Origin of the sequence: Streptococcus sp. HMSC066F10, assembly GCF_001813805.1 — a bacterium.
Classification (GTDB): domain Bacteria; phylum Bacillota; class Bacilli; order Lactobacillales; family Streptococcaceae; genus Streptococcus; species Streptococcus vaginalis.
Genome location: NZ_KV813991.1, coordinates 1 through 57671, shown reverse-complemented (window position 1 = coordinate 57671; position 57671 = coordinate 1). Strand labels below are relative to the sequence as shown.

Genomic DNA, 57671 nt, shown 5'->3' with positions numbered 1-57671 from the left:
TAAATATAAAAAGACCGTTGCATATTTGAACAACGATCTTTTTTTAAATTAAGCCTCTATCCGCCAACTGGCAGCACTGCGTCTTTCCTGAATAAAGCGACTATATAATCCTTGTTTAGCAAGCAATTCTTGGTGTTTGCCTTGTTCGACTATACGACCTTGATTAAGAACAATAATTTGATCGGCATGCTCTACTGTTTTTAGCCTATGAGCAATCATGATAATGGTTTTATCCTTTGTCAAAGAATGAATGGCTTGCATAAGCGCTTCTTCATTTTCAGGGTCGACATTGGCTGTTGCTTCGTCCAAAATGATAATTGGATCGTCCTTGATAATGGCACGAGCAATGGAAATCCGCTGCCGTTCCCCACCGGAGAGACTGGGTCCGCCCTCACCAATCTTGGTCTGATATCCCTCTGTCAAAGACAGGATAAAGTCATGACAAGCAGCTTTTTTCGCAGCAGCGACAACTTCTTCATGACTAGCGTCTGGATTTCCAAATTTAATGTTATTTTCCATGGTATCTTCAAACAGATAGACCGTTTGAAAAACAAAACTGAAATTACGAATAAGGCTGTCATAGCTGTATTCTTTTACATCATGACCATCTAAGCTGATGCTGCCATTTTCTATATCCCAAAAACGAGCAATGAGATTGCAAAGAGTTGTCTTTCCAGAACCAGAAGGTCCCACCAGAGCTGCTGTCGTCTTTTCTGGAATATCCAACGATACATCATCAATAATTTTCTTACTTTCATAGGAGAAACTGACATGATCCAACTTGATATTGCTGGTTTTTGGCTGCAAATCTTTTCCGCTAATATCCATTGGTTTAATCGACAAAACTTTATTGACCATATCAACTGACAAATCAACAATGCGAAGAAGAGAAGAAAAGCTACCAACTCCGTCCAGACTTTCGTAAATCATAAAAGCACTGATGAGCATCATGATACAAATCAAAAGGCTCATACTTTCCTGCAGGTAAAAGTAAATGGAGAACAGTCCCATAATCGTTCCAGTCAGCTTGGTAATCATCCCTTGCAGAGCGATATAAGGCAAGGTAACCCAAGTCAGCTTTGTATCTAAATGCCTTTTATTCTCAATAGCATGCAATAGCTTTTTAGCAGATGATTGAACAATATTATAGTTCTTTACTTCCGCAATCCCTTGACTGTATTCTAGCACAACTGCTACCAAATCTGTATCAGCTTGTTGTTTAGCTTCTGATACTTTCCCAGCTTGCCAACGCATCAATCCATTTGGCAAGAGAAACAGTATCAATCCTGCCAACAAGATTAAACCAATTCGCCAATCGTAGATAAATACAAAAACCGTAATAGTTCCTGCCGTTAGGAATCCTTCCAACGTCATCATAACAACCCGAGTCGCAACATCTGCTAGACTTTCAAGCGTATTAGTTGTGACGCTGGTAATTTGTCCCAGACTATTTTGATTAAAATATCCCATTGGCAGGTAGCGCATGTGTTCAGCAATTTCAATCCGCTTATGGGTACAAGTATGATAACCTGCTTCTGTCTGCAACATCGTAACTTTCAGGCTAATCAAAATATTAAGAATAACAGACAAGAGCATCATTCCAAGAGAGAGCCATACAGTCTGCATAGAAACATCATTGTTAATGATAGCCATAACAACCAACCCATTAGCTGGAATCCGAAAAGCAATAATGAAAGCTTTTAGAACCCCTAAACAAACAGAAGTATAGAATTTCTTACGATCTTCTTCCGTACAAAAATCAAAGAATTTTTTCAATGTACTAAGCATCTGCCAATCCTCCTTCTGTCATTTTATCGCTATCCTTTACTGCAAGATGAGCCTGCCACATAGAAGCATAAAGCGGACAAGTCTTTAGCAAATCTATATGTCTTCCTTTTGCCTCAATACATCCTTCATTAACTACGACAATCTGATCTGCACTTGCAATCGTTGAAAGACGGTGAGCAATGACCAGAAGCGTACGACCTTCTATCAAATGAGCTAAGCTAGACTTAATGAGAGCTTCATTTTCAGGATCGGTATAAGCCGTTGCCTCATCCAAAATAATGACTGGTGCGTTTTTCAGCATAGCTCGTGCAATTGCAATCCGTTGTCGTTCTCCACCAGATAAATGATTACCACCAGTTCCAACACGGGTCTCAAAACCATTTTCTAAATTACTAATAAAATCATAGCAGCCGCACTTGCGAGCAATGTCAATCACTTCTTCATCCGAAGCAGCGGAATTACCCATACGAATATTTTCCATAATCGTTTCATCAAAAAGGTAATTATCCTGTGTGACATAAGCAATCTGACGACTGTAATAATCAAGAGGTAGGTTTCGAATATCTACGCCACCAAAGGTAATACTACCAGAATTGACATCCCAGAAAGAAGCTATAAGTTTAGCAATCGTAGATTTCCCTGAGCCAGAAGGGCCGACAAGAGCAGTTACTGTATCAGGCTCAATCGTTAAGGAAATACTATGCAATACTTCTTCCTTATCTGAATAACCAAAGCTAACATCTGTCATTTGAAGTTCTGTTCCTTTTGGAATGTCCGTTAATTCTGTCGGACGAGGCAAATCAGGTTTTTCCAAAATAGCAATCACTTCACCAAAGATTGTCGCAATTTTCCGTAAATCATCCATATAGGAAGCCACTAAAATAAACGGCGTCAAAAGGCTAAGAGACAGAATGATTAGTAAAATAAAGTTACTAGCTGTTAGGCTACCTTGAAGGTAAAAGAGAGTTCCAAAAGGGAGTAAGAAAAGCAAACCAGACGGCAAGAAAGCTGTAACAATGCCCATTTCAATACGCATTTACGCATCCATTCAATAAAGCAATCAGCTCCTTCTTTGGCAGCCCTGACAAATTTATCGTAAGAAAATTTCTCTTTTCCAAAAACCTTGATAACTTCAATCCCATTGATGTATTCTACTGCTGTATCATTGAGCTTCTTCGTTTTCTCGACTGTATTTTCAAAATCACCTTCGCTCTTGCGTAGCATATTCCCATAAGCTAAGATAACAATCAGGATTGTCAGAAGCGAAAGCATGGTTAGGCGCCAATCAATCACTAACATTGCAATTAAGATAATAAAGGGACCAAATAGCCCGGATGTAAACTCAGGAATTAAGTGTGCCAAAGTTACTTCTGTGGCATCCACTCGCTCAACAATGATATTTTTGTAAGTTCCAGAAGATTGACTTAAAACCGTTCCCAGAGGCAATTTGGCCAATTTCTCTGTCAGACGATAGCGCATTTCTGCTAAAATCTTAAAGGTTGCTGTATGAGACAAGAGCGTCGAAATCCCGTGAAATCCCCAATGTGCTATCCATGCCAGTCCTATCCAAATGGACTGAAGAACATAAAAATTCCAATCTCGATTGCCTTGTAAGAGCTGATTGATGATATTTCCTACAAAAAAATAAGGCAAAAATCCGCATAAAACAGATAAAAAGGCAAAAACAAGACTAACAATAAAATAAAATTTGTGAAGAGAGACAAATTCCAGTATCCAAGATACAACCGACTTTTTCTTCATACAAATCCCTTCTTTCTCCTAAAAAACAAATAAAGAACCCTAGTCAAACAATTCATGATATGCTGTCATTTAATTTATACTTATATTATAAATTCTGACAATTCTAATGTCAAACAAAATAAAAAAGTGAGACAGAAATCAGTAGTTTCGTAGAAACCTGATTTCTATCCCACCTCCACACAGCTCGAAAGGTTTGGAGAACCTTTCGAGGTTGGAAATAAAGTCAAATGAAGCTTGAAAAAGTAGACACTGCTATCAGTTTTTATATTTTTGTGCCATACGTTCAATCATTTCTGTTATTTGCACACGAATCTTTGTTGGCTCCAGCACTTCCACATTGTCTCCAAAAGAGAGAATATAGCAGTACAGACTATAATCATTCGGAATTTCTATCTCTGCATACAAGTTTCCTTGCTCATCTTCTTTGACTGGACAATCCAGTTCATCATATACTCTGAAAGCAACTTTTTTATTAAATTTCAGCTTGACTCGTACGACCTCTTCTAATCGCGCTTCTTTTTCCAAGCTAACATTGTCAAAGTTATCTGCAAAATGTTGTGGTAAAAGCTTTAGCTGGCTTATGCGAGAAAGTTTAAAATAACGAAAATCATTTCGGACTAAGCAAAATGCATGAAGATACCAGGATTGTCCTTTAAAAAACAGGCGAACTGGTTTTACTTGACGCTGGGTGAATTCCTCTTTGTTGCTAACATAAGAAAAGGAAATCACTTGCTTACTGATGATTGCATTTTTCAAATTCTGAAATAGCTCTTCATATTTCTTGCTATTGGACCAGCTGGTAAAATCTACTTCTATCCAGTTTGGTTGGTTCAATTTAAATAAAGCCGATAGTTTGGTCAAAAGCTCGTTTTCATGCAGAAGACCCGTAACCCCTAATCCTTGTAAAGCAACCAACAGTTGCTCTTTTTCCGATTGATTAAGCAAAGAACTATTTAGGACAAATTCCTCCGTCAGTCGAATGCCTCCGTCTCTGCCTTATGTCGTGTAAATTGGAATACCTGCGCTGCTAAATCGGTCAACATCTCGATAAATCGTTCTAACAGATACTTCAAATTGTTCTGCCAGCTCCTTCGCTGTAACGTTATCCCTTTCTAAAAGAACATACACTATTCTAAATAATCTACTCTCTGTCATAGACCGTGCCTTTCCATGAACACCTTATCTCAATTTCTCTAAAATCTTTTGAAAAGTCTCTTGATTGCTCTGCCAGTATAATATATCAGGCACCTTTTTAACTTCTGTCCACATAAAATCAATGTGCTCATCAGAAATACGAATATCTTTTTGCTTTGTTTCCACAAGAAAAAGTGTTTTAAAAATGGTCAAGTCTTCATCAATAACAACTGTGTAATGACCGACTTGCAACAGTTTTGTTAGCTCGATTTCCAGTCCAGTTTCTTCAAAAATCTCACGAATACAAGCTATTTCAGAACTTTCACCATTTTCAATGCCACCAGTAATCGGTTGCCAGAAAGAAAGTTGTTCAGTTTTAACTTTTAAGAGCAAAATTTCCTTAGCAATCGGGTTATAAATCCAGACTTCAATGGAATATTTCATCGCAGTAGTCCCTTAGATTTCACTTTTTCTCAATTGGTGCAACACTTGCCAACAGTTTCTTTAATCCAACCTCTGGGAAATTGATTTTCAATTCTTGGCTACTATCGCTGCCTGACACTTCCAATACCGTTCCGTCTCCCCATTTTTTATGGTGAGCAATATCACCGATAGCCCAATCAATAGTCGGCTGATTAGCAGCTACATTCTTACCAAATGGCAACTGGCTTGAGGAAATGCTGCTCGGTGCAGCTTGCCGCTTGCGTTCCTGCAATGCTTGAGCGAGACTCATTCCTTGACCAAACTGAACAGTTTTACCATTCACATAGGAAGCTTTAAAGGATGTATTAGCAGGTCGAGCCAAGCCTTGATAATCTAGCAAGCTTGAGCTAATTTCATTGAGAAAACGAGTTGGACGATTGTAATTGGTTTTTCCGTATAGCAGGCGCGAGTTTGCATTGGTTAGGAACAAGACTTTTTCAGCACGAGTAATTCCAACATAGGCTAATCGGCGCTCTTCCTCTAGCTCGTCTTCATCTTCAGCCGCACGACTAAGTGGAAAGACATTCTCTTCCATACCAATGATGAAAACCACTGGAAACTCTAATCCCTTGGCAGCATGTAGCGTCATAAGTGTCACTTCCGAGCTTTCCTGATTGCCATCATCTGTATCCGCAATCAAAGCCAAATCATTGAGAAAACGGCTAAGTCTGTCTAAACCAGTCTCTTCAGTATCATTTTCTGAATCTTCGTCAAAATTCTTAGTAACAGAAAGAAATTCTTCGATATTTTCAATCCGAGCCTGACTTTCCAGTGTAGCTTGAGCTACTAATTGCTCGGTGTAACCAGTCCTTTCAAGCACCAGCTCTACCAATTCTGTCACGGTCAATTCGTCCAATCGTTCGCGCAGATTCAAAATGAGATTGGCAAAGTCAAAAACAGCCTGAGCAGCTTTCCCCTTGACAGGTGAGAGCATAATCTGCGAGGAAGCATCTAAAAGAGACATCTCTTGACCAGCTGCAAAATTACGAATTTTCTCCACTGTACCCGGTCCAACACCCCGCTTGGGCTCATTGACCACGCGCTCAAAACTAATGTTGTCGCTAGTGTTAGCAATAAGATTGAGATAGCTGATGACATCCCGAATTTCCTTACGGCTATAAAACTTAGTCCCCCCCACCATGGTGTAAGGAATATTAGCTTTGAGGAGAGCTTCCTCAATATTCCGAGATTGGGCGTTGGTTCGGTAAAGAACAGCAAAATCCCGATAGACATAGTCAGATGTGCTAGATAGCTCATCAATGGTTTTAGCCACAAAGAGAGCTTCGTCTTGCTCATCATTAGCCCGATAATAGACAATATCCTCACCATCAGCATTTTGTGTCCAAAGATTCTTTGGTCGACGGTTGCGGTTATTTTTGATCACATCATTAGCAGCTTGCAGAATGGTCTTGGTTGAGCGATAATTTTCTTCCAAAAGAACAACTTTAGCTTCAGGATAATCCTTTTCAAAATCCAAGATATTTTGCATATCAGCACCTCGCCAGCCATAAATAGACTGGTCGGCATCTCCTACCACACAAATATTTTTAAAGCGTGAAGCTAACAGTTTAACTAGTTGGTACTGAGCGTGGTTCGTATCTTGATACTCGTCCACATGGATGTATTGATAGCGCTGCTGGTAATAAGTCAACACATCTGGATTTTTATCAAAAATGCGCAAGGTCAGCATGATTAAGTCATCAAAATCCATCGCTTCTGACTGACGGAGTTCTTTTTGGTACATCTCATAGCACTTCGCCACAATCTCTGTGTACATATCTCCTGCTAAAGCTACATAGGCCGCTTCATCAATCAAATCATTTTTCGCATTGGAAATCGTGCCTAAAATAGCTCGTTCATTCCACTTTTTAGGATCTAAATTGAGCGTTTTAAGAATTCGTTTCATCAGAGTCCGTTGCTCACTAGGATCGATAATCGTAAAATTTCGGTTATAGCCGATATGGTCCGCTTCCCTACGCAAAATCCGCACGCACATTGAGTGAAAAGTCGCAATCAAGCAATCTTCTGTTGCTGGATTGAGAGTGTAAGCACGCTCCTTCATCTCACGAGCTGCTTTATTGGTAAAAGTAATCGCCAAGATATTCCAAGGATTGACTAACTTTTCATCAATCAAATAAGCAATACGGTGAGTTAAAACACGGGTTTTCCCAGACCCAGCTCCTGCCATAATCAGCAAAGGTCCTTCCGTTGTTTGAACCGCCTCCGCCTGACGATCATTCATACTAGTTAATAAAGGATTCATCTTTTTTCCTCTTTCAAAGTCAGTAACTCTATTATAACAAAAATCACTCATAAGCTAAACTAGAAAAGAAAATCTTTGTTTTATTTTCTTACTATATAAAAGTTTGAAAAATCACTTAAAAAGCGTTATAATAAACATTCTGAAAGGAAAATGCATGAATAATCCAGCAAAGAATCTTAAACTCGCAGAGCGTGGTGCTATTTTAGCCATTCTAGCCTATATCGTTTTATCCATTGCTAAAATCATTGCCGGTTCTGTCTTACAGTCCTCTAGTTTGACAGCCGACGGTTTTAACAATGTTTCGGATATTGTTGCTAATATTGCCGTCTTGATTGGACTTCGCATGGCACGTAAGCCTGCCGATACAGATCACAAATTTGGTCACTGGAAAATCGAGGACTTAGCTAGCCTTATCACTTCTCTTATCATGTTTTTTGTCGGATTTGATGTTTTAATTGACACCGTTCAAAAAATCATCTCTAATCAAGAAACGACCATCGATCCCTTAGGAGCCATCATCGGGATTATTTCCGCCTTGGTCATGGCAGGAGTGTATTTTTACAATAAAGCCTTAGCAAAAAAAGCGCAGTCTAAAGCACTCGACGCTGCTGCCAAAGACAATTTATCTGACGCTATCACTTCGCTTGGTACAACCATTGCAATCATCGCAAGCGCCTTCAATTTCCCGATTGTAGATAAACTGGTTGCTATCATTATTACCTTTTTCATCCTTAAAACGGCTTACGAAATTTTCATGGAATCTTCTTTTAGTTTATCAGACGGTTTTGATGAAAATCTTTTAAAAGAATACAAAGAAGCCATTTTAGAAATTCCTAAAATTTCCCGTGTTAAATCTCAAAGAGGGCGGACTTACGGTAGCAACATCTATCTTGACCTCATTTTAGAAATGAATCCCGACTTGTCTGTCTATGAAAGCCACGAAATTGCCGATCAGGTTGAAAATATGCTCAAAGAGCGCTTTGGTGTCTTTGATATTGACATCCACATTGAGCCTGCTCCTATCCCCGAAGATGAAATATTGGACAATGTTTATCGAAAGCTCTTTATGAGAGAGCAATTGGTTGAGCAGGGAAGCCAATTAGAGGATTTACTAGCACCTGAATTTGTTTACATTTCTCAGGAGGGCTGCCAAATGAACAAAGAGGAATTTCAAATCGAAAAAGGAAAACAATCTCCTATCAAAAATTTTCAATTAACTTCTATCAGCCAAAAAACCAAATTAATTTGTTACGAAGAAGACGGGATTATTCATACCAGCCTTTGGCGTCGTCACGAAACGTGGCAAAATATTTTCCACCAAGAAACACGAAAAAACGAGATAAGAAAGTCGTAATTCCATAGAATCGACTTTCTTATCTCGCTCCCACAAGGCTAATAAGGAGTTTTGCTATAAAAAACAAGGCTGAGATAAAAATATTCTCAGCCTATATTTTTGGAGAATTTATCAGTAAAACAAACTAATTTGTCCCTCGTTTCTCAAAATCAATAAATCATCAAACCCCAAGCCCTCACTAAGATGATACTCCTAGCAAAAACTTTGGGTTTTGTCTTTACTTCTTCTGTGGGTGATTGGTGCAACAATCAGATGTTCTCTCATTGTTTGACTTCATCTGCCGCAATATCCTCACCAAACCACTTATCTGCTATTTTTTGAAATTGACCTGTTTGATATAATTTTTTAAATGCTTGATTTATGTTTTCAACGAGCTGCTTATCCGTTTTTCTAGCACCTACTGCAAAGGATTCGCTATCAAATCCAGCTGGGAAAACATAATAATCCTGCAAAATTCCTTCTTCTTTTAAATAATAATTAGCATAAACTCGGTCAATCAACAACCCATCAATCCGACTATTTTGCAAATCAATCAACGCCTCTGTAAAACTTTGATATTGAGCAGCTTTGTGATTTTTAACTAGATTCTTCAAAAGCTCTGGATGAGCTTCAAACTCATCGTAACCCGAAGAACCCGTCTGAGCACCAAGAATTTTATCCTTCATGTCAGCTGTTTTTGCAATGTTCGACGATTTTTTAGTAACCAGTACTTGTTCATTTTTCATATAAGGAATGGTGAACTGTACTTTCTTCCACCGCTCATCGGTTGCAGAATAACCGTTCCAGATGAGGTCAATCGTTCCATTTGTGAGCTCTGTTTCTTTCATATCCCAATCAATCGGCTGCCAATTCACTTTTACCCCATATTCTTTAAATACAGCATTTGCCAAATTAATATCAAAACCAACGTATTGACCATTTTTTTGTTCAAATCCCATAGGAACAAATGTATTGTCAAAACCAATAGTAATGCTCTTTTTTTGTTGGTATTTTGACCAATTATCTACTTTAGGGTTGCTAACATTACTACAAGCTGTAAGGAGCAAAAAAGAAATCAAACTACAGATCGCAAGGACGTAACGTTTTATCTTCATATTCTCCTCCTATTTAAGCTGAACTTTAAGAATCGTATCTGCGATATTTTCCGCAAACTGCAAATCATGGGTCACTACAATTTGCGTCATTCCTAGCTCACGATTCTGAAGAATCAACTTTTCAACTTCAAGACGCAATTCTGGATCCAATGCGGAAGTTGGCTCATCATAACCGATAATTTCTGGGTCAATCATCATCGCACGAGCTAATGCTACACGCTGTTTTTGACCACCTGATAAAGAATAAGGATAAGCATTTACATGTTCTGCTAACCCCAATCGGGTCAATAAGCTAATTGCTTTCTTTTCTGCATCCTCTTTTGTAAAATTTTTTGTTTTAATGGGTGATAAAGTTAAATTCTCAAGAACCGTTAAATGTGGAAATAGCTGAAAATCTTGAAACACAAATCCCAATAAATTACGTTTTTCAAGTTCATCCAAGGGAAGCTCTTCGCCATTGTAAATAATGTCACCCGAATCAATTGTTTCCAAGCCAGCTAACATCCGCAATAATGTCGTTTTCCCGCCGCCAGACGGTCCTACAATGGCAAGAATTTGCTTTTCTGGCACTTTTAAATTCAAGTCGGAAATAATTTGCTTTTCGCCAAACCGTTTGCTAATATTCTTCAATTCTAACATAAGCGCCTCCTACTTATAGTAACTATATCTCTTTTCAACTTGCTTCGATATAATCGTCACAAGACCAATCAAGATAAGGTAAATAGCCCCCGCTATAAACATCGGTGCTAAACTCGCATCACGATTGGCTGCAGTCCGACTAGCCAAGATTAAGTCGGAAACACCAAGCGCATAAACAAGAGACGTGTCTTTTACCAACGTCATCACTTCATTAAAGACACTCGGAAGCACCACTTTGACAACTTGCGGTAAAATAATAAACCGTATCGTTTGAAATGGTGTAAACTTCAAAACCTTAGCCGCCTCATATTGTCCTGCTGGAATAGATAAAATCCCACCACGGAAAATTTCGGCGAAATAAGCAGCATAATTTAGCGTGAATGCTATGATAGCTGCTGGAAGCCGATCCAAACGCACACCAATGTTTGGCAAAACATAATAAATAAAAATTAGTTGTAACAAAAGAGGTGTACCGCGCATAATCCAAATATAAATATTTATAAGCCAATGAAGCAGCTTAAAGTGAATTTGCATTAAAAAGGAAATCACAATTCCAAGTGGTATGGATAAAACTAAGACTAAAACAAATACTTGTAAAGTCACCAATGCGCCATTCAATAAGCTTGGCAAAACTTCAAAAATATAGTTCATGCGTACACCTCCTAAATAAATATTTATCATTATATCAAAAATTTTTATATATTCAACATCTTTTTGAAAATATATTCATGAATTTTTACTAAATATCACAAAAACTTCATTTTCCAAAGAATAAAAAAAACAAAATAGTTGAACTACTTTGTTTTAATAAATCCCAATTGATTAAGCGGGAGTACTCTAAATGAGATAACTCCTTTAATTTGTTTCTCTGTAATCAAGCCAAACATCCGACTATCTTCCATATCTTGCCGATTATCATTCAGAATCAGATATGACTGCGCTGGAATTTTATTTGCATTCGATTTAGTTAATGTCTGAATGGTGAAATCATGAGTAAAATAACCCGTACTAGTAGCTTTTGCTAAGTACTCTTCCTTAGCCTTCGTTAAATAATCTTCTGACTTGATTTTATTATTTAAGTAAAGAACATCATCCATATAAACAACGGAGTCATTTCCTAGACCAATGACACGTCCGACATACTCTTTTCCCTTCACCTCGTACAAGACAAAATCATCTCTTTTGATTGCTTCATTTTTATTGGCAATAACAACATCTTTATCTTGCAAAAAATGATTCGCATCTTTTGCAGTAATCCTGTATGGTGTAAAAATAAAAATTCGCAAATAAGCAATGATTATCACAACAATAGATAAAAAAATAACATTCCTAATTAAATCTCTTTTAACCATAGTCTCTCCTCTTCTTCTACTCATTATATCATGTTTTCAGAAAATAAACAAAGGTAGGAAAGTCAACTCTTATCTCTGCCCCCATTTACAACTAAAAAGCCTATCAATCAGATAATCATTGGATTGATAGGCTAGTTTTCTGAATGAAATAGATTAACGGACTGTACGGATACGCATTGTGTTTGTTCCACCAGTTCCGACCGGAACACCAGCTACAATCACAATATTGTCGCCAGATTCCACAAGACCACTTTCAAGAGCAACTTTTTCAGCAACTTCAAACATATCATCAGTAGATGCCGGTTTTTCAGTTACTACTGGAATAACACCCCAGTTCAACATCAATGAACGTTGTGTCAATTCATCAAATGTAATTGCCAAGATGTCAGCATCTGGACGATATTTAGAAATCAAACGAGCTGTATTTCCTGATTCAGTCATTGTTACGACCAATTTGATGTCCATTGAGTTTGTAGCATCTTTAACAGCTGATGCCACAACTTCTGTTTTAGAACTACGTGCGTAATCAACTGATGACAAGCGTCCATACTCATTCAATAGAGTTTGAGCGTTTTTATCAATTGTAGCCATTGTTGTTACAGATTCAAGTGGGTATTTACCATTTGCAGATTCGCCTGAAAGCATTGTTGCATCTGTTCCGTCAATAACAGCGTTAAATACGTCTGATACTTCTGAACGAGTCGCACGTGGTTTTTCAGTCATTGTTTCAAGCATGTTTGTTGCTGTGATCGCAATTTTACCTGCAGCATTGACTTTTGTGATAATCATTTTTTGGTAAACTGGAACCATTTCAAATGGTACTTCGATACCCATGTCACCACGAGCAATCATGATACCGTCCGCTACTTCAAGGATTTCATCCAAGTTTTCGATACCTTGTTGGTTTTCGATTTTAGCGAACAATTTCACATGTCCATTACCAGTTTCTTCACAGATTGCACGAACTTCATTAACATCTTTTGCAGTACGTACGAATGAAATAGCGATAAAGTTGATTCCTTGTTCCAAACCGAAACGAATATCATCATTGTCGCGTTCAGCAAGCGCTGGGAAAGGAATTTTTGTATTTGGAATATTAACACCTTTTTGTTTAGCGATAATACCGTCGTTTTCAACTTCTACTTCAAATTCACGTGTAGCAGGATCTTTTGCAATAACGCGAAGACCAAGTTTACCGTCATCAACAAGAACTTGTTTTCCAACTTCAACATCGTCATAGATATCAAGTGCACCAGCAACATTCAATGCGATAACTTCACGAGTTGATTTGATACCTTGTTTAGTTGCAACACGGATTTTTTCACCTGTTTTGTAAGAATATTCTTTAGCATCGCCTTCAAATAATTCTGTACGGATTTCAGGACCTTTAGTGTCAAGAAGGTAACCAACTTTTTGACCAGCAATTTCTTCAGCACGATGAACAGTAGCCATACGGTCACCTTGCTCTGCGTGGTCACCATGTGAGAAGTTGAAACGGAAAGTGTTAGCTCCAGCTTCGATCAATTTAGCGATATTTTGCGCTGATGCTTCAACGTCAAGCTTTTCGCCCCAATATCCGTCTTCACCGAATCTTTTACCACCACGGATTTCTACCGCAGGACCTAAAGTTGCAACGATTTTTACACGTTTATTCATGATATATGAAAACTCCTTTTTATTTAATGGTCTTTATGACCAGGATAACAAATTAAAATTACATTGAAATGCTACGGTTTAATTTAGCGAGATCAAGGTCAGCTTTATGTGGATTATTAACAATGATCTTACCGTCTTCTGTTAAACTAAACAAAGCACCTTCTTCTGCTGTACCGAGGATTGGATTTTCAACCATTTGTTCGTTGCGAATACCAACTGCAACACCACCAATACCTTTTTTAAGAAGGCTAACAGCATGCGCCCCCATACGAGAAGCAAGAACACGGTCACGAGCAGTTGGTGAGCCACCACGTTGGATATGTCCAAGTTCGGTCACACGAAGGTCACTCAAATCACCAGCTTCTTTCAATTTCTTACCAAACTCATTCGCTGACATGACACCTTCTGCAAGAACGATAATGTTATGCTTCTTACCTTCTTCATAGCCACGTTTAATGCTAGCGACGATATCCTCAATCTTAAAGTCTTCTTCGGGAACGATGATTTCATCGGCTCCTGTAGCAATACCAGCCCAGAGAGCGATGTCTCCAGCATTGCGTCCCATGACTTCAACAACAAAAGTACGACGGTGACTAGATGATGTGTCACGAATCTTATCAATGGCGTTCATTGCAGTTGTTACAGCAGTATCAAAGCCAATCGTGAAGTCTGTGCCAACAATATCATTGTCAATCGTACCAGGAAGTCCAACAGCTGGGAAACCATGTTCTGTCAAACGCATAGCACCATGGTAAGAACCGTCACCACCGATAACTACGACTCCTTCGATGCCATGTTTTTTAAGTTGCTCAATTCCTTTTAATTGTCCTTCTAATTGGGCAAATTCTGGATAACGAGCTGAGTGAAGGAAAGTACCACCACGTGAAATAATATCTCCAACTGATGCGGCATCAAGCGGATAAATTTCACCAGCAACCATGCCGGCATAACCGTCATAGATACCGTAAACTTCCATTCCTTCTGAAATTGCTTTACGAACAACTGCACGGATAGCAGCATTCATACCAGGGGCGTCTCCACCACTAGTTAAAACAGCAATACGTTTCATTCATTTGTGCTCCTTTTTCTTTTTACATTCACCCTTGATTATACCACAATCAAAATCAAAATTCTTCTTTTTTCCTAATTTTTTATTGATAAATCGTTTTCATGGTTATTTTTTTCAATTCTTCTTGTAATTTATCTGATTTTTGAACACGATATTGAGAAATTGCTACTGTCTTTCTTTCATTTTCATAACGGATAACGACTGGAATATCTCCTCGAAATTGCCGTAAAATAGCGGATATTTCTGCATCACTTTCATGATCTTCTACTTGTATCCAAAAACGTTCGGTGATAGCTTCCTGCAAATGATTTAAAATCATCTGCAAACGATTCTCTCGTTTCTGAATCCGACCAGTCAGATAATAGAAACCTTTTTCATGCAAACCATTGCCGAACTGTTTAAAGGTATCTGGAAACACTGTCACTTCCATTTTTCTTTTAGCATCACTTACTTGCAAGAAGGCCATATTTTCCCCCGTTTTGGTACGGATGACACGAATGGACAAAATCTCTCCTAAAATCGTTGCATGATTGTTTTCAACTAGCTCTTGAATAGGGGTAAAGGATTGAGTAGCAGTTTTTGCAAGCTTTACCAAAGGATGCTCGCTCAAACCGACACCGATGATTTCTTTTTCTGACTCGAATTTCTCTGCTTCTGTATAATCCTCTGCTTCTGTCCAACTGTAATTTGTATCTGCAAAAAGACTGCCCAGCTCATCCGCAAAGACAAATAAGTTCGGAAGATTTTGTAGAATTTTTTGGCGATTCTTTTCAAATACATCAAACAAACCGACTTGTACCAAAGGAGTTATCAACTGAATCTTATGATATTGCGTTGGCAACTTCATAATAAAATCTTCCACATTTGTAAATGGGCGGTTTTCAATAATCCAATAAGCAAAATCTCGTGGCAAACCTTTGATATTTTTCAGTCCTAAATAAATCTGCTTATCTTGAAACTTATCTCTATAAGGAATGTTATTGATATTTAAAGAAGCAACTTGGAAGTCGAATTCTAGCGCATCTGTGATGTAATCACTGCTTGAATAATTCAGCATAATATCAAAGAAAATATCAGGATAATGCACCTTGAAATAAGCCAACTGAAAAGCAAGTGCAGAATAGGCATAGGCGTGGCTGCGGTTGAAGCCATAACCTGCAAACTTTTCCATAACTGCAAATACTTCTTTTGCTTTAGTTTCAGAATGCCCAAGTTCGAAAGCTCCTGTGACAAACTCTGCTTCCATTTTGTGCATTTCGGCAACATTTTTCTTACCCATGGCACGACGTAGAATGTCAGCTTTTCCGAGTGAAAATCCTCCAAACCGCTGCGCCACTTGCATTACTTGCTCTTGGTAAAGCATAATACCGTAAGTTGGCGCCAAGATGTCTTCCAAACTTGGATCCAGCATTTCCACCTTTTCTTGTCCATGCTTTCTTCTGACAAAATTATCTATATAGTCACTAGCTCCTGGACGATTGAGTGAAGTTGTTGCAACCACTTCTTCAAATTGAGCTGGCTGCACCCGTTTCAAAAGGTTAATGGCACCTGCTTGCTCAAATTGAAAAATCCCTTTGGTTCTGCCAGCAGCGAAAAGCTGCAAGGTTGCTGCATCTTCTAAGTTAATCTTTGCAATGTCAATAGCGACACCGTATTTCTCCAAAGCTGCTTCTTTCATTCGTTGAACAAAAGTCAGATTGCGCAAGCCAAGGAAATCCATCTTGAGCAGACCGTTACTCTCAACACCATGTGCATCGTATTGCGTGATATACATATCTTCCCCGTATTTAAGTGGAATGTGATCTGTCAAATCATTGTCACTCATCACCACACCCGCTGCATGGATAGAGGTTTGACGAGGGTTCCCTTCAATTTTTTTCGCAATTTCAAAAGCTTTTTGATATTCCAGCTTACTGTTAATAATCTGACGAAAAGACATATTTTTTTCATAAGCTGAAGTCAATGTGTCACGAAAACTGATTTTACGAGTAATGTTGGTCAATTCATATTCTGGCACCCCGTAGCGTTTAAAAACGTCACGAATTGCTTGCTTAGCACCAAAAGTAGAATAGGTCACGATTTGCGCTGTATGCATCGTCCCGTAACGATCGCGGACATAGCGGATAAATTCCGGGCGATAGACATCGGGAATATCAGTATCAATATCAGGCATAGTATAACGTTCCAGATTTAAAAAGCGCTCAAAAAGGAGGTTCTTTTCGACAGGATCAATCCCTGTAATCTCTAGCGCATAGGCAACCAGACTTCCAACTGCAGATCCACGCCCCATACCCATATAATAGCCCTGACTACGACCAAAACGCAATAAATCCCAGACAATCAAAAAGTAGTCGTCAAAACCCATTTGGTGGATGACAGACAGCTCTTGCTGCAATCGCTCTTTATAAACCAGACTATTTAGCCTTTTTTTCTCTAGCCCTGCTTCTGCTCGTTCTTGTAATTCTTCTGCTGCTGGCCGTTCTGGATTAAAACGTGGTAATTTCAACTCTGTATTGATTTCGTAATGAATGCCTGCAACTAGCCGCTTTAAATTATCCAGACTTTCTGGATAATTTTCTTGAAAGGATTGTGTGAATTGCTCAGGTGATAAGAGATACTCGTGATTTGGCAAATTTCCAACTTCCCGCAAGCTACTATTTTCACGAATGGCACATAGCATTTGCAAGGTTTCTAAATCGCCTGTATCAAAATAGCGAACTGTCTGCAAAGGTAAGGTTTCATGAGAAAATGCCTTCTTAGGAGTGTCAGGAAATACGCCAATATAAAACTCTCGTCCCAAGTCTAAGGCTTCAATGTCCTCAAACACAGGCACAATAATCGCTATCCCTTCCAATAAGTGCTGAAATTCTTCCCACTTGCTTTTTCCTATCATCTTTAAAGTAGAAAGTTTCATTAAATTGCGATAACCTTGACTGTCAAGAGCTAGAAAGCGAAGATTAAGAGGAAGTCCAACATAATCCAAGGTCATTTCTACGCCTAAAAGCGGCTGAATTCCTTGCTCGGTCGCCGTTTCCATGAAATGATAAGCCCCATAGAGATTATCAATATCCATTATCCCTAGAGTTTGATAGCCTAAATTTTTAGCTGTTTCTACATATTTTTTTATAGAAATCAAACTATCCATAAATGTATAAACAGTTTTGGTATCTAATTGAGCAACCACGGCATCCTCCTTTGATCCTTCTTTTTTCTATTATACTAAATTTATGGCTTGCTTGCTAAAGAAAAAATAATAGAAGTTTTTTATAAAGGCTTGCTTTTTTTTTAAAAATATTGTATTATTTAATTGGTACAAAGACACAGAAGGAAGGAGAAATTATGAGTTGGACTTTTGATAATAATCTTCCCATTTATTTACAAATCATGGACAGGATAAAACTACAAATCATCTCCAATCAACTGCATGCTGGCGAAAAGCTACCTGCTGTTAGAGAATTGGCTGCTGAAGCGGGGGTCAATCCAAATACAATCCAGCGTGCTTTATCTGACTTGGAAAAGGAAGGGTTTGTCTATTCTCAACGAACATCAGGACGTTTCGTCACAGATAACCGCGACTTGATTTTACAAGCAAGACAAAAACTTTCTGAGGAGGAAGTAAGAAAATTTGTAGAAAATATGACTCGCTTCGGTTATCACAAAGAAGAATTACCAACTATCATTGCAGATTATATAAAAGGAGTTTAGTAAATGGTATTACTTGCATTTGAAAACGTCTCAAAATCATATGGCAGCACACCTGCTTTAGAGCACATCAATTTTGAAATTGAAGCTGGAAAAATTATAGGATTGCTTGGTCCAAATGGCTCTGGAAAAACAACCATGATAAAACTAATCAACGGTTTACTTCAACCAAATAACGGAAAAATCCTCATCAACGGGCTTCAACCGTCGTCAGAAACTAAGAAAATCGTATCTTATTTGCCAGATACGACCTATCTGAATGAAAATATGAAAGTCAAAGATGCTTTGCAGTATTTTCAATCTTTCTATGCAGACTTTGAGATAGAGCGTGCACAGGCACTCTTGCAAGATCTTCATATTGACGAAAATTTGACATTCAAAAAATTGTCTAAAGGAAACAAGGAAAAAGTTCAGTTGATTTTAGTCATGAGCCGCCAAGCCAAACTGTATGTTCTGGATGAACCTATTGGAGGGGTTGACCCAGCAGCGCGGGACTACATTCTAAAGACGATTATCAACAATTACTCACCTAGCGCTTCTGTTCTCATTTCAACACATTTGATTTCAGATATTGAACCAATCCTAGATGAAATCATCTTTATTGATAATGGCAAGATTGTTCGACAAGGGAATGTAGATGATATTCGCTATGAGTCTGGTGAATCTATTGACCAGCTCTTCCGCCAAGAATTTAAGTCTTAGAACAAAGGAGATTGACTATGTTTTGGAATTTATTAAAATATGAATTTAAAAATGTAAATAAGTGGTATTTAGGATTATATGGAATCGTACTCTTTCTATCTATTAGTATTGGACTTTGGCTAAGACATTTTGCAAATGGAAGGAACTTTTTCGACCGTTTGCAGTCTTCTACTAATGAAGCAGGGAGTATGACAAGTACTTTCTTCGGTTTAACAATGCTGATTTTCTCAGGTCTCCTTGTAGCACTTGCCATTTCAACACTCTTTCTGATTATTCGTCGCTTTAAAAATAGTGTTTATGAAAGAGAAGGATATCTAACGCTCACTTTACCAGTTAATGAACATCAAATTATCCTCTCAAAATTACTCGGTGCTGTTATATGGACGATTCTTAGCACACTTGCATTGTTTCTTAGTTTTGGAATCATTGTTCTTATCGTAGGGGTAGCTTCTCATACACAATTTGAAATGGGAACAGTTCTACAATTATTCGGCAATCACTTTTGGAAAATTGCTAGTGAACTATTGAAATCATTTGGATACTATCTTGTAGCCCTTATTCCAAATATCCTATTGATTTATCTCTCTATCTCTATTGGTCAACTTTTCCAAGACCACCGCACCGCTATAGCCTTTCTAGCTTATTTTGGAATTCAATTTGCTCTGATTATCGCTGCTAATCTATATGTTTCAGCTTTCCCATCGCTTTCAACTTCTTTAGGTAGTTTGAGCGGAGTCATAACCTCTCTTATTTTGGGGCTTATCTACTATACTGGAACGTATTACATCCTCAAAAATAAAGTGAATTTGCAGTAGATAACACAAGCTGATAGCAATACTTATATAAACAATAAAGTCATGAGATTCATCTTACTCATGACTTTTTTATTATGTGACTTTCAGTCCGTCTCGCGGCCTTCGGTGCGAGACAAATAAATAGTTCATCTAAAATTTAGTTTGAAAATTCATCTTTTTCTATCAGATAATCATAAATTTCCTGCACAGTTCCTAGAGCCATAAGCTCCTGCTCCTTGACTGTTTTCTTCAGTTCTTGATAAATATGGCTGTTTTCAATAGCTTTTTTTTCTGCTTTTTTGTTTACTTGCATCACTCCATCTTGAATTGTCACAAAGTCCAGCTCTTCAAATATCTGAATCATCTTTATGAGTAGAATTGGGTCAATCTTGAGATAAGCAGCCAGTTCTTTGAGCTTATAACGAATGTCAAACTCTGGAAATTGATAAATTGTTTTATAGAATTTGGCAAACTGGTCTCTCGTTCCGAAACCTGTCAGATAATAGGGCTGAGCAATCTCATTTTTAAAGTAAATTGCTTCAAAATGTCCTTGCTGAATGATTACTTTGAGCTGATTTAGGCGTTCAGGCAAGTCATACACCACAACTGCTCTGCTCTTTTCCAAATTAGGCATTTCTTCTGAAAAACGCAGGACGGGCACATTTTCAGGTAAAGGAGCATTTTTACCTCGGATATTAAAGAGCTGAATCCCATTGACCCTAGCATCCACCAGCATAAGCTGGAGACTAGTTTGACCATTCCATTTATTGACCGACAGCGTAACCGCCAGCTCTAAGTTTTTAGTTTGGGAAAATTCTGTCGCAAGATTACCTAGACCAAAAGCTACGACCTCAAAAACTGCGTCAGCCTGAGAAATTTTCAGCTTAAGGTGAGTATTCCCTGCTCCCATGGTGCGGGCATTTTCAATTTTAAAATCTTTCAAATAAAAAACAGGCTTTTTATTGTCCATGCCAAAAGGAGCTAACTTTTCAAAGTTTTTGAGGGTCTCTAGTGTCAAATCTGGCAAGGATAATTCCTCATCCAAAAAGAGCTCATTCTTAGTGGACAAATCCACTTGATTATCTTCAATATATGCTACCAAAACCTGGCTGAGTGCTTCTAACTTGCTGGCCTCTAGAGTCATCCCAGCTGCCCCTGCATGCCCACCAAAAGCCACAAATAAATCTCGATGAGGGTCTAACGCTTCAAAAATATCAACTGCTTCAATGCTGCGGGCGCTGCCTTTTGCTAATCCATTCTCAATATTCAAGACGATGACCGGCTGGTGTAATTCTTCCAAAAACCGCCCTGCCACAATTCCCAAAACACCTGGATTCCAACCTTCACCGGCTAGAACCTGAACAGGTTTATTGAGATCAACCATGGTCTTGGCTTCATCATAGATCTTCTGAACAATTTCTTTGCGCTCTTCATTTTTATGGTTAATCATAAGGGCAATGTCACGCGCTTCTTCCTCATCAAAGCCCGTCAGAAGTTCAATAGCAGGATTTGGATCATCAAGTCGACCTAGAGCATTGAGTCTGGGAGCTATCTGAAAACCAACTGTTTCTTCATCCACTTCATTTTCCTGAATACCTGCAATCTTAAAAAGCTCCTGCAAGCCGATTCGTTGAGTGTTTTTGAGGACACTTAGCCCATATTTGACCAGAATGCGATTTTCATCTGTTAGGCTGACCATATCTGCAATAGTTCCAATAGCGACTATATCTAGCAACTCTACTTGTACTTCCTCTAAAAGAGCAGTCGCTAACTTAAAAGCTACACCGCAACCAGCTAAATGCTTAAAAGGATAATCAGCTTCCGGATGTTCTGGGTGAATAATTGCATAAGCATCAGGAAGTACCTCTGGCATAGAATGGTGATCCGTCACAATGACATCCACTCCCATAGACTGAGCTAGTTCGATTGCTTCATGTCCTGCAACTCCATTATCCACTGTAACGATGAGTGAAATTCCCTGATTTTCAATAAAATACTTGTAAACACTTGCGTTAGGACCATAACCGTCTGTAAATCGATTGGGCAAATAGACCTGACACTCTGCTCCAAGTTGTTCTAGTGCTTCTTTAACAATAGAAGCCGAAGTCATGCCATCCGCATCATAATCTCCATAAATCAAGATCTGCTCATAATTTTCAATCGCTTGACGAATGCGCGTCACTGCCTTATCCATATCATGCAGTTCATAAGGATCATGCAGCTGGTCCAAACTAGGCTCTAGAAAATCTCGCAGTGCTTCTTCTGTCTGGATTCCTCTCTGGTAGACCAGATTAGCTACCGAAGCCTCCAAGCCAAGTTTTTTAGCTTTTTTAATAAAGCTCTCATCTGAAAAATTTGTGGCAATCTGCCAATCATATTTTGATGTAATCATGCTTTTATCTTTCTGTTGCAATATAAAGTCTATTATAACACGAAAAGACTAGCTTTCACTAGCCCAAACCTCCAATTTTATACACAAGCATTTATCTAATAGCTTTTACCTCTATAAATCAAACCCGTGCAATTCAAATCCGACAGTTCCCGAAATCCTAAAGAGCGATAAAAGGCTAAATTTTTGTCTGACTGCTCTGTTATTAGCTGAATCTGATAAACATCTGCAAATGTCTCCAGCGTTTTCCGAACCAATTCTCGACCGATACCTCGGCGCTGATAAGACGGAAAAACTAACAATTCCTGAATGAAAACACTAGAAAATCCGTCTCCGACTGCTCGAAGGAGACCAACTAACTGTTCCCCATCATAGGCTGATACAGTAAACAGTGAATGCTGAAATGCTTGCTCTAACATATCTGCTCGTTCTGTATAGTTAGTCCAGCTAACAGATTGGTAAAGCGGAAGCAAGTCTTCAATAGCAATTTGTCTATTTGCAAAGTAACGAATCATTCTCGTCTCCTTTTTGCAGCCAAATATGTTGAAAAGCAGCAATATCACGATAAGGAGACTGTTGGCAAACTGCAAGCTCTATCTTCAACATCTTTTCCCGCCAAGCGACTGCTGTTTTAACTGCATTGTCTTGCAAGCCATAAAAAATTCGAATTCCTTGATAATTCTGAACAGTCAATTCAGACGTGACCTTTTGTAATAAGTCTGCTAAATCATAATAGGTTGCTTGTCCCATTGTATGTGATTGATAAGACTGCCCTGATAATAAATCTAACGCTAAATTCGTATCATTTGCAAACACTACTGTCTGCATAATTCGCCCCACTTCATTGTGCTTAACGAACGAAATTTGTCCGCCTTTTTTCAACAATCTGCTAAATTCAGCTAGATAAAGAGCTGGTTCATCCACATACTCCAGAACATTGTGGCAAATGATAAGGTCAAAACGAGCACTTGGAATTCCCTTCAACATTTCTAGACTGCCTTGTAGTTGCTGATAATGGAAATTCTGCTGACGTTCTGCAATCATCTCGTCATTTGGTTCTATAGCTATTACCTGATTGTTTTGTGGCAAAAAATCCGCCACCAAACCAAAACCACTCCCAAAATCTAATACCTTTTTATTTTTTATATGTGCTAACTGAGCAAATAGAATCTCATAATAAAGCTTCCCCCATGCTTGATTTAAAAATTCCTTGTAAGCTGCCACGTCCATAAACGTCTCCTACTTATAATTGAACATTTTACTAGCTAGTCTGTCACCAAGGTTGGGAAAAAGCGTATAGAGCTTGTGAGCCGCCTTCAGTGTGAAAGGCATGATCAACTCTCGCTGCTTTTTCCCAAAATTGTTCACAATCTGCTTAGCAACAGTATCTGCTTCTAAAATGTATTTATCAACCGCCTTGACATAACTGCCGTCAGGGTCAGCTTTGTCGAAGAAAGCCGTCTTAATCGGTCCTGGATTAACCGTCGTCACATAGACATTGTAAGGCATCAACTCTAAACGCAAAGCATTGGAAAAACCGATAGCCGCAAACTTAGTAGCTGAGTAGAGACTAGATTTAGCACTAGCAATCAACCCAGCTGTACTAACAATATTAACAATGTACCCACGTCCCGCTTGCTTCATTCTCTCCCCAAAGAGACGAGATAGATTCATAAGAGCAAAGGTATTAACTTCAAACATGGCATGAATATCCTCGTTGCTAATCTTGTCAAATTCTTCAAAAATCCCGTAACCAGCATTGTTGACTAGAACATCCACCTGAGCATACTTCTGGTAAATTTCTTCAGTAAAAGCTTCTAAAGCTTTGTAATCCGTAATATCCAACTCAACGAATTCGCAATGCGTATGATTTGAATAAAGTTTTGTTAATTTTTCTTGACTGCGTCCCACTAAAATCAGCTGGTCATTTGGCAACAACTTCACCATTTCCTGAGCGACACCGCCACTAGCCCCTGTAATAACAATTGTTCGCATGTGTCCTCCTTATTTTTCTTCTAAAAAATCCGTTTGGTTTTCAACCTCAAAAACAAGCGTTTTTGTATTCAATAGACTAATGCTGCAATGTTTGACGTGGAATAGATTGCTTTTATTCGTCCATTCTATCTGGTTCACTAAATGATAGATAATGTTAATCACTCCACCATGTGTGACCACAATTTGTGTCTCATCTGAGTTATGATTTTCCTTCAAAAAAAGTTCAAACCAAGTTTTTATCCGTTGATAAAATTCTCTCGGACTTTCTCCATTTGGATAATGTTCGTCCATTGCAAGACTTCTAAAATAAAGACGAGGAAATTTTTGATCAGCCTCGCTATTTAACATTCCTGCCAAATCGCCATTATTCGTTTCGCGTAAGTCTCTTTCTTTCTCCAATGGCAGTTGAATTGTCTCTGCTAAAATTGTTGCAGTTGTCTCAGCTCTTTTTAAATCACTCGTAATAATTTTCGTAAAGTGATAGTCTTCTTTGTGTTGTGCTAAATAATCCGCCAAAGCTTCGGCTTCTCTTTTCCCCTCAGGAAGCAAATCAAGCTGACTCCAGCCACCTCTGTGTTGATCAGAATCTTTCCCATGTCTGACAAATAATATGTTCATGATTTCCTATTTCCTTTAAATTTTAAGAATTATCCTTGCCAAAATTTCATAGTTCTACTTCTTCTAAATCCTTGACCAAGTGAACGTTCTTAAAAATGGAACTGGCATCTCTGCGCATTTGACCTATATCTTTTGATAGAAAGCGTGCGCTAATATGATTGAGAAGGAGGCGCTTGACACCAGCTTCTTTAGCAACTTCTGCTGCTTGTAGATTGGTAGAGTGACCGTGATTGCGAGCGATTTTCTCATCTCCTTTACCATAAGTGGATTCGTGCACCAAAACATCTGCATTGACAGCCAGTCGCACGCTGGCATTTGTTTTACGCGTATCACCTAGAATAGTGATGATTTTCCCAGGTCGCGGAGCTGAAATGTAATCTGCTGCTATAATCTTCGTCCCGTCCTCTAGCACTACATCTTCTCCATTTTTTACCTTACCAAAGAGAGGGCCAAAAGGAACACCTGCGACTTTCAATTTCTCAGCATCCAATGTACCTTCCAAATCTTTCTGCATAATGCGGTAACCCACACAAAAAATACTGTGGTCTAGTTTCTCTGCATAAACTGTAAATTTATCAGTTTCTAAAATTTTCCCTAAACTTTTTTCGTCAAACTCATGAAAACGAATCCGATAAGGCAGGCGAGACCCCGACACACGCAGACTTGTCATGACAAAACTTTTGATGCCAACTGGTCCATAAATTTCCAAATCTGTCTGTTTTTCATTAGCCTGAAAAGAGCGAGTAGCCAAAAAACCCGGCAGGCCAAAAATATGATCCCCATGCAGATGAGTAATAAAAATTTTTCTGATTTTGCGCGGTCGAATCGCTGTCTCTAAAATACGATTCTGAGTTCCTTCGCCACAATCAAACATCCAGATTTCATTGATTTCATCCAATAGTTTCAAAACCAGACTAGAAACATTCCGAGCCTTAGAAGGCTGACCAGCTCCTGTACCTAAAAATTGTAGTTGCATATTTTTCTTTCTATTTTTCTTTAATATAAATCATAGCAGAGCGATTCTGCGAGCGATAGTAAAGCTGACCAGCATAGTCTTGAGCCAACTGGATTAGCTCTTCCTGATTGTACCCTTCCAGTTTCAGGCGACCATCTGCTAGCTTATAAAGATCTGTCAGAGCAGAGAGCGGCTGCTTTTGGACTACTTCTTCAGGAATTGCTGGTATCATCCGAATGACATTTTCCTCTTCATAAACCAGATAGTTAGGAAAAATCTGAGCAATTTCAAAAAGCAAATTGGGCTCAATTTCCTCTGGAGTTTCCGGAAAAATCAAGCCAGTTTCGACTTCATTTTCAAAGCAGAAACCATAAGACCTACCTGAAAGATTCAAGCGAATAAAAGGCTTTTCCTCTTCAAAGTTAGGGTGGTCGTTAAAAAGAGCCAATTCTTTACTTAATTCTAAAAAATAATCCGTTGCAGCTTCCGGACTCTTTTTTTGATAGAGTTCCGAAAAATACGCATTTATAACACTTGGCGGTGGTGTGATAAAGGTCAACTTTTGCGAATCGGACAACTTGTCCAAAACCTTTCCTAGATAAACACGGTCTAAGCTCGTGAAACCGCCATATTTAAGTGCTAATTTGATATAATCAGTCATAAAATTCTTCTAGTCTCCATTTATTCTTTTCTGCTATATGGCCAGAAATTGTTTCACTTTCTTCCAGATACTCTCTCTTATCAATGATTGCCAGACTTTCTAATTCATGTAACTTATAAGCCTTGCTAGGACTAACCTTGATACGAAAAGGGACAAAGAGTTCTCTCATCTTATTCAACAGAGCATTCTGCAAAATTGCTCTGCTATTTTCATTTTTCGCCGAAATCAGGGCATAGGGAGTTAAGGTTGGAGTGAAATTCTCTACTTTGTCTGCTTTATTATAGAGGGTCAAGCGAGGAATATCTAGCATATCCAAGTCCTTCATAATAGCCAAGACTGTTTTTTCATGCTCTTCGTGGTTAGGGTCGCTAGCGTCAATCACATGAACCAAAAGGTCCACATTTTTGCTCTCTTCTAAAGTAGATTTGAAGCTAGATACTAGCTCGGTCGGTAAGTCTTGAATAAAGCCGACTGTATCCGTCAAGGTCACATTGAGCCTGCCTGTCAGATTGACACTTTTGGTTGTCGCATCCAAAGTAGCAAAGAGTTCGTCCGCCTCATATTGGCTCTTGTTGGTCAAGATATTCATAATGGTAGATTTTCCAGCATTGGTGTAGCCAATCAGACCGACTTTAAAAACACTGGAGTCCAGACGTTTCTCCCGTACAGTTGCGCGGCTTTTCTCTACAATTTTGAGTTGGCGCTCAATATCGTGGATCTGATTGCGAACACTACGACGATTGAGTTCCAACTGACTTTCACCAGGACCGCGGGAACCAATTCCCCCTGCCTGACGGCTAAGCATAATCCCCTGTCCGACCAAGCGAGGCAAAAGATATTTAAGTTGAGCCAAGTGAACTTGAAGTTTTCCTTCGTGGCTTCTAGCCCGCATAGCAAAAATATCCAAAATTAATTGCATGCGATCAATAACCTTAACCCCTAGAATTTCTTCCAAATTGATATTCTGGCGAGGTGTCAGACGATTATTGACAATGACGGTGGAAATCTCATCTGCTTCTACCATACGCTTGATTTCTTCTAATTTTCCAGCACCAACAAAAGTCTTGCTGTCATACTTCTCTCGTTTCTGAGTGTAAGAGGAAACCACCTGAGCACCAGCAGTCTTGGCTAAACTGGCTAATTCTTCCATAGACATAGCAAAATTAGCCGCCCCCTGCAATTCTACTCCGATGAGGATCACTCGTTCCTGCTGTTTTTCTGTTTCAATCATTCAAAAATTCCTCTATATCCTGCATGATCCGTTTTTGGGCATTCGGATCTGAGACCTGATAAAAAGTAGCATTCATGCGATTTCTAAACCAGGTTAGCTGTCGTTTGGCAAAGCGACGAGTATTTTGTTTGAGTTTATTGATAGCTTCCTCCAAGGTCAACTCTCCAGCAAAGTAGGAGAAAAGTTCCTTGTAGCCAATTCCTTTGCTGGCTTGGACATGTGGATAGTTGTCATAGAGCCACTTTGCCTCTTCTAAAAGACCAGCCTTCAGCATTAGATCTACTCGCTGATTGATACGCTCATAAAGAACTTCTCTGTCATCGTTCAGACAAACCAGCAGGGCTTCATAGTCAGGCTGTTTGTTTTCAAGTTCATTCCCAAAATGAGCAATTTCCAGCGCTCGCATAGCTCTCCTACGGTTAATCTGGGAAATTTCCAATCCAAGCTCTGCTATTTTGCCAAATAGTTCCTCATCATTCAAAGTATCTAGCTCGGCTCGATAAGCTAAAATCTCCTCATGAGAAGCTGAACCACCCAGATGATATCCTTCCAGCAAACTTTGAATGTAAAGCCCCGTTCCGCCTGCAATAATCGGCAGTTTCCCTTTTGCTACAATCATCTCAATAGCAGCCTCGGACTCCTTTACAAAATCAAAAGCCGAATAAGACTCGGTCACTTCCCGTACATCTATCAAATAATGAGGAATCTCCTCCTGCTCATCTGGAGTGACTTTAGCCGTTCCGATGTCCAGTTTTCTATAAACTTGCTGACTATCACCACTAATAATCTCACCATTGAAACGTTTTGCGAGGTCTATGCTGAGAGCTGTTTTTCCGACAGCAGTTGGTCCTACAATTACAATTATCTTGGTTTTCATCTTTTCCCTTGAAAAAAATTTAATTTTTCGTTACTATATATTATAACATAAATAAAGTTCAGAAAAGGAGAAATCTCATGGCTAAAGGATTTGTTAAAGGTGTTGTAACTGGCGTAGCTGGTACTGTTGCTGCTGTTGCAGGTGCAGTTTATACATTCAAGAAAAAAGTGATTGAACCTGAAGAAAAGAAAGCAGCTTTCATCGAAGAAAACCGTAAAAAAGCAGCTCGCAAACGTGTATCACACTAAAAATCATTCATTTCATATAAAAACTCCAATGGATAACTCACTAGAAAAATGAGTATCTGTTGGAGTTTTTTTACACGTTCTTTCTCATACTATAAAAGATAGTTTTTTATTCATAACGCAAGGATTCGATTGGATCCAATTTAGAAGCCTTATTAGCCGGCAAAATACCGAAAACAATCCCGATAGTTGCAGAAAAGAGCACACTTCCGACAGCAGATACTGTCGTAATGGTAGGTGGAGCTCCGAAAAATGCATCCAAACTATGACCGATAAATGCCACGATAAGAGCTGCTAAAGCAAGCCCAATCAAACCGCCAATCGCTGTCAACACCATTGACTCAATGACAAATTGCATCAAGATATTACCACGTGTGGCTCCAAGGGCTTTCCGAAGACCGATTTCACGGGTTCGTTCTGTTACCGATACAAGCATAATATTCATGACACCGATACCACCAACGAGAAGTGCTATCCCGGCAATCGCTCCAAAAACCACTTGCACAATGGCAACCTGACTTTGGATCGCAGCCAATTGACTGGCTTGATCAAACATCTGGTACTCGCCTTCTCTCACACCAGACAATTTTGTCATCAAGCGCGCAGCTGCACTTCCGTCTTTCAGCACATCATCTAATTTTTTAACATGTACCACGACATTCATAATCTCAGCAACATTGTATTCAGCTGCCAACTGAGTGTTAGCCATTAGTAAATTTCCGTTGTTCATATTGGCTAAGCGATTTCGCGTTTCATTTGGATCTTTATAAACCCCAATCACACGGTAATTATTAGATCCTAGCTGGACAATCTGATTGAGCGCCTTATCTGCACCTCCAAAAAGAATATCAGCTAGTTTCGTATCCAGTAATACAACTCTTGCAAACGTTTGATAATCATTTGATTTCAATGTCCGTCCTGCAACGATTTGGTATTTCTTTACCGTAAAGTAAGTGGAATTGATACCTGTTATAGGAATATTATCCGCCTTTTTCTTACCATAATTTACTGTAGCGGTTGTGTTATTTGTAACATAATAATTGTCAATTCCGTTAATATCATTAACCGCCTGCTTGACCCAAACTTCTTGGATTTGAGGCTCTTCTTCTGTCGAAACTGTCTCATCACCATTTCCACTTTCAGCTTCGTCACGCATCTCTTGATACGTCATAACACCATCACCATTTTTACTTCTCTTGTGTGAGTAAAATAAGGAAACATCTTGCTGTGCACCACCCAGAACATCTGTGAAGGCATTGGACATACCACTTCCTAGAGCCACAATAACCACAACAGACATAACACCAATGATAATGCCCAACATCGTTAAGAAAGAGCGCATTTTATGCCCCATAATGGAGTTGATTGCAAATTTCCAATTCTGCATCATGCTTCTCCTTTCTTACTGTCTGACGAGATGACACCGTCTCGAATAACGATTTGTCGTTTTGCAAAGGCTGCAATCTCAGGCTCATGAGTGACCATGATAATGGTTTTTCCTTCACGATTTAGCTCCGTCAGCAATTCCATAATTTGCTCACCCGTCTTGGTATCCAAGGCTCCCGTCGGCTCATCTGCTAAGATAATGGAAGGATGATTGACCAAGGCACGCGCAATAGCCACCCGTTGCTTTTGCCCACCAGAAAGTTCTGATGGTAAATGGTGCATCCGCGTTTCTAACTCAACTTTTTTAAGATATTGCTCTGCTAAAGCTTTCCGTTTGGATTGAGAAACCCCTGCATAAATCAAAGGAAGTTCTACATTTTGAAGAGCATTTAATTTTGACAAAAGGAAGAATTGTTGGAAAACGAAGCCAATCTGCTGATTACGCACTTTGGCTAGCTTTTTCTCACTAAGCTTGGCAACTTCTTCACCTTCCAAGTAATATTCGCCACTCGTTGGGCGATCCAACATACCAATGATATTCATCAAGGTTGACTTTCCTGAGCCAGAAGGCCCCATAATCGCAACAAATTCACCTTCTTCAACTTCTAAATGAACATCTTTCAAAACTTGAAGCTCTTGATCTCCATTGCGGTAACTTTTGCTAACATTTTTTAAATCAATGAGTTTCTTCATACGATTTCACCTCTTGACCGTCTTTCAAGCTATCTGTTGGATTGGTGATAACTTTACTATCTTTTGTCAAACCAGATGAGATTTCTTGATTTTTAGCATCTGCATTTCCTAGTATCACTTGCACTTTTTTTGCAGTTCCTTTTTCTAGTGTCCAAACATAGTTTTTATTGTTTTCAGAAACAACGCTGCTGACCGGAACTAGAATCCCTCTTGTATTGTTTTTTACTTCAACATTGACGGAAAATCCTTGCTTCAAATCACCAATTTCGCTTGTAATATCTACTGTATAGGGGTATTTTGCTCCTGAATTTGCAGTACCTGTACCAGCTGCTGCTGTATTTTGACTGTCTTTTGGATAATTTGAGATATAGCTGATTTTCCCAGTCCATTTCTTATCTGGATAGACCTTGGACGTAATTGTTACTTCTTGCCCGACCGAAAGATTTGCCAGATTGTACTCAGATAATTCTCCCTTCACTTGGAGGTTGCCGTTATTGACAATATGAACGAGTGTTTGATTAGTACCTGTCGTAGATTTAGAAACATCACGATTGACTTCTACTACAGTTCCATTATTTGTACTGGTGACAGTCGTTGCATCTAGTAATGCCTGTGCTTTATTGATATTGTCCACAGCATCTGCGCGATCGTCCTGCAAATCGTTTAATTGAGAATCCACCGAACGTTTTGCAGACGCAGTTGTTTTATTATCTGCCGCTTCATCACCCGTCACATCAACAGTTGTTCCATACGTTTTCAAATCATAAATTTGGCGATCAATCTTGTTTAAAGCACGAACAGCAGCATCATATGCAGCTTGTGCTTCAACACTCTTGTATTGAACTAAAGCTTGTCCGGCTGTAACTTGATCTCCAACATTTACAAGAACATTATCCAAATCGCCCTTTGTCCCGTCATAGTAGACATATTGCTCATTGTTAGTCGCAACATTTCCTGACAGCAAAACAGATGAAGCAACTGACCCTTCTTTTGCTTTCTGCACTTGAATCGTTTCTTCTTTATCTTTATCAGTAGTACTATTACCATTAAACAATAACATCGTACCTATCGCTCCTAAAACGACGACCACAGTTACACCAATCAAGCTGTACAACTGCCACTTTTTCAATTTTTTCATCTCTTTCTCCTCCTGATGAAAACGGTCTATTTTTATATTATAACACATACGATTAAAAATAAGATAACATCTATAAGAAATCCTTTACTCTTTTAACATCCGTCTCCCTTCTTTCTAGTTATTTTATATTGTGTTAAATATATAATACAATAATACGATTGAATAATCAAGCCTTTCATCAATTTTTGTAGCAGATTTTTGCAATCATTTTCTAAAAACGTTACAATAATTTCATACTACAGATAAAAAGGAGACTCGTATGAGAACATTTGACATCATTGCCATTGGTGGCGGTAGCGGAGGAATAGCAACCATGAACCGTGCTGGAGAACATGGTGCAAAAGCTGCCGTTATTGAAGAAAAGAAATTAGGGGGCACCTGTGTCAACGTCGGCTGTGTTCCTAAAAAAATCATGTGGTATGGCGCCCAGATTGCCGAAGCCATTCGCGATTATGGACCAGACTATGGTTTTACTTCGGATAATCAGCAGTTTGACTTTAAGACGCTTCGGAAGAATCGCGAAGCCTATATTGATCGTGCCCATAATTCTTACAATAATAGTTTCAATCGAAATGGCGTTGAGTTGATTGAAGGTCGCGCCAAATTCATAGACCGCCATACAGTTGAAGTCAACGGCGAGCTTATCCAAGCCAAGCACATTGTCATTGCGACAGGCGCTCATCCGCATATTCCAGCTATTTCCGGAGCAGAATTAGGTGAAACCTCTGACGATGTTTTTGCATGGGAAGAACTCCCTCAATCTGTTGCCATTCTTGGTGCTGGTTATATTGCAGTTGAATTAGCCGGACTCCTTCATGCTCTGGGTGTAAAAACAGACCTTTTCGTTCGTCGAGATCGTCCTCTCCGCAACTTTGATTCTTATATCATTGATGGTCTTGTGGAAGAAATGAAGAAATCAGGTCCTACTCTACATACGCACAAAATACCAGAAAGGCTTGAAAAACTTGAAAACGGAGCGATTCGTATTACCTTCGAGGACAGAACGAGCCACACCGTTCAACACGTCATCTGGGCAACTGGGCGGACTGCAAACACCAAAGGGTTGAATTTAGAAGCGGCTGGTGTTACCCTAAATTCTCGTGGTTTTATAGCAGTTGACGAATTTCAAAATACAACAACATCGGGTATTTATGCTCTAGGAGATGTTACAGGCGAAAAAGAATTAACCCCTGTTGCTATCAAAGCAGGTCGTACCTTAGCCGAGCGCTTATTTAATGGAAAAACTGAAGCTAAAATGGATTATTCTAACATTCCAACTGTTGTCTTTTCTCACCCAGCGATTGGAACAGTTGGCTTGACCAAAGAGCAGGCAATTCAACAATACGGAGCAGAAAATATCCATATTTACACTTCTAACTTTGCTTCCATGTATTCAGCTGTCACCCAACACCGACAACAAGCCAAGTTCAAGCTCATTACAACTGGACCAGATGAGAAAGTCATTGGTCTCCACGCTATTGGCTACGGTGTTGATGAGATGATTCAAGGTTTTGCTGTTGCTATTAAAATGGGAGCTACCAAAGCAGATTTTGATGCGACTGTCGCCATTCACCCAACCGGTTCAGAAGAGTTTGTCACCATGCGTTGAGCATCATAAATGTCTTACTCCCAAAAATTTTCCCACTTTATCTCAATACTCAGAATTGCAATCAGCGCTTCTGACTATTTTAGTTTACACGATAACTTCTTCTCATTCCATAACTTATTCTTTCATACTATCTGCTAGGGAGTGGGACAATTTTTGCCCAACCTCTCCTTTTTCCTATGATTTTTTAGTTGATAAAGAGATACATTTTGTTATGATAATATTAAAGCGATTTTACGAGGAAGTGCTTTTATGCAAAAGACCAAAATAATTCTAACAACTGTCTTATTTATCTTTTTAAATGTCTTTGGACTAATTGCAATTTTGATATTATTCCTTCGCAGTAAAAATAAAAAAAAGTAATATCTCAGAAAAAGTAAACATTTTGAAAAAAGGTGAATTCAGTCTATGCTTTTGCCTTTTTATTTAACCCTTGACATTTTTTTTATTTGTTCTATAATAGTTACCATATTATAAAATAAAGGGTTACAATTATAAAAAAATCATTTACACTCGTTTTACCAGCAATTGGCGCAGCTTTGATAGCCGTTTTTGCTCAGATTACTATTCCTATCGGTCCAGTTCCTTTTGCTTTGCAAAATATGGCAATTGGCTTAGTGGCTACTATTTTTCATCGAAAAGAAGCTCTATTAGCAGTCGCTCTTTATCTTCTCTTAGGCGCTATTGGTCTTCCTGTCTTTGCAGGAGGAAACGGTGGATTTCAAGCACTTGTCGGTCCAAATGCAGGTTATCTCTGGTTTTATTTGTTCTACGCCCTAGTAACAGCTAGTCTAACTTCCAAAAATAGCAGCTTTTTAACGATACTCGTATCAAACCTACTCGGAGATGCTTTGGTTTTTGTCGGTGGTGTACTTGGTTTAATGTTTCTAGCAGTTTTTCAACTTGATAAAGCTATTACAGTCGGAGTCATCCCCTTCATTTTACCAGATCTCATAAAACTGATTGCAATTAGTTTTATCAGTAGACCTATTTTTAAAAGCTTAAAAGATCATCCCTACTTTAAAAATTGATAAAGTTGTCTCACTCCCATTATTAGAACTCACGTGTTGTGGGTTCTTTTTACATTGCTCAAAAAGATTTTTTCATTTTCTTCTTGACAAAAATGACCAACAGTCCTATTATATTTTAAAAGAAAATAACCGACGGTCACCAAAAGGAGCTCACCATGCCTATTAGAAAAGCAGTCCCAAGCGATATTCCAGCACTCAATAATCTCTTAGAGCAAATCTTGCTTGTTCATCACAACGTCCGACCAGACATTTTCCAAGAGAGTAGTCGCAAATTCAACGATGAACAATTGAAAACACTGATGTCTCAAGAACATACACCAATCTTTGTCTATGAAAATGAAGAAGGTAAAATCTTGGGTCACCTCTTTTGCATCATTAAAGAACCACACAGTCTCGTATTGACACCTATCAAAACACTTTTCATTGAAGACCTTTGCGTTGATGAAAGTGCTCGTGGTCAAAAAATTGGTGAGCAGCTTTGCCGTTTTGCAGAAGAATTTGCCCAAGAAATGGACTGTTACAACTTAACCCTTAATGTATGGAATGATAACGCTGGTGCCTTACGATTTTATGAACATCAAGGTTTTAAACCACAAGAAACCATCATGGAAAAAGTTTTTAAAAAATAGGAAAAGTTCATGAGTAAAAGAGAAGAGAAGAAAACGGCGACAAAGCAGAACATTACGGTGTTTTCTTCGGTATCAATATTATCGGGGTTTCAATCATCAGTATGCTTAATCGTCGGTTAGTTGATCGTTTTTCTCTACGAAATCTCTTGCACATTGCCACTAGCTGTGCTCTTGCTTTTGCTCTTTTACTACTACTGTTTAATATTAGAAATTTTCGTAGTCTTTGGGCAGTCGTCTTTCCTATGCTTCTCATTTTTAGTACCAATGATATCGTTGCAGCATGTTCAAATGCCGCAGCTCTCAATAGCGCAGAGGATTCGATGACAGGTTCAGCAGCCGCTCTACTTGGCTCTCTCCAATACGGAAGTGGGATTCTTTCTTCCTTGCTCCTCGCTCTTTTTTCAGATGGCACTCCTAAAGCCATGGTAGTCATTATTTTTCTAGCCATTCTAGCTTCTACTCTAATGGCTTGGATAGCACGAAAATAAACTATAAAATAATAAGACAGAGGTGGTATGATCTCTGTCTTATTATTTTATCAGCAAATCCAACAAATCCTGATAGGACTGAAAATTATAAGTCGGTTTCGCTTGCGTATGATTACTCAACCTTTTAGGATTATACCAAGCCGTATCAATGCCTGCATTGTTCCCGCCCGTTATGTCTGCTGTCAAAGAATCTCCAATCATTAGAGTTCGATTTTTGTCAAAATTTGGTATTAGCTCTGCTATTTTTTCAAAAAATAGAGCATCGGGTTTTTGCGTGTGGAGTTGCTCAGAGATGAAAATCTGATTAAAATAGGGGGAGATATCCGAACGAGCCAGTCGACCAGTCTGAATGAAGCCGATACCATTGGTAGCAGCGTAAAGTTCATAATCTGCCTCTGTCAAAACATCCAAGAGCTCACTAGCTCCAGTATAGGTCTGACCTTGCTGGGCAATATGTTGCTGGTAATGGAGAGCCAACTCAACACCGTCCTTATCCACACCAAAGTGGTTAAAGAGACGAGAAAAGCGTGTGTTAATCAGCTCAGATTTGGTCAGTTTTTCCTGTTCCAAGTCCCGCCAAAGAGCTTTATTCATAGGAATATAGTAGTCTTTATAAGCCTGAATATCAGCCACACCCTGCTCTTTTAGAAAAGCAGTCAAAGCCAAATCCTCCGCTAAATCAAAATCTAACAAGGTGTGGTCAAGATCGAATAGTAGAAATTTGTAATGCAATTTTGTCGTTTTCCTTTCTAGGGGATACAAACTATTTATAATTATTTGGAAAATATTCTTTTCCCAGCTGCCATAAATATTGGTCTATTTGTTTAAGATTGAATTGCTCTAGTCCGTAATAACTTCTAAAGGTTAGAATTAGATTTTTGAATTGCTGGTAATCCTTTAAATCAGCATTCTTAAACTTTGCAAAATGATCTGTTTTTCTAAAGTACTTCAAGACCTTTTCAACATAACTATCGTATATGGGATACGCTAAAGGATTGTGATGCGAGCAATACTTAGTTGCAAAAGAATAGAATTTTCGCTGCACACCTTCTTTTATGGTTATATTTTGAATTTCATTTACTAGAAAAATATCACCACTCTTTAACCTCTCATCAATGTCAAGTGATAAAATATGTTTTGCTACAGGAAATATTGAAAAAATATTAGTACTATAAAAGTCATTTAGTGTTGCAACCTTTAACAGAATATCTGAAATATCTGTATTTTTCGGTGATAGTTCAAAAAACAAGCGATCTAATGCCGTTTCTTGTAATTTATAGCTTTCAAGGTTAGCCCACTCTTGCAAATACTTTTCAACTTCCATGACAGTTGGTCTAGGCACAAGCATGGTACTTTGCGAAGTCTGTGAAACAGAAAGAGCAGAATCTGTTAAAGAATCATAGGTATGTCTATCGTCATGACGAATGATAATTTCTTCTGTCTCTAGTTTTTTTAATTCATCTAAGATAGCATTGTTAAAATTTGAAGCCACTAATTTTGTTGTATAAGGGAAAAATGATGAAAAGAAAAGCATGATTATAGCAGTCCAGACTGTTTTTTGACTAATTTTCTCCACTACCTGCGATGAAGAGTGAAAGTTTGTCCACATAGCCCCAAGCCAGAAAAAGGACAATCCATAGGCAAAAAAATTAGTTCGGAACTCCCATAGACCTTGTAAATCAAAGGTTTTCGGCTTTTCCAGTTCCAATACCAAAATGGTCATAATAATAGCAATCACCGCATCAATAAAAGCTCCCAAACGCTCTTTACCCATTACTTGACGATTCATTTTTCTCTCCCTTTAAATAGTTCTTTAAAATATGTGACATTATACTACTTTTACAGTTGTAAATCAAAAGCACTAAAAAACGGCTTGGGTCGTTTTTTAGTACTTAACAACTCAATTGGCAGAGAATTTTACGATAAAATTTCTTCTAAATTTGCAATAATTTCCCTTAATTGTTTTTCAAGAATTTCAGGGCTAGCAGTAATGCTCATTAGTAAAGTATTTAAAGATTGCTCAAATTGATTAGGAAGAAGGTTCGCATGTGCTGCTGCATATGATATCATTCTCTTCTCGCCGGGGTGGGTCAATTCATTAACTGCAAAAATTATGTCAAAATAGGATTCTAAAAAGGCTGCAATACGGTGATTGACACTGACAAGGTCTTTTCGTTTTGCTGCTTTTAAAATCTGCGTATCATAGGATGGCAAATGCCCGGTTAACAGACTGAAATTTCGTGAAATGATGTTGTCTTTTAATTTTGGAGGAAAAGGAACGTCAAACCGTTTTTTCAATTTTCCGAACTCTCCATTAGCATCATAAAGAATCTTGCAGGTTTTTAAATTGTGCCAAAAGCAAGTGGTGTAGCCATTTCCTGCTTGGTGCTTTTCGACGACATTTTCAATATCTCGCGCAAAATCACGAATATTCCGATAAAGAATATCAATATCAATGTCATTATTTAAGGTACAGTCGTCTTCCAATTCCCAAAATTGATTGCTTATTTCCATATAAGAACAATATTGGGTCAAAATCAACTTCCGACTGTCTTCATCTGGAATGCTCGTGCAGTAAATATATAAATCATAGTCCGAAGTCTCATCATAAGTTTCTCCGCTACGAGATCCGCCTAAGGCAATCGCTGTCACTTCTGGTAAATTGGAAAATGCTTTCCAAAGTTGTGTAAAAACTGTCATTTTCTCCTCCGATATAAAACTTTTCCTTATTATACATTATATTACTACAAGAAAAAACTCCTAAACTTCAATTTAGGAGCTTTTCATGTCTTACCGCACTTCTGCACCAATCGTTACTTCAAGAGACTTTTGGATTTTTTCCATATAACGAGCTACTTCCTCATCTTCCAGAGTATCCTCTGGATTTTGGAAAGTTAAGGTGTAAGCCATTGATTTCATGCCGAGTCCCAGTTTTTCACCTGAGAAGACGTCAAATAATTTGATATCTGTCAAGCGTTTCATACCAGCAGCCTCAATAGCTGCAACCACCTCTTTGTGACTGATTTCTGCTTTCAGAAGCAGTGCTATATCACGTGTTACAGCTGGGAATTTGGTAATTTCTACAAATAGTTTTGCTGGTTGCATTACTTGTTCAATCGCTGTCAAGTTGATTTCTGCTACATACGTTTCTGGGATATTATAATCCTTAGCAGTTACTGGATGAACTTGACCGACAAAACCAACGACTTGTCCGTCTAGTGAAATAGTCGCTGTACGACCTGGGTGCATACCAGCTAATGCTTGTGTCGCTGTGTACTCTACTTTTAGACCCAGACGGTCAAAAAGTGCTTCCAAAATTCCTTTTGCATAAAAGAAATCAACTGGTACAGCTGGAGTTTGAAAATCCTTTTCAGTAACCAAACCTGTCAAAGCAAAGGCAAAGCTGTTGATTTCAGTTGGCAATTCTTCCTGTGGATTCCCCGTTTGCTCGAAGACTTTTCCGATTTCATACAGAGCCAAATCCTTATTTTTACGTGCTACATTATAGGCAACAGTATCCAAAATGCCAGCTACCATATTTTGACGAAGAACGCTGCGATCTACTGTCATCGGCCACATCAGCTCTGTCAAGTTACTTGGATTAGTGCTAAATTGCACAGCTTTTTCAGGAGTAGTCAAAGCATAGGTGATAACTTCTGTCAATCCAGCACCTTCTGCAACTGTACGAACTTTGCGACGAAGTTTTTGGGTTTCTGTCAATTGACCAGCTGTTCCGTCACCTTTTGGAAGAGTTGCTGGTAATTTATCATAACCATAGATACGCGCAATTTCCTCATAAAGGTCTGCTTCAATGTGAATGTCCCAACGACGGCGTGGTACGCTGACTGTGAATTTCTCTGCATCGCCAGTAAGACCAAAACCAAGGCGACGGAAAACATCTTCAATATCTGTATAAGTTAATTCCGTCCCAAGTACACGATTGACATCTGATAATGTTGAAACAATTTCAACATCTGATGTGTCCACTTGACCCGCTGAGACGATACCGGCTTGTACCGTTGCACCTGCAAGGTCTGCAATCATGCTAGCCGCAGCATCTAGAGCTTCTGTTACTGTCGCTAGGTTAATTCCTTTTTCAAAACGAGAGGATGATTCTGAACGAAGATTGAGACGTCCGCTCGTCTTACGAATGGAAGTTCCGTCAAAAACTGCTGCTTCAAGCACTACACGGCTTGATTGAGAAGAAATTTCCGTTGCAGCTCCACCCATGACACCAGCAAGAGCGACTGGCTTATCTGCTACCGCAATCACAAGATCGCTCATTTCTAATTCGCGCTCTTCGTCATCAAGAGTTACTAATTTTTCGCCCGCACACGCTTCGCGCACTACAATTTGATTGCCCTCAAAAGTATCTAAATCAAAGGCGTGCATTGGTTGTCCAAAGTAAAGTAGAATATAATTTGTCACATCTACTACATTATTGATAGGACGAATCCCTGCATTCATAAGCAGATTTTGAAGCCATTGCGGACTTGGAGCAATGGTTACATTTTCCAAAATACGTGCTGCATAAAAAGGAGCCTTGTCCGTTTCAATCGCAACAGAAAGTTGTTCTCCAGCTTGCTCTTGTGTTTCCAACAACGGAAAATCTTTAAAATGAACCGACTTGTCGTAGATAGCTGCTACCTCATACGCTACTCCACGCATTGAAAGCGCATCTGCACGGTTCGGTGTGATAGAAAGCTCAATAATTTCATCATCCAAGTCAAGATAAGGAAAAACGGAATCCCCCGGTACAGCTTCTTCTGGCAAAATTTGAATACCATCGGAAAATTCTTTTGGAACAACCGAGTCCGAAATGCCTAATTCTCCAAGGGAACAAATCATTCCAAGGGATTCTAACCCACGGATTTTTCCCTTTTTAATCTTGTAATTATCTGCAATACGAGCTCCTGGAAGAGCTACCATAACCTTGATTCCTGCTCGTACATTTGGAGCGCCGCAAACGATTTGTCGAAGCGCTTCTTCTCCAACATTCACTTGACACACATGTAAGTGCGTCTCAGGAACCTCTTCACAGCTGACCACTTCACCAACTACAATTTTTGACAATCCATCAGCAGGAGAGCTAACCCCTTCTACTTCAATCCCTGTCGTTGACATTTTTTCAGCTAATTCTTCACTCAGAACAGTTACGTCAACTAGTTCTTTTAACCATTTATAACTTACTAGCATAATTCATCTATATGAGTGCATAGAAATCTTTGAGAGCTACTGTTTCTTCTCAAAAATTTTGTCTCATATTACTTCCTTTCTTTTTGAGGCTGGGACAAGTGCCCAAGCCAAGTGCTTTTTCGCTTAATTTAATTCTTTCCGAATGAGCCAGTCAATATCAACCGTTTCACCAGTCGCATATTCATGCTCACTAAAACGTTTAAAACTATATTTAAAGTAAAAGTTTTGTGCCTTAAAATTCTTTTCCCAAACACCTAACCAAACCCAGAAAAAGCCACGTTTGACAGCTTCTTGCATAGCAAAATCAAACATTTCCTTGCCAAAACCCTGTCCTTGATGAGATTTCAAAACATAAATCCGATGAACCTCAAAAGCATTCTCCATTGAGTGCTCTGCCTCTACGGGCTCAGTCTGTGCTTGCCCCCAGTTAAATTTGAGCAAACCAACAATCTTTTCTTTCTCATCTAGTGCAAAATAAGTCTCCGACTCTACTTGCGCCAAATCCTTCTGAATCTGCTCAAGGGAGAGTTCATGGGTAAAATAATCTTGCATATCTTCCGCTTTGATATAAGGGCCGAAAGTTTCTTGATAGGTTTGCACTTCCAGTTCTCGTAGAACTTCAGCCTGTTCTTCTTTTACTTTTACTAACATAGCATTTATTTAAATTGTTCTGAAAAACGAACATCACCTTGATAGAAGCCACGAATGTCATTGATACCGTAGCGCAACATAGCCACCCGTTCTTGACCCAGCCCAAAAGCAAAACCAGAATAAACATCAGCATCAATGCCACTCATTTCAAGGACGCGTGGGTGTACCATTCCAGCTCCCATAATTTCAATCCAGCCAGTCTTTTTGCAGACATTGCATCCTTGCCCACCGCATTTAAAGCAAGAAACATCCACCTCAACAGACGGCTCTGTAAATGGGAAATAAGACGGACGCAGACGAATACTGCGGTCTTCTCCAAACATTTTTTGCACAATGAGCTGCAATGTTCCTTGAAGGTCTGCCATAGAAATATTTTTCCCGACAACCAAACCTTCAATTTGATGAAATTGATGAGAATGCGTCGCATCGTCCGTATCCCGTCGGAACACACGCCCTGGCGAAATCATCTTCAAAGGTCCTTTAGAAAAATCATGTGCATCCATCGCTCGAGCTTGAACCGGACTAGTGTGAGTCCGCAGTAAAATTTCTTCTGTAATGTAGAAAGTATCCTGCATATCACGCGCGGGGTGGTCTTTTGGTAAATTCATCCGCTCAAAGTTGTAATAGTCTGTTTCGACTTCAAAACCATCTACGACTTGATAGCCCATGCCGATAAAAATATCTTCAATTTCTTCACTTGTTTGGCTAAGAACATGACGATTCCCAGCAGGAATTTTCCGACCAGGAAGGGTGACATCTACTGACTCATTCGCCAACTGATTGGTAATTTTTTGCTCTTCTAATAGCTTTGCAGATTCTTCAAAAGCAGCAGTCAAAATATCACGCACTTCATTGACATGCTTCCCGATAATCGGACGCATATCGGCAGAGACGTCTTTCATTCCTTTTAAAATCTCTGTTAAAGAGCCTTTTTTCCCAAGAACAGAAACTCGTAGATTTTGCATTTCTTTTTCATTTTCAGTCGAGATTTTTTTCAACGACGCCAGAGTTTCTTCTCTAAGCTTATTTAATTGTTCTTCAATGGTTGACATAATTCCTCCAAATATAAAGACCGCATGCCAAACTCCATAAGCGGAGCGTTGACACGCGGTACCATCCGTTTTTATCTGGTTTCCCAGACCTTAATTCTCAATCCTATTGCAAGTGAATTCACCTAGTTTTCATCTAAAGAGCTCTCAGTCTCTGGCTCTTCTCCCTGTCAAACTTCCCCTAAGCTACTAGTCTTGCGGATTCTTATTTAATTAGTTGATATTATACCAAATTTTATAGGACTTGTAAATAGACCTTGTTTAAAAATGCAATCATACTCGACACACATTATAAACAGTAGTCAATTCTATACTAACTCGCTCAAGTATTCATAGCGCTCATATTTCTCCAAAAGTAAATCGTTTTTGCTATCCAACTCTTTTTGGAGTTCAGCGAGCCGACCGAAGTCCGAAGCATATTCCTGCATTTCCCGCTCAATAGCTGCAATGTCCTCCTCAAGCTTCTCTATATCTCCCTCAATAGACTCCCACTCCTGTTTTTCAAAGTAGCTTAAGCGCTTCTTTTCCTCTCGCACTTTTGCTACTTTTTCCTTTTCCGACTTTTGGTAAATGGCAGAGCTCTCTAGCTCAAACGCCTTTTCATCCAGATAATCAGTATAATTACCGAAATATTCTCTGATAGTTCCCTCTTCAAAGGCTAAAATCTTATCTGCTACTTTATCAAGGAAATACCGATCGTGACTAACAGTCATAACTGGGCAGGCAAAGCTTTGCAAAAAGTTTTCCAGCACCGTTAATGTCGCAATATCTAAGTCATTAGTCGGCTCATCCAACAGCAAAACATTCGGCTTTTCCAACAATAACTTGAGAAGATAGAGCCGCTTTTTCTCTCCTCCGGATAATTTTTCAATCAAAGTTCCATGAGTGGAACGAGGAAAGAGAAATTGTTCCAAGAGTTCGGCAATTGATGTCGTCCCCGCAGATGTCTTAACTTCTTCTGCGACCTCCTGCAAGAAATTGATAACGCGTTTGGACTCATCCAACCCTTCAATTTGCTGTGAGAAATAAGCCACACGAACTGTCTCACCAATGGTCAGTTGACCAGATTGAGGTGCTAATTTCCCAGCAATTAGATTGAGCAAGGTGGATTTTCCAACACCATTATCCCCCACAATCCCAATCCGATCTTTATTTTGAACTAACAAATTGAAATGAGAAAGAATCTTCTTGTCACCATAAGCAAAGCCCACATCTTTAAATTCAATCACTTTCTTCCCAATACGACTGGTCTCGAAATTCATTTCTAAGTCTTTCTGAGTCGCTTGATCAGACAAATCATTTTTCAAATCTTGAAAACGATTGATTCGAGCTTGCTGCTTGGTTGCTCTAGCCTGTGGCTGGCGATGCATCCAGGACAATTCCTGCTTATAAAGCTGTTGTTTTTTATGGAGAAGGGCAGCATCTCGCTCGTCTTGTTCTGCTTTCAAACGGACGTAATCTTGATAATTTCCTTGATATTCAAGCAAATCTCCGCTGTCCAATTCAAAAATCCGCGTCGAAACATGGTCTAAAAAATAACGGTCATGGGTAATGAAGAGAACCGTTTTTTTGGAATTCTTCAAAAAATTCGTCAGCCATTCGATACTATCAATATCCAAATGGTTGGTCGGCTCGTCAAGGAGCAATAAGTCATCGTCTCCTAACAAGACTTGCGCTAATTGCACGCGGCGTCGCAAACCACCTGACAGGTCGCCGACCTTAGCAGATAAGTCGGTCAAACCTAGCTTCGACAAAACCGTCTTAACTTGACTTTCAATTTCCCATGCTTGAAGAGCATCCATTTCAGCCATAATCTTCTCTAAACGAGATTGATTGCTTTCATCATAGTTAGACAGCAATAACTCATACTCACGAATGAGCTGTATTTCTCGCAGATTGCTTGATAAAACCGTATCTAGTACCGTTTTGTCGTCATCAAAGTGCGGTTCTTGGGTTAAGTAGCCAATCTTATAGCCCGATTTAGCTGAAAAAGGATTAACGTCCCCATCGAATCCAGATTTTCCAGACAGAACATTCAAAAGAGTCGTTTTTCCAGTTCCATTAACCCCAATCAAGCCAACCCGATCCAAACCATGAATAATAAAGGAAATGTTTTTAAAAACAGTCTTATCTCCCACCGTTTTAGTCAACTTTTCAACAATAAAGTCACTCATCTTCTCTCCTCTACAAAAGCTAAGATAGCTTCAAGACGGTTGTCCAAGGCACCATTCACAATAGCCGCCTCAATCTCAGTCAAGAGCTGTCCTAAAGCAGGACTCGGCTTAAAGCCAAATTCTTTGATTAACAGACCGCCATTGACGACAATTTCATGTTTATCATGAATCGTTAGTGAATCATAAGTAGAATGAATCTTTTCAAAATCAACAGCTAATCCCTGTGCTTGACGAATTTCTTCTGCTTGTATCATCAGTTCCAGTTCAAAACGATAGCATTCTTCCTTATCCAGAAAATGCCTTTGGCGAATATTATAAATCGTGACAATTTGCTCTATGCGCTTTTGAAATTCATTTGAAGTTTTCCAATGCCTGAGGAATTTTTTAACATTTTTTACTTGAAGAGTCATTAAAAGAGTAGCCCAAGCTTGCTCTGAACTCGTAAATTGAAAATCTGCTTTAACATCAAACATCGTTTCCAACTGAGATTGGCTGCTGCGCATGTCAGGCAAATAGTCTGTTGCACCACTGGCAAGCAGACTTTTCAATCCTTTACGCCAATAAGACGCTGTCAGTAATTTGTCAAATTCAATAAAAATCCGCTCTACAGAAATTTTTTCTAATAACGGAGCACACAGTTTCATAGCATTACATGTGTCTGTATCTAATGAAAAGCCTAAGGATGCCTGAAAACGAAATCCTCGCATAATGCGCAAAGCGTCTTCGTTGAAACGTTCCGAAGGTATTCCTACAGCACGTAAGATCTGATTTTCTAAATCAGCCAACCCTTCAAATAAATCAATCACATTCCCTGCTTCATCCAAAGCCAAAGCATTGATCGTGAAATCGCGCCGTTTTAAATCTTCTTCGAGAGAACGAACAAACGTGACATTGCTCGGTCTGCGATAATCTACATAGATATCCTCTGTCCGAAAAGTCGTCACTTCGTATTCATGATTATCTTCTAAGACTAAAACTGTCCCATGCTCAATACCGACATCAATCGTTCGCTCAAAAATACGTTTGGTTTCTTCTGGATAACTAGAACTCGCAATATCCACATCATGAATCGGTCGATTCAATAAAGCATCGCGGACTGAACCACCGACAAAGTACGCCTCAAAACCGGCATTCTTAATCTTCTTTAATACTGGTAAAGCCTCCTGAAATTCAGAAGGCAGATTTTTTAATCTCATAACAAATATTCCAATCCGTAGACAAGCTCTTTTTTCTTGACCACTTCCTTAATACCTAAATTCACCCCCGTCATGAAAGACTTACGATCGTACGAATCATGACGAAGTGTCAGACCTTCACCTTGACCGCCAAAGATTACTTCTTGATGAGCCACCAATCCTGGTAAACGAACCGAATGAATGCGCATGCCGTCCATTTCTGCACCACGTGCTCCTTGTAATAACTCTTTTTCGTCCATTGCACCTTGATGCTTCTTGGGGCGAACCTTGCTGATCAATTCAGCTGTTTTAATCGCTGTGCCACTCGGCGCATCCTTTTTCTGATCATGATGTAATTCAATGATTTCCACATCTGGAAAATATTTAGCTGCTTGCGTTGCAAATTGCATCAAAAGAACCGCTCCCACAGCAAAATTAGGAGCAATCAAGCCTCCTAGCTCTTTTTGACGAGAAAACTCAACTAAGTCTTTGATTTCATCCGATGTAAATCCAGTCGTTCCGACCACAGGTGCAAAACCATGCTCTAATGCAAAACGAGTATTTTCATACGCCACTTTAGGAGTTGTAAAATCAACCCATACATCCGCTTCTATGCCACTCAAATCTTCTTTCTGATTAAAAACGGGAACACCAGCTACTTCTTTTTCTGGAGTAAGTGGGTCAAGCAATCCAACGAGCTCTAATGCAGGATCTTCTGTCACCATGTTATAAGCAGCTTGTCCCATTTTTCCTTTGAAACCAGCAATAATAACCTTTATACTCATGGAATCCTCCTTAAATAATCGGAATATAGGCTAAGGCAATACTTCCAGCACCCAAGTGAGTTCCAATCACACTACCAAATGTCGCAATCGGAATCTCTCCAGAAACACTATCTTCTAACAATAATTGATGTAAATGTTCTGCTTTTTCCAGTGCATTTCCATGAATAATCATCACTTGGTAATTTCCTTGTGCAGTTTGCTCTTTGACAATCTCAATCAGGCGTTTCGTAGCTTTTTTCTCGGTACGAATCTTTTCATAAACCTCAATGCCGCCCTCGTCATTAAAGTAAAGAATTGGTTTGATACTGAGCAAGTTTCCCAGAATTGCAGCGCCATTCGACAAACGACCGCCTTTCACCAAATGATTTAAGTCATCTACCATGATGAAGCCACCAATTCCCTTGATTTGAACGTCAAGATTGCTCAGAATTTGCTCAAACGCTAACCCTTGTTCAGCCCAGTTTAAAATATGCTCCACCATCATTCCAAGCGGCGCACTTGTGATTTTTGAATCTGGAAAAGCAATTTCTAAACTTGGAAATTCATCTTTCAAATACTGGATATTTTGATAAAAGCCAGAAATGCCGCTCGATAAAAACAGACCAATAACATGAGTATAACCTTGCCCTTCTACTAAAGACAGAGTGTTCACTAAGCTGGCGATACTCGGTTGGCTGGTCTTTGGTAATTCACTAGAGGCTGCCATTTTTTGATAAAATTCGCTAGCAGAAAGATTCTTTCCTTCGATGTACTCAACCCCGTCAATACTAACGGGAATATCTAAGATAAATAAATGCTCATTTTCGATGACTTTGCTATCCAAATATGCTGACGAATCAGTAATTACGGCTAATTTCATGCATTAAAACTCCAAATTGATACCTGGTAAATCCAAGGCGATTTCTGTTACTTCATAGGTCAAACGATTTAATATGGACAAACTTGGACGAGCAAGTTGTTCTACTTCGTCCTGCTCAAATTCACTTAGCTCATTGACAATTTGTCCCATGATATGGTTGACTTGTGAGATTGTTCCACTAATTACAAAAGCATCAAAGACAATCATAAAGTTCACAATTACAACGATAGAAGTTACTTGTCCTTCTTGATCTTGATTTAACAATTGAAAATTGACATCCACTTTTGTTTCTGGGGTTCCGTTTTCTTTTTCCCACTCTAAATTACGTGCGTCATAGTGATATTGACTGACAAATTCTTTTTCGCGTTGTAATTCCATTTCATTTCTCCTCAAAATATGCGTTATTAAAATTATAACATATTTTCCAGCGCCTGACTAATTTTATCAGTATGAAAATCATCTCCTTTCAATGTTTCTTTTAGATTAAAAAAGGAGCTAGAGAATTTTTCTCCAACTCCTAGAACGATGAAACTCATCATTATTTATTCAATGGTTTGCGAAGCGCTCCGAATAACACACCACTTACAATTGCGCCAATCAAGATGAAGATGATATAGAGAAGAGCATTTGAAGTAAGTGCAATAACGAAGATACCTCCGTGTGGTGCCATGAGTTTAATACCAGCCATGCCGACAAGTGCGCCTGCTAAGGCTGAACCAACCATAAAGCTTGGAATGGCACGGGCAGGGTCAGCAGCACCAAATGGAATAGCACCTTCAGTAATGAAGGATAGTCCCATAACAATGTTTGTCAAGCCTGAATTGCGTTCTTCTTCGGTAAATTTATCTTTGAATAAAAGCGTTGCAACAAAGACTGCTAGAGGAGGAACCATACCACCAGCCATAACCGCTGCCATTACAACTGTACCACCTGTTGAAACAGTTGCTGCAAGAGTTCCTGTACCAAAGATATAAGCCGCTTTGTTGAAGGGACCGCCCATATCAATAGCCATCATACCACCTACAACGAGTCCAAGGAGGACAGCTGAACTACCAGATAAGCCTTCTAGGAAACTATTCAAGCCAGTATTGATAGCGGCCATTGGAATATTCACCAACAACATCAAGAAGCCAGTTAGCAAGGTTCCCAACAGTGGATAAAGTAGAATGGACTTGATACCCTCAAGCGACTTTGGAAGACAACTCAAGGCTTTTTTAAGGAAGTTTACAACGTAACCTGCAAGGAAACCACCCACTAGGGCTCCAAGGAAACCAGAAGGTACACCAGCAAGTGCAAGAGTAGCTTTCCCACCTTCTGCAAATGGAATTTTACCAAAAGCAAGACCTGCGGAAGCCATACTACCTGCTACAAAACCTGGCGCTAAACCTGGTTTTTCAGCAATAGAATAAGCGATATAACCAGCAAGTACAGGAAGCATAAAGCCAAAGGCCAAGCCACCAATATTCTTAAACATAGCTGCCAACTCATGATAAGTACCGAGATTTGCCAATTGATCTTTTGGTACTCCCATTGCTTGGTCAATCAAGAATGCCACCGCAATCATGATACCACCGCCAATAACGAATGGAAGCATTTGGCTAACACCACTCATTAAGTGTTTGTAGAAACCGCCTGCTGCATTCGCTGAAGAGGACGCAGCTGCTTTATTGGCTGCATGATATACTTCTGCTTTTCCTGACAATGCCAAGTTAATCAACTCTTCTGTCTTACGAATACCGTCAGCAACTGGGCGGTTAATCAATGGCTTGCCGTCAAATCGATCCATTTCCACAGCTTTATCAGCCGCAATAATAACCGCTTTTGCTTTTTGAATATCTTCTGCGGTCAGTTTGTTTCCGATACCACTAGCACCGTTGGTCTCAACCTTGATACCAACTCCCATTTCATCCGCTACCTTTTGAAGAGCTTCTTGCGCCATATAAGTATGTGCAATTCCCGTTGTACATGCTGTTACCGCAACAAGGAAATCACCATCTTTGGTTGCCGGTGCTACCGTTGTAGGTTCTGCTGCTTTTTCAGACGCTTGGTCAAATAATGCAATCACTTCATCTGGCGAAGTTACTTGACGAAGTTTGTCTGCAAATCCATCTTTCATCAGGTACTGTGACAATTCTGCAAGTGCAGCCAAGTGAGTATCGTTCGCTCCTTCTGGTGCAGCAATCATGAAGAACAAATCTGTCGGTTGCCCGTCTAAACTTTCATAATCCACACCTTTGTTTGATTTTGCAAAAAGAACGGTTGCTTCTTTGACTGCCGCATTTTTACTGTGTGGCATGGCAATCCCGTCGCCCAAGCCTGTTGACGTTAAAGCTTCACGAGCCAAGATTCCTTCTTTGAATGTTTCAAAATCTGTCACATAACCGTGGTCAACTAAACTGTGAATCATTTCATCAATAGCAGCTGTTTTTTCAGTTGCTTGTAAATCAAGCAACATCACATCTTTTCTCAGTAAATCCTGAATTTTCATATTTTTTCTACCTCTACTTTTTCATATGTTTCGTTAATAAAAGCGGCTGTTGCCAAATCATCAGAGAAAGTCGTTGCCGTTCCGCAAGCCACTCCCCATTTGAAGGCTTCAACAGCATTTCCTGAACGAACAAATTCGCCAGTAAAGCCTGCAACCATTGAGTCACCAGCTCCAACAGAATTTTTCACGATTCCCTTGATTGGTTTTGCAAAATAAGCTCCGTCCTTTGTTACCAAAAGCGCTCCATCACCTGCCATAGAAATAATGACATGTTGCGCACCTTTGGCTAGAATTTCACGAGCATATTTCTCAATCTCATCCAGCTTTTCCAGCTTCACTCTGAAAATATCACCAAGTTCATGGTTATTCGGCTTAACCAATAATGGCTGAAACTCTAGTGAATCAATAAGTGTTTGTCCCTCGAAATCACAAACGACTTGTGCTCCAGTTTGCCTCGTCAGACTAATTAACTCTTTATAGACGACATTGCCTAGATTTTTATTGCTTGACCCTGCAAAGACAACTGTATCTTTCTCTGAAAGCCCTGAAAGAATATCTTTTAAGGCTGCCAATTGCTCTGGTGAGACAGTCGGACCCGTTCCATTGATTTCTGTCTCAGCGTCTGCTTTAATCTTAACGTTGATACGCGTATCCTCTGACACTTGGACAAATTTAGTCGCAATCGCTTCATTTTCCAAGGTATCAGTAATAAATTTTCCAGTAAAGCCACCGATAAAGCCAGTCGCTGTATTGTCAATTCCCAAACGTTTGAGCACACGACTGACGTTGATGCCTTTTCCACCAGCAAATTTATCATCGCTCTCCATACGATTCACGCTTCCAACATTGACCTTATCCAAACGGACAATATAGTCAATAGAAGGGTTAAGCGTAACAGTATAAATCATACTTCAATAACCTCCGTTTTTTCTTTTATCTTTTCCAATTGCTCATTGGCGCATGCACTCGTAATAATGCTAGCACGTTTGATAGGGGCGACTTTCACGAAAGAGGAATGACCGATTTTTGAAGCATCAGCTAAGATGTAGGTCTGCTTGGCGTTGTCAAGAATCGCTCGTTTGACTGCTCCTTCTTCCATATCAGGCGTTGTATAGAAATTTTCATCAATTCCATTCATACCAATAAAAGCTTTGTTGAAATTCAACTGACCAATTTGATTCAAAGCAACACCACCAATACTAGCATCTGTTGAGCTTTTGACAACTCCTCCGATAATAACCGTTGGAATGTTTTTCTCAACTAACTTTGTAGCATGGTGAATGGAGTTGGTCACAACCGTCATATGTTTGCTTGAAAGCTCATTGATTAACAATTCATTTGTCGTTCCAGCATCAATAAAAATAACATCCTGTTCTTGTATCAATTCCGCCGCTTTTTGAGCAATTCGTAATTTATCTTGAACGTTTTTGATAGATTTTTCTTGATTGCTTTCTTCCTCTTGAAGAAAATGAATGCTTTCTGCTCCACCGTGAATCCGGCGCAGTTTTCTTTCATCTTCCAATTCGTCTAGATCTCTACGAACTGTTGATTCAGACGTATTTAACAAACGAACTAAGCTATCCAGAGAAACAACTTGATGATGATTGATTTCCTCTAAAATTACCTGTTTGCGTTCTGATTTTAAGATAGACCTCACCTCTTCCTGCAATCGTTTACAGATTTATTATACACCAATTCATTTCAAAGTCAAACATTTTCTTTCAAAAACTATCACTTTTTTAATAAAACAGCAAAATGCAATAAGAAAAGGCTGAAATTCGCATTCAACCTTTTCTTTTCTATACTGTTATACTGTCGCTTTGATTGCTGCTTCAACAGCTACTTTTTCTTTGTCAATCAAATCAATACGAGCGCAAATTTCTTTGATTCCCATACTAATGTTACGGCTAATTGCCAAATCAGATAATTGTGGTTCAAAGAAGGCTTTGTATTCTGCTAAACGTTCATACGTCTTAAAGGTACTTGCTGGATAAATGACAAATTTGTCAAAACTCATATCTCCACCAAGAGCTGCCTTAATCCAATCCCAATTGTCACGCGCCCAGGTCCAGACAGTTCCTTGTGTGAAATCATGTTGTAAGAAAGTAAAATACCAACTCATTGCTAAATCCTGCGGTTTTACAACATCCTTATTTTTCCATTCTTCTAAAAGATGGGTGAGGGTTGTTTCGTCCTTGGTATAAGAAAGAGCCGAAGCCAATTGACGTTGGAAGTTACCGTCAACCGTTGTAATGTAGGTTGCTAGATATTGATCGGTCAATTCCTTTGTCTCATGGTGTTTGATTTGGTTAATCAAAATTTGCAAACGAGTGGCTGCTGGAAGTTTTTCCAAGTTTTCTTGATGCGCTTCAAAGATTTGGCTCGCTTTTTGGCTCGCTTGTTCATCATCAGCTGCAATCATATTTGCCACAACAATTTGACGTACCAATTCATCTTCATCTGTTTCACCGTCTTTCGCTTCAAAGCCAAGTCGGTCAAAGTTATCTTCATTCAGCTTAACGAGTAATTTTTTAAAGGCTGCCTCTGTTTCTGTCCCTTCGTCCACAAAAGTCTTCAAACCATTTAGAACAGCCTTCACAGCAGATACTACAAGATAAGATGTTTCATTGGTTAACTTTTCAACCACTGGAATCAAATCTGCAAATGAAACAAAACCAGCTTCCGCCACCAGACGACGTTCTTGTACTACTTGTAACTTACTTGTATTATCCAAGTCCGTAATAGTTGCTAAAATATTATCCAACAATTCCCCTTGATAATCAGTAATGTAATGCGCCGTATTTTCTGTATTGAAACGAAGTGCTCCTTCATTTTGCGCTGCCAGAGCTGCATAATTTGGAATCTCAAGCGTTTCGGTTTCTAAAGTATCTGGAATACCAGTCCAATTGCTATTCAATGGCACAACCCATAAACGGTCTTTTTCTTCTTTTTCTCCAACAAAGAATTGTTTTTGAGAAATTTTGAGAGTGTCATTTTCCACAACCGCTGTTAAAACTGGATAACCTGGTTGTTCTAACCACGAATCCATAAAGGCTGCCACATCACGTCCTGAAGCTGCACCGAGAACATTCCACAAGTCACGACCAATCGTATTACTGTATTGGTGTTTAGCAAAATAAGTATTCAAACCTTTTGCAAAGGCTTCATCTCCTAACCAACGACGAAGCATGTGCATGAGACGACTTCCTTTAGCATAGACAATTGCTGGGTCAAACAAGGTATTGATTTCGTCTGGATGCTTTACTTCCACATGGACAGATTGAACACCGTCAGTCGCATCCCGTTTTAGAGCCAGAGGAACGCCACTTGTTTGGAAGTCCTCAAAAATGTTCCAAGTCGGCTCAATAGCGTTCACACAGACATATTCCATCATATTGGCAAAACTTTCATTGAGCCAAAGGTCATCCCACCATTTCATTGTAACCAAATTACCAAACCATTGGTGAGCCAATTCGTGAGCAATCACAAGAGCTACTTGCTGACGGCTTGTAACAGTTGAATTTTCATCTACTAAAAGATAAACTTCACGATAAGTGACCAAGCCCCAATTTTCCATAGCTCCTGCAGAAAAGTCTGGCAAAGCTACATGCAGAGATTGAGGAATCGGATATTTTACTCCGTAGTATTCTTCATAAAAATCAATAGAGCGAACTGCAATATCTAAAGCAAATTCCAAATTTGAAGCAGGGTGAGCTTTGGTAGAGTACACGCCGACCAAGGTACCATTCTTCGTTTTTGCTGTAACACCCTGTAAATCACCAGCCGCGAACGCCAAAAGATAAGACGACATGCGAGGAGTCGTTGCAAACTTCCAGATGCCAGTTGCTTTTCGATTTTCTACATCAACTTCTGGCATGTTTGAAAGTGCGATTTCTCCTGCTTCTTGGTCAAATTTCAAAGAAAGGTCAAATGTAGCTTTTGCTTCTGGCTCATCTACACTTGGAAAGGCTTCACGTGCAAAATGACTTTCAAATTGAGTAGAAAGAACTTCTTTTTTGACTCCATCAACAGTATAGTAAGAAGGATAAATCCCTGTCATATTGTCTGTAATTTTACCTGTATAAGTCAGCGTTACTTCAACAACCCCTGCTTGACCAAGCTCAACGTAAACTGCTTCATTTTCATTATCTACAGAGAAAGGACGAGCTTCGCCAGCTACCTCAACGGACTGGATTGTCAAATCCTTCTGATGAAGAGAAATTTTTTCACCTTTTGCTTCTCCGCTAATGCTGACCTTACCTGTGAACGTTTTTTGCTCCCGATTCAAATCTAAAAAAATATCATAATGTTCTGGAACAAATGTTTCAATAAAATGTGCAACTGCTTGCATGTATGTCTCCTTAATAATATAATCTGTAACTATTGTAACATAATTCACGTGTCCTAACACAATTTCTCTATCGTTTTCCTCATTTTGTGATAAAATAGAAATACGTTACTATTTTAAGGAGAAATCATGTCTGAATTTTTTGATATTACGATTGTTGGTGGGGGGCCTGTGGGTCTTTTTGCTGCTTTTTATGCTCACATGCGTCAAGCAAAAGTGAATTTGATTGATTCGCTGCCTCAGCTCGGTGGACAGCCAGCTATTCTCTATCCTGAAAAGAAAATTCTGGATGTTCCTGGTTTTACTAATCTAACAGGTGAGGAATTGATTGAGCGTTTGATTGATCAAGTAAAAACATTTGAAACAAGCATACATCTCAATGAGACTGTATTAGATATTGAAAAAAACGATGAATTATTTACCTTAACAACTAGCAATGGGAAGCACATTTCAAGAGCCATTTTGATTGCTATGGGAGGTGGTGCTTTTAAACCTCGCTCACTTGATTTGGACAATGTAGAACAATTTGAAAACATTCATTATCACGTTTCCAATATCAATCAATACGCTGGACAAAACATTGTGGTTCTAGGAGGTGGTGATTCTGCAGTGGATTGGGCACTTGCTTTTGATAAAATCGCTCCGACACATATCATCCATCGTCGAGACACCTTCCGTGCTTTAGAACACAGTGTCAATGAACTAAAAGCTTCTACTGTCACGATTAAAACACCATTTATCCCAAGTCAACTTATAGGTGAAAGAAACAAACTCACTCATCTTGAAATCACTAAAGTGAAAAGCGATGAAACGGAGCTCTTGCCGCTTGATCAGCTTTTCGTCAATTATGGCTTTAAATCATCTGTTGGAAACTTAAAAAAATGGGGAATAGAACTCAATCGCCACAAGATTATCGTCAATAGCAAACAAGAAACTTCTGTCGCAGGTATCTATGCTGCTGGCGATTGCTGTAGCTATGACGGAAAGATTGATTTGATAGCCACAGGACTAGGCGAAGCTCCTACAGCTATCAACAACGCCATGAATTATATCTATCCCGACCAAAAAATACAGCCAAAACATTCGACCAGTCTTTAAAAAGCAAAAAGAAGCTGGGACAAAAGTCCGACCTCAAATATAAAAAGCGAACAAAACTAGTTTTCTGGTAATCAGAATTCTGCTTTGTTCGCTTTTCGCATTTAATTATAGATTTGAAGGGCTTAATAATTAAGATTTTTAAAAATTGAAATCTTTTTGTCCCAAACTCTTTTATATGTTCTTATTTCACACTATCCATTTTTTCTCGGCAAGCCTTTTCGATGAGGTCAAGTTTTTCAACACTTTCCTTTTCATCTTTACCAATTGAATAGATGTATAGTTTGATTTTAGGTTCGGTCCCTGACGGTCTGAGTGCATACCATGAACCATCTTTAAAGTAATATTTCAAACAGTTTTGTTTTGGAAAATCAAGGTAGCCATCTTTAAAGTCAATCACTTTTTCAAGTTCCATTGCTCCAATTGTTGTCAACGGATGTTCTCTAAATTCTTCCATCATTCGAGCGATTCTCTCTTGACCTTCTACACCTTCTAGCTCAAGCGAAACTTGTCTTTCATTATAGAAGCCAAACTCTGCATAAATATCATTTAAAACATCTAACAAAGTCTTACCTTGTTTTTTAAAGTAAGCAGCCATTTCTACAATCATCATAGAAGCACTAACAGCATCTTTGTCTCTGACAAAAGTTCCATAGCAAAAGCCAATACTTTCTTCATAACCGAACACATACGTTTTTTCTTTAGTACGATCATATTCGTTGGCTTTGCCACAAATATTTTTAAATCCAGTCAGGGTTTCTACTGTTTCAATACCATATTTCTTCGCAATCGCTCTAGATAAATCACCTGTAACAATAGATTTCACCATGACAGGATTTTCAGGTAAATTATTGAGAGCAGAACGTTGTGAGAAAATATAATAAGAAAGCAAAGCACCGATCTTATTTCCGTTTAAAAAGACATAATCACCGTTTGCATTTCTTACTTCCAGCGCAACACGATCGCAGTCTGGGTCATTAGCAATCAAAATATCACAATCATTTTCTTTTCCAAGTTTTTCAGAATAGGCAAATGCTTTTGGAAATTCTGGATTGGGATAACCAACTGTTGTAAAATCTGGATCAGGAAATTCTTGTTCCTTTACGACATAAATATTTTCAAATCCTCTTCTTTTCAGAATTTCTCTGACAGGAATATTTCCTGTACCATTCAAAGGCGTATAGCCAACCTTAATAGATTTATCAACATCTTCATTGATTGTTAAATTGAGAACTTCTTGGTAGTAATCTTCTTCGACAGATGCATCAATATAATTTGCAAGACCACTTTCCAAAGCTTCTTCAAAAGGAATAGATTTGATGTCTTCAAAGTTGACAATTTCATCCATGTGACCTGCAATTTGGCCTGCAATGTCATCTAAAATTTGTGACCCTTCTTCCCAATATGCTTTATAGCCATTGTATTCTTGTGGATTATGACTAGCTGTCACCATCACGCCAGCCTTACAGTGCAATTTTCTAATTGCATACGAGCACATTGGCGTAGGATGAATGCCATTGTAAATATAAGTTTTGATGCCATGAGCAGCCATGATGGAGCAGGTCAATTCAGCAAATTCTTTTGATTTATATCTGACATCATAGCTGATTGCAACGCCTCTTTTAATCGCTTCTTCACCATGGTCTTTCAAGGTTTCAGCCAATGCTTGGGCTGCTTTTCCCACCATGTATTTATTCATACGGTTGGTACCAGCACCCAATTTCCCACGAAGACCAGCGGTCCCAAACTCAAGACCCTTGTAGAATCGATCTTCGATTTCAGCTTCATCATCCTGAATAGACAGCAAATCAGCTTTTGTTTCTTCATCGAAGAAATCATTGTTTAGCCATTGTTCATAAACTTCTTTGTAGTTCATATAACGACTCCTTTTAATATATTATTTCTCAATAATTCCATTCTATACTACCTTTTCATTTTTATCAATCCTTTTCCCAATTTTTCTTTAAAACGCTTGCAGTTTTTTGTTTGAAACAGTTATTTATATGTAAGCCTCACAGATTTTATCTCTCTGTGGGTGATTGTTGATTAGGTAAATTTTAGGCTCTATAATATTTGTAGTGGGTAAACCCCCTATAGATCTTATAGAGCCTATTTTTG

General features: G+C 39.0%; 49 protein-coding genes and 3 pseudogenes. 10 read left to right on the top strand and 42 right to left on the bottom strand.

Translation table 11 applies throughout. The annotated features are described in order from the left end of the window. Positions 1-48: 48 nt before the first annotated feature. The 5 genes and pseudogenes from HMPREF2933_RS07415 to pcrA form a co-directional block, all read right to left on the bottom strand. Positions 49-1788 carry an ABC transporter ATP-binding protein gene (locus HMPREF2933_RS07415; protein ID WP_024052392.1) on the bottom strand — a complete coding sequence of 580 codons (1740 nt, stop codon included), beginning with the start codon at positions 1786-1788 and terminating at the stop codon, positions 49-51. Then, positions 1781-3549 (bottom strand): annotated as a pseudogene (locus HMPREF2933_RS07410) (ABC transporter ATP-binding protein). The gene HMPREF2933_RS07415 and the pseudogene HMPREF2933_RS07410 overlap by 8 nt, the downstream one beginning before the upstream one ends. 255 nt (positions 3550-3804) lie before the next feature. Continuing rightward, positions 3805-4704: pseudogene (locus HMPREF2933_RS07405) on the bottom strand (helix-turn-helix transcriptional regulator). 24 nt (positions 4705-4728) lie between these two features. Further along, positions 4729-5127 (bottom strand): NUDIX hydrolase, encoded by a 399-nt coding sequence (locus tag HMPREF2933_RS07400; RefSeq protein ID WP_070672717.1) that lies wholly within the window; start codon positions 5125-5127, stop codon positions 4729-4731. 19 nt (positions 5128-5146) lie between these two features. Continuing rightward, entirely contained in the window at positions 5147-7429 is a 2283-nt protein-coding gene (gene pcrA, locus HMPREF2933_RS07395; protein WP_042754068.1) for a DNA helicase PcrA, read from the bottom strand. A gap of 154 nt (positions 7430-7583) precedes the next feature. Here pcrA and HMPREF2933_RS07390 point away from each other — a divergent pair, with 154 nt between their 5' ends. After that, positions 7584-8783 (top strand): cation diffusion facilitator family transporter, encoded by a 1200-nt coding sequence (locus tag HMPREF2933_RS07390; protein ID WP_024052385.1) that lies wholly within the window; start codon positions 7584-7586, stop codon positions 8781-8783. 260 nt (positions 8784-9043) lie between these two features. On the opposite strand, the gene HMPREF2933_RS07385 is transcribed toward HMPREF2933_RS07390, so the two are convergent. The 7 genes from HMPREF2933_RS07385 to HMPREF2933_RS07355 all read right to left on the bottom strand — a co-directional run bounded on the left by HMPREF2933_RS07385 (position 9044) and on the right by HMPREF2933_RS07355 (position 17777). Continuing rightward, on the bottom strand, positions 9044-9877 hold the full coding sequence (locus HMPREF2933_RS07385) for an amino acid ABC transporter substrate-binding protein (RefSeq protein WP_024052384.1): 834 nt from the start codon (positions 9875-9877) through the stop codon (positions 9044-9046). A 9-nt stretch (positions 9878-9886) separates the two neighbouring features. Next, the gene (locus HMPREF2933_RS07380; RefSeq protein WP_024052383.1) at positions 9887-10516 is read right to left on the bottom strand and encodes an amino acid ABC transporter ATP-binding protein; all 630 of its coding nucleotides are present in this window, start codon (positions 10514-10516) and stop codon (positions 9887-9889) included. Between the two features lie 9 nt (positions 10517-10525). Next, positions 10526-11167 (bottom strand): amino acid ABC transporter permease, encoded by a 642-nt coding sequence (locus HMPREF2933_RS07375; RefSeq protein ID WP_042754066.1) that lies wholly within the window; start codon positions 11165-11167, stop codon positions 10526-10528. 143 nt (positions 11168-11310) lie between these two features. After that, the gene (gene lepB / locus HMPREF2933_RS07370; RefSeq protein WP_024052381.1) at positions 11311-11868 is read right to left on the bottom strand and encodes a signal peptidase I; all 558 of its coding nucleotides are present in this window, start codon (positions 11866-11868) and stop codon (positions 11311-11313) included. Between the two features lie 153 nt (positions 11869-12021). Next, a complete protein-coding gene (pyk, locus tag HMPREF2933_RS07365) occupies positions 12022-13524 on the bottom strand; it encodes a pyruvate kinase (protein WP_003024114.1) in 1503 nt (500 codons plus the stop codon). A gap of 58 nt (positions 13525-13582) precedes the next feature. After that, entirely contained in the window at positions 13583-14593 is a 1011-nt protein-coding gene (gene pfkA / locus HMPREF2933_RS07360) for a 6-phosphofructokinase (protein ID WP_024052380.1), read from the bottom strand. Between the two features lie 82 nt (positions 14594-14675). After that, positions 14676-17777 (bottom strand): DNA polymerase III subunit alpha, encoded by a 3102-nt coding sequence (locus HMPREF2933_RS07355; protein ID WP_024052379.1) that lies wholly within the window; start codon positions 17775-17777, stop codon positions 14676-14678. Positions 17778-17932: 155 nt separating this feature from the next. Here HMPREF2933_RS07355 and HMPREF2933_RS07350 point away from each other — a divergent pair, with 155 nt between their 5' ends. The 3 genes from HMPREF2933_RS07350 to HMPREF2933_RS07340 are packed head-to-tail and all read left to right on the top strand — an operon-like array spanning position 17933 to position 19812. Next, on the top strand, positions 17933-18298 hold the full coding sequence (locus HMPREF2933_RS07350; RefSeq protein WP_003024106.1) for a GntR family transcriptional regulator: 366 nt from the start codon (positions 17933-17935) through the stop codon (positions 18296-18298). A gap of 3 nt (positions 18299-18301) precedes the next feature. Beyond that, the gene (locus HMPREF2933_RS07345) at positions 18302-18997 is read left to right on the top strand and encodes an ABC transporter ATP-binding protein (protein ID WP_024052378.1); all 696 of its coding nucleotides are present in this window, start codon (positions 18302-18304) and stop codon (positions 18995-18997) included. A 17-nt stretch (positions 18998-19014) separates the two neighbouring features. Further along, the gene (locus tag HMPREF2933_RS07340; RefSeq protein WP_024052377.1) at positions 19015-19812 is read left to right on the top strand and encodes an ABC transporter; all 798 of its coding nucleotides are present in this window, start codon (positions 19015-19017) and stop codon (positions 19810-19812) included. Between the two features lie 136 nt (positions 19813-19948). Here the strand turns inward: HMPREF2933_RS07340 and recJ are convergent, their stop codons facing one another. The 9 genes from recJ to miaA all read right to left on the bottom strand — a co-directional run bounded on the left by recJ (position 19949) and on the right by miaA (position 28517). After that, the gene (gene recJ / locus HMPREF2933_RS07335) at positions 19949-22183 is read right to left on the bottom strand and encodes a single-stranded-DNA-specific exonuclease RecJ (protein ID WP_070241724.1); all 2235 of its coding nucleotides are present in this window, start codon (positions 22181-22183) and stop codon (positions 19949-19951) included. A gap of 95 nt (positions 22184-22278) precedes the next feature. After that, positions 22279-22695 carry a GNAT family N-acetyltransferase gene (locus HMPREF2933_RS07330; RefSeq protein WP_070672715.1) on the bottom strand — a complete coding sequence of 139 codons (417 nt, stop codon included), beginning with the start codon at positions 22693-22695 and terminating at the stop codon, positions 22279-22281. Next, positions 22673-23410, bottom strand: coding sequence for a class I SAM-dependent methyltransferase (locus tag HMPREF2933_RS07325; RefSeq protein WP_024052374.1), 738 nt, complete (start codon positions 23408-23410; stop codon positions 22673-22675). The genes HMPREF2933_RS07330 and HMPREF2933_RS07325 overlap by 23 nt, the downstream gene beginning before the upstream one ends. Before the next feature lie 9 nt (positions 23411-23419). Continuing rightward, positions 23420-24175: an SDR family NAD(P)-dependent oxidoreductase gene (locus HMPREF2933_RS07320; RefSeq protein WP_024052373.1), complete on the bottom strand. Its 756-nt coding sequence runs from the start codon at positions 24173-24175 to the stop codon at positions 23420-23422. A 9-nt stretch (positions 24176-24184) separates the two neighbouring features. Continuing rightward, on the bottom strand, positions 24185-24793 hold the full coding sequence (locus HMPREF2933_RS07315; protein WP_024052372.1) for a histidine phosphatase family protein: 609 nt from the start codon (positions 24791-24793) through the stop codon (positions 24185-24187). A gap of 46 nt (positions 24794-24839) precedes the next feature. Beyond that, positions 24840-25769 (bottom strand): ribonuclease Z, encoded by a 930-nt coding sequence (gene rnz, locus HMPREF2933_RS07310; RefSeq protein WP_070241726.1) that lies wholly within the window; start codon positions 25767-25769, stop codon positions 24840-24842. Positions 25770-25779: 10 nt separating this feature from the next. Continuing rightward, the gene (locus HMPREF2933_RS07305) at positions 25780-26409 is read right to left on the bottom strand and encodes a hypothetical protein (RefSeq protein ID WP_024052370.1); all 630 of its coding nucleotides are present in this window, start codon (positions 26407-26409) and stop codon (positions 25780-25782) included. Then, complete coding sequence (hflX, locus tag HMPREF2933_RS07300) at positions 26402-27640, bottom strand: GTPase HflX (protein WP_024052369.1); 1239 nt, start codon at positions 27638-27640, stop codon at positions 26402-26404. The genes HMPREF2933_RS07305 and hflX overlap by 8 nt, the downstream gene beginning before the upstream one ends. Then, complete coding sequence (gene miaA, locus HMPREF2933_RS07295; RefSeq protein WP_024052368.1) at positions 27633-28517, bottom strand: tRNA (adenosine(37)-N6)-dimethylallyltransferase MiaA; 885 nt, start codon at positions 28515-28517, stop codon at positions 27633-27635. The genes hflX and miaA overlap by 8 nt, the downstream gene beginning before the upstream one ends. Positions 28518-28594: 77 nt before the next feature. Here miaA and HMPREF2933_RS07290 point away from each other — a divergent pair, with 77 nt between their 5' ends. Beyond that, positions 28595-28765 carry a DUF3042 family protein gene (locus HMPREF2933_RS07290; RefSeq protein WP_003024081.1) on the top strand — a complete coding sequence of 57 codons (171 nt, stop codon included), beginning with the start codon at positions 28595-28597 and terminating at the stop codon, positions 28763-28765. A 106-nt stretch (positions 28766-28871) separates the two neighbouring features. On the opposite strand, the gene HMPREF2933_RS07285 is transcribed toward HMPREF2933_RS07290, so the two are convergent. The 3 genes from HMPREF2933_RS07285 to HMPREF2933_RS07275 are packed head-to-tail and all read right to left on the bottom strand — an operon-like array spanning position 28872 to position 31979. Next, positions 28872-30149 carry an ABC transporter permease gene (locus tag HMPREF2933_RS07285; protein ID WP_024052367.1) on the bottom strand — a complete coding sequence of 426 codons (1278 nt, stop codon included), beginning with the start codon at positions 30147-30149 and terminating at the stop codon, positions 28872-28874. After that, positions 30149-30841, bottom strand: coding sequence for an ABC transporter ATP-binding protein (locus HMPREF2933_RS07280; RefSeq protein ID WP_003024078.1), 693 nt, complete (start codon positions 30839-30841; stop codon positions 30149-30151). Before HMPREF2933_RS07280 ends, HMPREF2933_RS07285 begins: the two co-directional genes overlap by 1 nt. Next, on the bottom strand, positions 30825-31979 hold the full coding sequence (locus tag HMPREF2933_RS07275; RefSeq protein ID WP_070672712.1) for an efflux RND transporter periplasmic adaptor subunit: 1155 nt from the start codon (positions 31977-31979) through the stop codon (positions 30825-30827). The genes HMPREF2933_RS07280 and HMPREF2933_RS07275 overlap by 17 nt, the downstream gene beginning before the upstream one ends. A 259-nt stretch (positions 31980-32238) precedes the next feature. Between HMPREF2933_RS07275 and gorA the strand changes: the two genes are divergently transcribed. The 4 genes from gorA to HMPREF2933_RS09790 all read left to right on the top strand — a co-directional run bounded on the left by gorA (position 32239) and on the right by HMPREF2933_RS09790 (position 35733). Then, a complete protein-coding gene (gene gorA / locus HMPREF2933_RS07270) occupies positions 32239-33588 on the top strand; it encodes a glutathione-disulfide reductase (protein ID WP_070241730.1) in 1350 nt (449 codons plus the stop codon). A 491-nt stretch (positions 33589-34079) separates the two neighbouring features. After that, entirely contained in the window at positions 34080-34616 is a 537-nt protein-coding gene (locus HMPREF2933_RS07265; protein WP_024052364.1) for a biotin transporter BioY, read from the top strand. A gap of 155 nt (positions 34617-34771) precedes the next feature. Then, on the top strand, positions 34772-35245 hold the full coding sequence (locus tag HMPREF2933_RS07260; RefSeq protein ID WP_024052363.1) for a GNAT family N-acetyltransferase: 474 nt from the start codon (positions 34772-34774) through the stop codon (positions 35243-35245). A 101-nt stretch (positions 35246-35346) separates the two neighbouring features. Next, on the top strand, positions 35347-35733 hold the full coding sequence (locus HMPREF2933_RS09790) for an MFS transporter (protein WP_024052362.1): 387 nt from the start codon (positions 35347-35349) through the stop codon (positions 35731-35733). Between the two features lie 42 nt (positions 35734-35775). Here the strand turns inward: HMPREF2933_RS09790 and HMPREF2933_RS07250 are convergent, their stop codons facing one another. The 17 genes and pseudogenes from HMPREF2933_RS07250 to HMPREF2933_RS07180 form a co-directional block, all read right to left on the bottom strand. Next, positions 35776-36465: a pyrimidine 5'-nucleotidase PynA gene (locus HMPREF2933_RS07250; RefSeq protein ID WP_024052361.1), complete on the bottom strand. Its 690-nt coding sequence runs from the start codon at positions 36463-36465 to the stop codon at positions 35776-35778. A 31-nt stretch (positions 36466-36496) separates the two neighbouring features. Continuing rightward, positions 36497-37081, bottom strand: coding sequence for a hypothetical protein (locus tag HMPREF2933_RS10565; protein ID WP_042754072.1), 585 nt, complete (start codon positions 37079-37081; stop codon positions 36497-36499). A 114-nt stretch (positions 37082-37195) separates the two neighbouring features. After that, positions 37196-37507, bottom strand: a pseudogene (locus HMPREF2933_RS10125) (TMEM175 family protein); the annotation flags it as partial. A 143-nt stretch (positions 37508-37650) separates the two neighbouring features. Next, positions 37651-38433: a nucleotidyltransferase domain-containing protein gene (locus HMPREF2933_RS07240; RefSeq protein WP_070241733.1), complete on the bottom strand. Its 783-nt coding sequence runs from the start codon at positions 38431-38433 to the stop codon at positions 37651-37653. A 90-nt stretch (positions 38434-38523) separates the two neighbouring features. Beyond that, positions 38524-40929 carry a phenylalanine--tRNA ligase subunit beta gene (gene pheT, locus HMPREF2933_RS07235; RefSeq protein WP_070241734.1) on the bottom strand — a complete coding sequence of 802 codons (2406 nt, stop codon included), beginning with the start codon at positions 40927-40929 and terminating at the stop codon, positions 38524-38526. A gap of 123 nt (positions 40930-41052) precedes the next feature. Then, positions 41053-41580, bottom strand: a complete 528-nt coding sequence (locus tag HMPREF2933_RS07230; protein WP_024052357.1) for a GNAT family N-acetyltransferase — start codon at positions 41578-41580, stop codon at positions 41053-41055. A gap of 5 nt (positions 41581-41585) precedes the next feature. Further along, positions 41586-42632, bottom strand: a complete 1047-nt coding sequence (pheS, locus tag HMPREF2933_RS07225; RefSeq protein WP_024052356.1) for a phenylalanine--tRNA ligase subunit alpha — start codon at positions 42630-42632, stop codon at positions 41586-41588. Between the two features lie 305 nt (positions 42633-42937). Further along, a complete protein-coding gene (locus HMPREF2933_RS07220; protein ID WP_070672709.1) occupies positions 42938-44803 on the bottom strand; it encodes an ABC-F family ATP-binding cassette domain-containing protein in 1866 nt (621 codons plus the stop codon). Beyond that, positions 44800-45999 carry a CCA tRNA nucleotidyltransferase gene (locus tag HMPREF2933_RS07215; RefSeq protein ID WP_070241739.1) on the bottom strand — a complete coding sequence of 400 codons (1200 nt, stop codon included), beginning with the start codon at positions 45997-45999 and terminating at the stop codon, positions 44800-44802. The genes HMPREF2933_RS07220 and HMPREF2933_RS07215 overlap by 4 nt, the downstream gene beginning before the upstream one ends. Next, positions 45996-46763, bottom strand: coding sequence for a 4-hydroxy-tetrahydrodipicolinate reductase (dapB, locus tag HMPREF2933_RS07210; RefSeq protein WP_070241741.1), 768 nt, complete (start codon positions 46761-46763; stop codon positions 45996-45998). The genes HMPREF2933_RS07215 and dapB overlap by 4 nt, the downstream gene beginning before the upstream one ends. Before the next feature lie 10 nt (positions 46764-46773). Beyond that, positions 46774-47622, bottom strand: a complete 849-nt coding sequence (locus tag HMPREF2933_RS07205) for a DegV family protein (RefSeq protein ID WP_070241742.1) — start codon at positions 47620-47622, stop codon at positions 46774-46776. Between the two features lie 3 nt (positions 47623-47625). Next, positions 47626-48000, bottom strand: coding sequence for a DUF1149 family protein (locus HMPREF2933_RS07200; protein WP_024052351.1), 375 nt, complete (start codon positions 47998-48000; stop codon positions 47626-47628). Between the two features lie 32 nt (positions 48001-48032). Then, positions 48033-48161, bottom strand: a complete 129-nt coding sequence (locus tag HMPREF2933_RS10405; protein ID WP_024052350.1) for a hypothetical protein — start codon at positions 48159-48161, stop codon at positions 48033-48035. Then, entirely contained in the window at positions 48161-50110 is a 1950-nt protein-coding gene (locus HMPREF2933_RS07195) for a PTS fructose transporter subunit IIABC (RefSeq protein WP_024052349.1), read from the bottom strand. The genes HMPREF2933_RS10405 and HMPREF2933_RS07195 overlap by 1 nt, the downstream gene beginning before the upstream one ends. Continuing rightward, positions 50107-51018 carry a 1-phosphofructokinase gene (pfkB, locus tag HMPREF2933_RS07190; protein ID WP_022526204.1) on the bottom strand — a complete coding sequence of 304 codons (912 nt, stop codon included), beginning with the start codon at positions 51016-51018 and terminating at the stop codon, positions 50107-50109. The genes HMPREF2933_RS07195 and pfkB overlap by 4 nt, the downstream gene beginning before the upstream one ends. Then, positions 51015-51758 carry a DeoR/GlpR family DNA-binding transcription regulator gene (locus HMPREF2933_RS07185; protein WP_070241746.1) on the bottom strand — a complete coding sequence of 248 codons (744 nt, stop codon included), beginning with the start codon at positions 51756-51758 and terminating at the stop codon, positions 51015-51017. The genes pfkB and HMPREF2933_RS07185 overlap by 4 nt, the downstream gene beginning before the upstream one ends. A gap of 159 nt (positions 51759-51917) precedes the next feature. Next, positions 51918-54461, bottom strand: coding sequence for a M1 family metallopeptidase (locus HMPREF2933_RS07180; RefSeq protein ID WP_024052347.1), 2544 nt, complete (start codon positions 54459-54461; stop codon positions 51918-51920). A gap of 126 nt (positions 54462-54587) precedes the next feature. Between HMPREF2933_RS07180 and HMPREF2933_RS07175 the strand changes: the two genes are divergently transcribed. Then, positions 54588-55556 (top strand): NAD(P)/FAD-dependent oxidoreductase, encoded by a 969-nt coding sequence (locus HMPREF2933_RS07175; protein WP_024052346.1) that lies wholly within the window; start codon positions 54588-54590, stop codon positions 55554-55556. Between the two features lie 181 nt (positions 55557-55737). Here HMPREF2933_RS07175 and HMPREF2933_RS07170 read toward each other — a convergent pair whose 3' ends face one another. Then, positions 55738-57429 (bottom strand): phospho-sugar mutase, encoded by a 1692-nt coding sequence (locus HMPREF2933_RS07170; protein ID WP_024052345.1) that lies wholly within the window; start codon positions 57427-57429, stop codon positions 55738-55740. Positions 57430-57671: the final 242 nt, after the last annotated feature.

Bases quoted from the DNA above. Each gene is read 5' to 3' on its own strand.
- HMPREF2933_RS07415 (WP_024052392.1), bottom strand. From the start codon at position 1,788: ATGCTTAGTACATTGAAAAAATTCTTTGATTTTTGTACGGAAGAAGAT.
- HMPREF2933_RS07400 (WP_070672717.1), bottom strand. From the start codon at position 5,127: ATGAAATATTCCATTGAAGTCTGGATTTATAACCCGATTGCTAAGGAA.
- pcrA (WP_042754068.1), bottom strand. From the start codon at position 7,429: ATGAATCCTTTATTAACTAGTATGAATGATCGTCAGGCGGAGGCGGTT.
- HMPREF2933_RS07390 (WP_024052385.1), top strand. From the start codon at position 7,584: ATGAATAATCCAGCAAAGAATCTTAAACTCGCAGAGCGTGGTGCTATT.
- HMPREF2933_RS07385 (WP_024052384.1), bottom strand. From the start codon at position 9,877: ATGAAGATAAAACGTTACGTCCTTGCGATCTGTAGTTTGATTTCTTTT.
- HMPREF2933_RS07380 (WP_024052383.1), bottom strand. From the start codon at position 10,516: ATGTTAGAATTGAAGAATATTAGCAAACGGTTTGGCGAAAAGCAAATT.
- HMPREF2933_RS07375 (WP_042754066.1), bottom strand. From the start codon at position 11,167: ATGAACTATATTTTTGAAGTTTTGCCAAGCTTATTGAATGGCGCATTG.
- lepB (WP_024052381.1), bottom strand. From the start codon at position 11,868: ATGGTTAAAAGAGATTTAATTAGGAATGTTATTTTTTTATCTATTGTT.
- pyk (WP_003024114.1), bottom strand. From the start codon at position 13,524: ATGAATAAACGTGTAAAAATCGTTGCAACTTTAGGTCCTGCGGTAGAA.
- pfkA (WP_024052380.1), bottom strand. From the start codon at position 14,593: ATGAAACGTATTGCTGTTTTAACTAGTGGTGGAGACGCCCCTGGTATG.
- HMPREF2933_RS07350 (WP_003024106.1), top strand. From the start codon at position 17,933: ATGAGTTGGACTTTTGATAATAATCTTCCCATTTATTTACAAATCATG.
- HMPREF2933_RS07345 (WP_024052378.1), top strand. From the start codon at position 18,302: ATGGTATTACTTGCATTTGAAAACGTCTCAAAATCATATGGCAGCACA.
- HMPREF2933_RS07340 (WP_024052377.1), top strand. From the start codon at position 19,015: ATGTTTTGGAATTTATTAAAATATGAATTTAAAAATGTAAATAAGTGG.
- recJ (WP_070241724.1), bottom strand. From the start codon at position 22,183: ATGATTACATCAAAATATGATTGGCAGATTGCCACAAATTTTTCAGAT.
- HMPREF2933_RS07330 (WP_070672715.1), bottom strand. From the start codon at position 22,695: ATGATTCGTTACTTTGCAAATAGACAAATTGCTATTGAAGACTTGCTT.
- HMPREF2933_RS07325 (WP_024052374.1), bottom strand. From the start codon at position 23,410: ATGGACGTGGCAGCTTACAAGGAATTTTTAAATCAAGCATGGGGGAAG.
- HMPREF2933_RS07320 (WP_024052373.1), bottom strand. From the start codon at position 24,175: ATGCGAACAATTGTTATTACAGGGGCTAGTGGCGGTGTCGCTCAGGAA.
- HMPREF2933_RS07315 (WP_024052372.1), bottom strand. From the start codon at position 24,793: ATGAACATATTATTTGTCAGACATGGGAAAGATTCTGATCAACACAGA.
- rnz (WP_070241726.1), bottom strand. From the start codon at position 25,769: ATGCAACTACAATTTTTAGGTACAGGAGCTGGTCAGCCTTCTAAGGCT.
- HMPREF2933_RS07305 (WP_024052370.1), bottom strand. From the start codon at position 26,409: ATGACTGATTATATCAAATTAGCACTTAAATATGGCGGTTTCACGAGC.
- hflX (WP_024052369.1), bottom strand. From the start codon at position 27,640: ATGATTGAAACAGAAAAACAGCAGGAACGAGTGATCCTCATCGGAGTA.
- miaA (WP_024052368.1), bottom strand. From the start codon at position 28,517: ATGAAAACCAAGATAATTGTAATTGTAGGACCAACTGCTGTCGGAAAA.
- HMPREF2933_RS07290 (WP_003024081.1), top strand. From the start codon at position 28,595: ATGGCTAAAGGATTTGTTAAAGGTGTTGTAACTGGCGTAGCTGGTACT.
- HMPREF2933_RS07285 (WP_024052367.1), bottom strand. From the start codon at position 30,149: ATGCAGAATTGGAAATTTGCAATCAACTCCATTATGGGGCATAAAATG.
- HMPREF2933_RS07280 (WP_003024078.1), bottom strand. From the start codon at position 30,841: ATGAAGAAACTCATTGATTTAAAAAATGTTAGCAAAAGTTACCGCAAT.
- HMPREF2933_RS07275 (WP_070672712.1), bottom strand. From the start codon at position 31,979: ATGAAAAAATTGAAAAAGTGGCAGTTGTACAGCTTGATTGGTGTAACT.
- gorA (WP_070241730.1), top strand. From the start codon at position 32,239: ATGAGAACATTTGACATCATTGCCATTGGTGGCGGTAGCGGAGGAATA.
- HMPREF2933_RS07260 (WP_024052363.1), top strand. From the start codon at position 34,772: ATGCCTATTAGAAAAGCAGTCCCAAGCGATATTCCAGCACTCAATAAT.
- HMPREF2933_RS09790 (WP_024052362.1), top strand. From the start codon at position 35,347: ATGCTTAATCGTCGGTTAGTTGATCGTTTTTCTCTACGAAATCTCTTG.
- HMPREF2933_RS10565 (WP_042754072.1), bottom strand. From the start codon at position 37,081: ATGCTTGTGCCTAGACCAACTGTCATGGAAGTTGAAAAGTATTTGCAA.
- HMPREF2933_RS07240 (WP_070241733.1), bottom strand. From the start codon at position 38,433: ATGACAGTTTTTACACAACTTTGGAAAGCATTTTCCAATTTACCAGAA.
- pheT (WP_070241734.1), bottom strand. From the start codon at position 40,929: ATGCTAGTAAGTTATAAATGGTTAAAAGAACTAGTTGACGTAACTGTT.
- HMPREF2933_RS07230 (WP_024052357.1), bottom strand. From the start codon at position 41,580: ATGTTAGTAAAAGTAAAAGAAGAACAGGCTGAAGTTCTACGAGAACTG.
- pheS (WP_024052356.1), bottom strand. From the start codon at position 42,632: ATGTCAACCATTGAAGAACAATTAAATAAGCTTAGAGAAGAAACTCTG.
- HMPREF2933_RS07220 (WP_070672709.1), bottom strand. From the start codon at position 44,803: ATGAGTGACTTTATTGTTGAAAAGTTGACTAAAACGGTGGGAGATAAG.
- HMPREF2933_RS07215 (WP_070241739.1), bottom strand. From the start codon at position 45,999: ATGAGATTAAAAAATCTGCCTTCTGAATTTCAGGAGGCTTTACCAGTA.
- dapB (WP_070241741.1), bottom strand. From the start codon at position 46,763: ATGAGTATAAAGGTTATTATTGCTGGTTTCAAAGGAAAAATGGGACAA.
- HMPREF2933_RS07205 (WP_070241742.1), bottom strand. From the start codon at position 47,622: ATGAAATTAGCCGTAATTACTGATTCGTCAGCATATTTGGATAGCAAA.
- HMPREF2933_RS07200 (WP_024052351.1), bottom strand. From the start codon at position 48,000: ATGGAATTACAACGCGAAAAAGAATTTGTCAGTCAATATCACTATGAC.
- HMPREF2933_RS10405 (WP_024052350.1), bottom strand. From the start codon at position 48,161: ATGATGAGTTTCATCGTTCTAGGAGTTGGAGAAAAATTCTCTAGCTCC.
- HMPREF2933_RS07195 (WP_024052349.1), bottom strand. From the start codon at position 50,110: ATGAAAATTCAGGATTTACTGAGAAAAGATGTGATGTTGCTTGATTTA.
- pfkB (WP_022526204.1), bottom strand. From the start codon at position 51,018: ATGATTTATACTGTTACGCTTAACCCTTCTATTGACTATATTGTCCGT.
- HMPREF2933_RS07180 (WP_024052347.1), bottom strand. From the start codon at position 54,461: ATGCAAGCAGTTGCACATTTTATTGAAACATTTGTTCCAGAACATTAT.
- HMPREF2933_RS07175 (WP_024052346.1), top strand. From the start codon at position 54,588: ATGTCTGAATTTTTTGATATTACGATTGTTGGTGGGGGGCCTGTGGGT.
- HMPREF2933_RS07170 (WP_024052345.1), bottom strand. From the start codon at position 57,429: ATGAACTACAAAGAAGTTTATGAACAATGGCTAAACAATGATTTCTTC.